General features: G+C 63.7%; 55 protein-coding genes (1 of these 55 running past the window's edge). 23 read left to right on the top strand and 32 right to left on the bottom strand.

Annotated elements, in window-relative coordinates:
• Positions 1-340 precede the first annotated feature (340 nt).
• Both AC1DW2_RS27475 and AC1DW2_RS27470 read right to left on the bottom strand, forming a co-directional pair.
• Positions 341-1456 carry a DUF2336 domain-containing protein gene (locus tag AC1DW2_RS27475; RefSeq protein ID WP_208084926.1) on the bottom strand — a complete coding sequence of 372 codons (1116 nt, stop codon included), beginning with the start codon at positions 1454-1456 and terminating at the stop codon, positions 341-343.
• A 390-nt stretch (positions 1457-1846) separates the two neighbouring features.
• Positions 1847-2575 (bottom strand): sulfite exporter TauE/SafE family protein, encoded by a 729-nt coding sequence (locus AC1DW2_RS27470; protein ID WP_477007570.1) that lies wholly within the window; start codon positions 2573-2575, stop codon positions 1847-1849.
• Between the two features lie 700 nt (positions 2576-3275).
• On the opposite strand from AC1DW2_RS27470, the gene AC1DW2_RS27465 reads away from it, so the two are divergent.
• From AC1DW2_RS27465 to AC1DW2_RS27455, 3 genes are all read left to right on the top strand, one after another.
• A complete protein-coding gene (locus AC1DW2_RS27465; RefSeq protein WP_477007569.1) occupies positions 3276-6380 on the top strand; it encodes an ATP-binding protein in 3105 nt (1034 codons plus the stop codon).
• 764 nt (positions 6381-7144) lie between these two features.
• Positions 7145-7606, top strand: coding sequence for a universal stress protein (locus AC1DW2_RS27460; protein WP_477007568.1), 462 nt, complete (start codon positions 7145-7147; stop codon positions 7604-7606).
• Positions 7607-7701: 95 nt separating this feature from the next.
• Entirely contained in the window at positions 7702-7830 is a 129-nt protein-coding gene (locus AC1DW2_RS27455; RefSeq protein ID WP_256376431.1) for a hypothetical protein, read from the top strand.
• Between the two features lie 66 nt (positions 7831-7896).
• On the opposite strand, the gene AC1DW2_RS27450 is transcribed toward AC1DW2_RS27455, so the two are convergent.
• The 6 genes from AC1DW2_RS27450 to AC1DW2_RS27425 all read right to left on the bottom strand — a co-directional run bounded on the left by AC1DW2_RS27450 (position 7897) and on the right by AC1DW2_RS27425 (position 11637).
• Complete coding sequence (locus tag AC1DW2_RS27450; protein WP_477007567.1) at positions 7897-8463, bottom strand: DUF1697 domain-containing protein; 567 nt, start codon at positions 8461-8463, stop codon at positions 7897-7899.
• 170 nt (positions 8464-8633) lie between these two features.
• Entirely contained in the window at positions 8634-8906 is a 273-nt protein-coding gene (locus tag AC1DW2_RS27445) for a hypothetical protein (RefSeq protein ID WP_477007566.1), read from the bottom strand.
• A 244-nt stretch (positions 8907-9150) separates the two neighbouring features.
• Entirely contained in the window at positions 9151-9417 is a 267-nt protein-coding gene (locus AC1DW2_RS27440) for a DUF3551 domain-containing protein (protein WP_477007565.1), read from the bottom strand.
• A gap of 250 nt (positions 9418-9667) precedes the next feature.
• Positions 9668-10177, bottom strand: coding sequence for a DUF2867 domain-containing protein (locus tag AC1DW2_RS27435; RefSeq protein ID WP_477007564.1), 510 nt, complete (start codon positions 10175-10177; stop codon positions 9668-9670).
• A gap of 240 nt (positions 10178-10417) precedes the next feature.
• Entirely contained in the window at positions 10418-11308 is an 891-nt protein-coding gene (locus AC1DW2_RS27430; protein ID WP_477007563.1) for a sigma-70 family RNA polymerase sigma factor, read from the bottom strand.
• A 20-nt stretch (positions 11309-11328) separates the two neighbouring features.
• The gene (locus AC1DW2_RS27425; RefSeq protein WP_477007562.1) at positions 11329-11637 is read right to left on the bottom strand and encodes a hypothetical protein; all 309 of its coding nucleotides are present in this window, start codon (positions 11635-11637) and stop codon (positions 11329-11331) included.
• Positions 11638-11900: 263 nt separating this feature from the next.
• Between AC1DW2_RS27425 and AC1DW2_RS27420 the strand changes: the two genes are divergently transcribed.
• The 3 genes from AC1DW2_RS27420 to AC1DW2_RS27410 all read left to right on the top strand — a co-directional run bounded on the left by AC1DW2_RS27420 (position 11901) and on the right by AC1DW2_RS27410 (position 14766).
• Positions 11901-13307: a DHA2 family efflux MFS transporter permease subunit gene (locus AC1DW2_RS27420; protein ID WP_477007561.1), complete on the top strand. Its 1407-nt coding sequence runs from the start codon at positions 11901-11903 to the stop codon at positions 13305-13307.
• A gap of 197 nt (positions 13308-13504) precedes the next feature.
• Complete coding sequence (locus tag AC1DW2_RS27415) at positions 13505-14242, top strand: SDR family oxidoreductase (RefSeq protein ID WP_477007560.1); 738 nt, start codon at positions 13505-13507, stop codon at positions 14240-14242.
• A gap of 26 nt (positions 14243-14268) precedes the next feature.
• Entirely contained in the window at positions 14269-14766 is a 498-nt protein-coding gene (locus tag AC1DW2_RS27410; RefSeq protein ID WP_167768142.1) for a DoxX family protein, read from the top strand.
• 58 nt (positions 14767-14824) lie between these two features.
• Here the strand turns inward: AC1DW2_RS27410 and AC1DW2_RS27405 are convergent, their stop codons facing one another.
• Positions 14825-15568, bottom strand: a complete 744-nt coding sequence (locus AC1DW2_RS27405; protein WP_477007559.1) for a TetR/AcrR family transcriptional regulator — start codon at positions 15566-15568, stop codon at positions 14825-14827.
• Between the two features lie 128 nt (positions 15569-15696).
• Between AC1DW2_RS27405 and AC1DW2_RS27400 the strand changes: the two genes are divergently transcribed.
• The 7 genes from AC1DW2_RS27400 (at position 15697) to AC1DW2_RS27370 (ending at position 24474) form a co-directional block, all read left to right on the top strand.
• Entirely contained in the window at positions 15697-16530 is an 834-nt protein-coding gene (locus AC1DW2_RS27400; protein WP_477007558.1) for a sugar phosphate isomerase/epimerase family protein, read from the top strand.
• Positions 16531-16549: 19 nt separating this feature from the next.
• Positions 16550-17629 carry a Gfo/Idh/MocA family protein gene (locus AC1DW2_RS27395; RefSeq protein ID WP_477007557.1) on the top strand — a complete coding sequence of 360 codons (1080 nt, stop codon included), beginning with the start codon at positions 16550-16552 and terminating at the stop codon, positions 17627-17629.
• A gap of 100 nt (positions 17630-17729) precedes the next feature.
• Positions 17730-18398, top strand: a complete 669-nt coding sequence (locus tag AC1DW2_RS27390; RefSeq protein ID WP_477007556.1) for an amino acid ABC transporter permease — start codon at positions 17730-17732, stop codon at positions 18396-18398.
• Positions 18399-18407: 9 nt separating this feature from the next.
• A complete protein-coding gene (locus AC1DW2_RS27385; RefSeq protein ID WP_477007555.1) occupies positions 18408-19049 on the top strand; it encodes an amino acid ABC transporter permease in 642 nt (213 codons plus the stop codon).
• A gap of 17 nt (positions 19050-19066) precedes the next feature.
• The gene (locus AC1DW2_RS27380; protein WP_477007554.1) at positions 19067-19906 is read left to right on the top strand and encodes a transporter substrate-binding domain-containing protein; all 840 of its coding nucleotides are present in this window, start codon (positions 19067-19069) and stop codon (positions 19904-19906) included.
• An 11-nt stretch (positions 19907-19917) separates the two neighbouring features.
• Positions 19918-20691, top strand: a complete 774-nt coding sequence (locus AC1DW2_RS27375; protein ID WP_477007553.1) for an amino acid ABC transporter ATP-binding protein — start codon at positions 19918-19920, stop codon at positions 20689-20691.
• A 327-nt stretch (positions 20692-21018) separates the two neighbouring features.
• Positions 21019-24474 carry a tetratricopeptide repeat protein gene (locus tag AC1DW2_RS27370; protein ID WP_477007552.1) on the top strand — a complete coding sequence of 1152 codons (3456 nt, stop codon included), beginning with the start codon at positions 21019-21021 and terminating at the stop codon, positions 24472-24474.
• Here the strand turns inward: AC1DW2_RS27370 and AC1DW2_RS27365 are convergent.
• The 7 genes from AC1DW2_RS27365 to AC1DW2_RS27335 form a co-directional block, all read right to left on the bottom strand.
• Positions 24428-25225 carry an adenylate/guanylate cyclase domain-containing protein gene (locus tag AC1DW2_RS27365; RefSeq protein ID WP_477007551.1) on the bottom strand — a complete coding sequence of 266 codons (798 nt, stop codon included), beginning with the start codon at positions 25223-25225 and terminating at the stop codon, positions 24428-24430. The two genes, AC1DW2_RS27370 and AC1DW2_RS27365, sit on opposite strands and share 47 nt — an antisense overlap.
• An 89-nt stretch (positions 25226-25314) precedes the next feature.
• Positions 25315-25527 (bottom strand): hypothetical protein, encoded by a 213-nt coding sequence (locus AC1DW2_RS27360; protein ID WP_014497603.1) that lies wholly within the window; start codon positions 25525-25527, stop codon positions 25315-25317.
• A 1-nt stretch (position 25528) separates the two neighbouring features.
• The gene (locus tag AC1DW2_RS27355; RefSeq protein ID WP_085403277.1) at positions 25529-25714 is read right to left on the bottom strand and encodes a hypothetical protein; all 186 of its coding nucleotides are present in this window, start codon (positions 25712-25714) and stop codon (positions 25529-25531) included.
• A gap of 79 nt (positions 25715-25793) precedes the next feature.
• Complete coding sequence (locus AC1DW2_RS27350; protein ID WP_063985337.1) at positions 25794-26006, bottom strand: hypothetical protein; 213 nt, start codon at positions 26004-26006, stop codon at positions 25794-25796.
• Between the two features lie 701 nt (positions 26007-26707).
• A complete protein-coding gene (locus tag AC1DW2_RS27345; protein ID WP_477007550.1) occupies positions 26708-27901 on the bottom strand; it encodes an adenylate/guanylate cyclase domain-containing protein in 1194 nt (397 codons plus the stop codon).
• A 126-nt stretch (positions 27902-28027) separates the two neighbouring features.
• Complete coding sequence (locus tag AC1DW2_RS27340; RefSeq protein ID WP_477007549.1) at positions 28028-28612, bottom strand: HutD/Ves family protein; 585 nt, start codon at positions 28610-28612, stop codon at positions 28028-28030.
• A 90-nt stretch (positions 28613-28702) separates the two neighbouring features.
• The gene (locus tag AC1DW2_RS27335) at positions 28703-29224 is read right to left on the bottom strand and encodes a hypothetical protein (RefSeq protein ID WP_477007548.1); all 522 of its coding nucleotides are present in this window, start codon (positions 29222-29224) and stop codon (positions 28703-28705) included.
• Between the two features lie 693 nt (positions 29225-29917).
• Here AC1DW2_RS27335 and AC1DW2_RS27330 point away from each other — a divergent pair.
• Positions 29918-30217 (top strand): hypothetical protein, encoded by a 300-nt coding sequence (locus AC1DW2_RS27330; RefSeq protein ID WP_477007547.1) that lies wholly within the window; start codon positions 29918-29920, stop codon positions 30215-30217.
• A gap of 66 nt (positions 30218-30283) precedes the next feature.
• Here the strand turns inward: AC1DW2_RS27330 and AC1DW2_RS27325 are convergent, their stop codons facing one another.
• Genes AC1DW2_RS27325 through AC1DW2_RS27315 form a run of 3 tightly spaced genes read right to left on the bottom strand, consistent with a single transcriptional unit; the run spans position 30284 to position 32366 of the window.
• A complete protein-coding gene (locus AC1DW2_RS27325; RefSeq protein ID WP_477007546.1) occupies positions 30284-31129 on the bottom strand; it encodes an SDR family NAD(P)-dependent oxidoreductase in 846 nt (281 codons plus the stop codon).
• Positions 31130-31138: 9 nt separating this feature from the next.
• On the bottom strand, positions 31139-31690 hold the full coding sequence (locus tag AC1DW2_RS27320) for a carboxymuconolactone decarboxylase family protein (RefSeq protein ID WP_477007545.1): 552 nt from the start codon (positions 31688-31690) through the stop codon (positions 31139-31141).
• Entirely contained in the window at positions 31668-32366 is a 699-nt protein-coding gene (locus tag AC1DW2_RS27315; protein WP_085403270.1) for a TetR/AcrR family transcriptional regulator, read from the bottom strand. The genes AC1DW2_RS27320 and AC1DW2_RS27315 overlap by 23 nt, the downstream gene beginning before the upstream one ends.
• Positions 32367-32533: 167 nt before the next feature.
• Between AC1DW2_RS27315 and AC1DW2_RS27310 the strand changes: the two genes are divergently transcribed.
• From AC1DW2_RS27310 to AC1DW2_RS27290, 5 genes are all read left to right on the top strand, one after another.
• Positions 32534-33745 carry an ABC transporter substrate-binding protein gene (locus AC1DW2_RS27310; RefSeq protein WP_477007544.1) on the top strand — a complete coding sequence of 404 codons (1212 nt, stop codon included), beginning with the start codon at positions 32534-32536 and terminating at the stop codon, positions 33743-33745.
• A gap of 4 nt (positions 33746-33749) precedes the next feature.
• Complete coding sequence (locus AC1DW2_RS27305) at positions 33750-34643, top strand: MBL fold metallo-hydrolase (RefSeq protein ID WP_477007543.1); 894 nt, start codon at positions 33750-33752, stop codon at positions 34641-34643.
• A gap of 11 nt (positions 34644-34654) precedes the next feature.
• Complete coding sequence (locus AC1DW2_RS27300) at positions 34655-35623, top strand: Bug family tripartite tricarboxylate transporter substrate binding protein (RefSeq protein WP_477007542.1); 969 nt, start codon at positions 34655-34657, stop codon at positions 35621-35623.
• Positions 35624-35654: 31 nt separating this feature from the next.
• The gene (locus tag AC1DW2_RS27295; protein WP_477007541.1) at positions 35655-36194 is read left to right on the top strand and encodes a VOC family protein; all 540 of its coding nucleotides are present in this window, start codon (positions 35655-35657) and stop codon (positions 36192-36194) included.
• Positions 36195-36294: 100 nt separating this feature from the next.
• Positions 36295-37104 carry a class I SAM-dependent methyltransferase gene (locus AC1DW2_RS27290; protein ID WP_354181002.1) on the top strand — a complete coding sequence of 270 codons (810 nt, stop codon included), beginning with the start codon at positions 36295-36297 and terminating at the stop codon, positions 37102-37104.
• A gap of 15 nt (positions 37105-37119) precedes the next feature.
• On the opposite strand, the gene AC1DW2_RS27285 is transcribed toward AC1DW2_RS27290, so the two are convergent.
• Positions 37120-39960, bottom strand: a complete 2841-nt coding sequence (locus AC1DW2_RS27285; RefSeq protein ID WP_477007540.1) for an ATP-binding protein — start codon at positions 39958-39960, stop codon at positions 37120-37122.
• A gap of 548 nt (positions 39961-40508) precedes the next feature.
• Between AC1DW2_RS27285 and AC1DW2_RS27280 the strand changes: the two genes are divergently transcribed.
• The 4 genes from AC1DW2_RS27280 (at position 40509) to AC1DW2_RS27265 (ending at position 43646) form a co-directional block, all read left to right on the top strand.
• The gene (locus tag AC1DW2_RS27280; RefSeq protein ID WP_354181006.1) at positions 40509-41036 is read left to right on the top strand and encodes a hypothetical protein; all 528 of its coding nucleotides are present in this window, start codon (positions 40509-40511) and stop codon (positions 41034-41036) included.
• 34 nt (positions 41037-41070) lie between these two features.
• A complete protein-coding gene (locus tag AC1DW2_RS27275; protein ID WP_354181008.1) occupies positions 41071-41718 on the top strand; it encodes a cysteine hydrolase family protein in 648 nt (215 codons plus the stop codon).
• Positions 41719-41823: 105 nt separating this feature from the next.
• Entirely contained in the window at positions 41824-42801 is a 978-nt protein-coding gene (locus AC1DW2_RS27270; RefSeq protein WP_354181010.1) for an ABC transporter substrate-binding protein, read from the top strand.
• 23 nt (positions 42802-42824) lie between these two features.
• A complete protein-coding gene (locus tag AC1DW2_RS27265; RefSeq protein WP_354181012.1) occupies positions 42825-43646 on the top strand; it encodes an enoyl-CoA hydratase/isomerase family protein in 822 nt (273 codons plus the stop codon).
• Positions 43647-43673: 27 nt separating this feature from the next.
• Here AC1DW2_RS27265 and AC1DW2_RS27260 read toward each other — a convergent pair whose 3' ends face one another.
• From AC1DW2_RS27260 to AC1DW2_RS27205, 12 genes are all read right to left on the bottom strand, one after another.
• Positions 43674-45236 carry a L,D-transpeptidase family protein gene (locus tag AC1DW2_RS27260; protein ID WP_477007539.1) on the bottom strand — a complete coding sequence of 521 codons (1563 nt, stop codon included), beginning with the start codon at positions 45234-45236 and terminating at the stop codon, positions 43674-43676.
• Positions 45237-45456: 220 nt separating this feature from the next.
• On the bottom strand, positions 45457-45675 hold the full coding sequence (locus AC1DW2_RS27255) for a hypothetical protein (protein WP_071916378.1): 219 nt from the start codon (positions 45673-45675) through the stop codon (positions 45457-45459).
• 100 nt (positions 45676-45775) lie between these two features.
• Positions 45776-46969, bottom strand: coding sequence for a CaiB/BaiF CoA transferase family protein (locus tag AC1DW2_RS27250; protein WP_477007538.1), 1194 nt, complete (start codon positions 46967-46969; stop codon positions 45776-45778).
• A gap of 88 nt (positions 46970-47057) precedes the next feature.
• Positions 47058-48272 carry an ABC transporter substrate-binding protein gene (locus AC1DW2_RS27245; RefSeq protein ID WP_477007537.1) on the bottom strand — a complete coding sequence of 405 codons (1215 nt, stop codon included), beginning with the start codon at positions 48270-48272 and terminating at the stop codon, positions 47058-47060.
• Positions 48273-48507: 235 nt separating this feature from the next.
• Complete coding sequence (locus AC1DW2_RS27240; RefSeq protein ID WP_063985355.1) at positions 48508-49203, bottom strand: ABC transporter ATP-binding protein; 696 nt, start codon at positions 49201-49203, stop codon at positions 48508-48510.
• A complete protein-coding gene (locus AC1DW2_RS27235; protein ID WP_028149572.1) occupies positions 49203-49955 on the bottom strand; it encodes an ABC transporter ATP-binding protein in 753 nt (250 codons plus the stop codon). The genes AC1DW2_RS27240 and AC1DW2_RS27235 overlap by 1 nt, the downstream gene beginning before the upstream one ends.
• Entirely contained in the window at positions 49952-51232 is a 1281-nt protein-coding gene (locus tag AC1DW2_RS27230; protein WP_477007536.1) for a branched-chain amino acid ABC transporter permease, read from the bottom strand. Before AC1DW2_RS27230 ends, AC1DW2_RS27235 begins: the two co-directional genes overlap by 4 nt.
• On the bottom strand, positions 51229-52176 hold the full coding sequence (locus AC1DW2_RS27225) for a branched-chain amino acid ABC transporter permease (RefSeq protein WP_477007535.1): 948 nt from the start codon (positions 52174-52176) through the stop codon (positions 51229-51231). The genes AC1DW2_RS27230 and AC1DW2_RS27225 overlap by 4 nt, the downstream gene beginning before the upstream one ends.
• A gap of 119 nt (positions 52177-52295) precedes the next feature.
• Positions 52296-53528, bottom strand: a complete 1233-nt coding sequence (locus tag AC1DW2_RS27220) for a branched-chain amino acid ABC transporter substrate-binding protein (RefSeq protein ID WP_477007534.1) — start codon at positions 53526-53528, stop codon at positions 52296-52298.
• A 245-nt stretch (positions 53529-53773) separates the two neighbouring features.
• Entirely contained in the window at positions 53774-54901 is a 1128-nt protein-coding gene (locus tag AC1DW2_RS27215) for a mandelate racemase/muconate lactonizing enzyme family protein (RefSeq protein WP_477007533.1), read from the bottom strand.
• Between the two features lie 48 nt (positions 54902-54949).
• Positions 54950-55987: a tagatose 1,6-diphosphate aldolase gene (locus AC1DW2_RS27210; protein ID WP_477007532.1), complete on the bottom strand. Its 1038-nt coding sequence runs from the start codon at positions 55985-55987 to the stop codon at positions 54950-54952.
• On the bottom strand, positions 55984-56334 hold the final stretch of the coding sequence (locus AC1DW2_RS27205; protein ID WP_477007531.1) for a sugar kinase. It continues 609 nt past the right edge of the window; only the last 351 of its 960 coding nucleotides appear in the window; the start codon falls outside the window, past its right edge — the gene reads right to left on this strand; it ends in the stop codon at positions 55984-55986. Before AC1DW2_RS27205 ends, AC1DW2_RS27210 begins: the two co-directional genes overlap by 4 nt.

Raw genomic sequence — 56334 nt, 5'->3', positions numbered from 1 at the left:
AGTCCTGAATCCAATCATAATCGTACTCCGAACGGTTGTTGTCTTCGTGCGGAGCGTTCGCGTTGGCTAGAATCGGCTGCTCTGTTGAAAGCGTTTCCTGAGATTTTTTTTGACAAGGATTAGTTAGGTATGCGGTTGGGAAAAGACACGCCGTGGAAAATCACAGCTGCGCGAACGGCACATCAGCACGCTCACCGTTGCGTGAGCCGCACCCGCATCCACGCATGTCTGACGTCGGGATTGCGGTGACGGTGCATTCAATGACTCCGGCCGTTTCGCGGGTTCGAAGGCTCACGAATTGGGTGCACTGGCACCGTAATTGCGCGCCGCAATTGCGATCCTAGATCATGCGCCGAGGCTGTTGAAACGAGCCGCCGAAAACCTCCTCCTTTCGCGTTCGGTAGATGGTGACGACCTCCCGGCACGCTTTGACATTCAACCGGTGGAAATCGATCTTCAATTGATCCAGCTCGCCAACGGTTATCCGGTAGTTGGCCGCGCCCAGGAACAGCAGCGCCATCGTGGTGGGCCATGAGAAATCGAGAGACTTGGCCAGGATCAACACCGGCTCGCGATCCTTCTCGATCAATGCCCGTTCCGCGACGTCTATTGGAAGCCCACAGAGCAACGACAGGGCAACGGTGGTCTCGTTGAACTTGAGAGAGTGAGCAAGCTCGAAGACCTTGTCTTCCGTCAATTCGCCTCTCTCGTGCAGTTTTGCAACCGTGCGTTTCGCCGTGAAGTAATCCTTCGACGCCGGGCCAAACCTGGCGTGAATGGCCCCGGTGACATCGACGACGACGCGATGGACCTGATGTTCGATATCCGGACGCTCCCTCTTCAGCTTTTGCCGCACCTCTTCAGAGGCTTTGGCGATCAACTGGTGGAAGAGATGTCGAGGAATATCCTTACGAAGTCCCACCGACTCAGCGAGGATCGAATCCCCTTCCGACCGCCGCACCAGGTGCAGAAATCCGGATTTGGAGAGACTAGCACCGGCATTCGATGCGACCGAGGTTACGACCTCGGGAGATCCGCGCACCACCAGGACATCGGTGACCGTTTCCGGGACCGTTTGCCGCTTGGAGATTGCAAGCAAATGTTGCTGGCTCTTGTTCTTGGCACACGCAATCAATGTCTCGGTGTCGAGGCGCTCCGACTGACTGAGAACCGGCCATGCGACATCGATGCAGTCGTCGCTTGCCATCTGCCGGGTCAACGCATAGGGCGCATTTGAGCTGCATGCGAGCTTTCCTGCGAGCTTCGCCCGCGCGCTCGTTTCAATCTCCTGCGCGAGACGACCGATGACCTCACCGAACGTCCAGATCTGCTCCTCGGAATACGTGCCGGCGATCAGGATGTCCGCCGCATGCCAGAGCGCCCGCAGACAACTCTCGGGATTTCCTCTCGCAACTGCTTCGTCCAACTCGGCCAGGAATGACGTGATAGCAGCCATTGATGCGCTCGCAGTTTGAAAATGATCGAACGACAAAAGCGGGATTTCAAAGCAATGGGCGATGACACCACCCAGACCTGAACACGCGGTAAAATCATTCCCGCCGCCTTGGATCGGGCATAAGGTCCGCCTAATCGGATCGATCGAATTTTAGGTATTGCCTGACTTGGAGGAGGCGGACGCCGTCGACAACCCACCCAACGGAGCTGCACCCGCGAGGTCGCGCGTTTTGACCAGCAGCAGCCTCCGGCAAGCGAAAGATTACCTCAGCAGGGCCAGCAGCACAGCCCACCGAATGGTTCGGCTCACGCTTAAGGGATTACGGCGACAGTGGTACTGCGCGCCGTACTCGGATGGCTGCCATTGTAACTGGAGGCGCGACCGGCGTAATTACAATACCAGCAGCAGTCCCGAAACCAGCAAGATGCTGAGGATAATTCGCCGGAACAGCGCGTCATTGACGCAGCGAAAGACGTAAATCCCGAGCGCCGTTCCTGCAACGAGCGCCGGGATGCCGACGGCGAAGTCAGCCAGGACCTTTGTCGACAGATCTCCTCGGATCAGCATGAGACCAAGTGCGAATATCTGCATCGCGGCGATGAAGGGTTGAACCATTCCGCGCTGTTCGGTTTTCGGCACGCCGTGGATGTCACACCATATGGTCGGTATTGCACCCGGCATTGCCGTCAACCCGCCGACAAAGCCTCCACCGAAGCCGATCAATGCATTACGTCCCGCATTCATCTGCAAGCGATGAGAGAGCACCGGCCGGAATAACGTGTAGGCCGCGTAGCAGGCGACGGCGAGACCAAAGCTCTCCCTGAAGATCCGGGCGTCTGCAGCTTGCAGCAACCACACGGCGATCGGAACGCCGAGCAATCCGCCGATGACCAGTCCCGAGCTCTGCTTCCAGCAGATGCTTTTTCTCAGCGCCCAAAGACCCGCGGCTTGCACGGTGATGCTGCAGGCCATCATCAGCGGGACCGCCTCCCGTGGTGGGAGAACGTGAAGGAGAATCGCGCCGGCCACCGCCGAAAAGGCAAAGCCCGCGAGGCCCGAGACGAAAGCGCCGCAAAACACCGCGATGCTGAGCAGGCAAAACGACGCCATGTCGCCCATGAGCTAACCCTTCTTGTCTGTCAAATCCTGGAATAGCGACCTGGCGATCAGTCCCCGGACGACAGTCCGGGCGGCTCGGGCGGTGCCCCGGCATCGCTCTGGCGGGTCGACGTCAACATCGTGGCTGCAAGGATGTGAAAAATGACAACGCAGATGGCGATCGTTGCGAGCAGCGTAGTCTCGCCCGGCGCCGAAATCCGAAGCTTGCGTTCGGGCGACTTTTCACTGACCGGCATTGTCTCGCCCTCCAACATCTGACCGAGAGGCAAACTGGGGCCACGCATTGTCGATCAGGTGGTGGTTCTGTCGAAGGGTGCGCTCTGCCTGCAGCCGTCGCGCATGGTGGAGCGCTTGAAGGAGGCGCCCAAACCAGCCTTCCTTTCGGGAAGACCCCGTGGAGGCGACAAACGAACTCGCTGAAATTGACGCATCGCCTCTGGCTGAAGCTCTGCCGTTAAACAATAGTACGGAGGATGCCACGAGCGACTGAAACATCTTGTGAAGCAACAACCCATAGAACACGCGGGTGAGACGCCGTGCCTTATCTTCCAAGCGCATGACACGAACACCTTGTGTGAGTGACCGGATACGGCTGGAAGTATCGAGCGGGACGCGGGGCCACGCTTTAAGGCGAGCTTAATTTGTTCTTATCGTTTCCTTGATTCTGAAGGGTGTGCTTGCTTTCGGGCCCGCGTACCGGTTGAATATCCGCCTTGCGCACACCTCCGAAGGCATTGTTTTGCTGTACCTATTTGACGAGTTTGTCCTCGACACCGACCGGCGGGAATTGCGCCGTGACGGACGTACGATCCCGTTGCAGCCCCAGGTTTTTGACATCCTCGAATATCTGATCCGCCACCGCACCCGGGTGGTGACCAAGGACGATCTGATCGGTGCAATTTGGGGCGGGCGCATCGTCTCGGAGTCGGCGCTCACCACCCGCATCAACGCAGCCCGTACCGGAATAGGCGATTCCGGCGAGGCGCAGCGGCTGATCAAGACTTTGCCGCGCAAAGGCGTCCGCTTTATCGGCACGGTGCGGGAAGCGGCCAGGGAGGTCGAGAACGCGGTCGTACCTCTGAAAACCGAAATCTCCACCCTGGTGGTCGGCCGGACCCCCTCCTTCGCGACGATCGACCAGATGACGCGGCACGTCCTGTCCGGCAAACGGCAGATGACTTTTGTCACCGGAGAAGCCGGGATCGGCAAAACGGCCTTCATCGCCAAGGCGCTCGAGCAGCTGACGGAACAGGGCTTCGATCAGCTCTATGGGCGCTGCACCGAACGGTTCGGAACCGACGAAGTCTTTCTTCCACTCATCGATGCGCTGGTGAGCCGTTATCGCGCAAACGGTCCGGAATTGATTTCGGCCATTCGCGCCCACGCACCCACCTGGATCCTGCAATTGCCAGGCGTCATCGACGCATCGGAACGCGCGGCTTTCCAGGACGAAGTGTTCGGCGCGACGCGCGAGCGGATGCTGCGCGAATTCTGCGATCTTCTGGAAGCGCTGAGCATCGACCGCCCCTGGGTTCTTGTTCTCGAAGATCTGCACTGGAGCGACTTCGCGACACTCGACGTACTGTCTCGCTTCGCGCGCGGGAACGGCAACGCGCGCGTGCTGGTCCTCTGCTCCTATCGTCCGGCCGACAGTTCCGTCGGCGGGCATCCCATCCCTCGCCTGCACCGGGACCTCGAGATTCACGGATACTGCAGCGAATTGCGCCTCGATCGGTTGTCGCGTCCGGAGGTCGAGCGTTACCTGGCATTGCGCTTCGACGACGAGCAACTTGCCTCCAGCCTGTCAAAGCCGGTATTCGAGCGAACGCTGGGACATCCCCTGTTTGTTGCCACGCTGCTCAAGCACTTGATCGACCAGGAGTCGATCATCGAAATGGACGACGGATGGCGCCTGTCCTCACAGGCGGCATTTGCGCAGGACCGCATTCCGGACAGCCTCGTGAACATGATCGGCCACGAGCTCGATCGCCTCACCGACAACGAGCGGCGTCTGCTCGATGTCGCCAGCGTTGCCGGCGAAGAATTTTCGGCGGCCCTCGTTGCGGCCGGCCTGTCCGACGATGCGATCGACGTTGAAAGGGACATCGAAGCGTCGATCCGGAAGGATCAGATCCTCGTTCGTTCGGGGGTCTCCGAGTGGCCCGATGGCACCTATTCGGGCTGCTACGCTTTCCGGCACATTCTCTATCAGAACATCATTTACCAGAATCTGCCGCCCGGGCGCCGCGCACAAACGCACAAGCGCCTGGGCAAGAGGCTGGAGGAGGCCTATGCCGGCCGCACCCCGGAAATTGCGCCCGCGCTCGCACTTCACTTCGAGCAGGGTCGCGACTTTCCGAGCGCGTTGCGTTACCTCCGGGAAGCGGCAAAGAACTCGACGAAACGCCTCGGCCATGCGGAGGCCGCAAGCTATCTTACCCGCGGGCTTGGCATACTCGATCGTTTCGATGCTGCCGACAAATTCTCAACCCGCGTCGCCCTTTTGCGGGAGCGAAGCTGGGCTCTTCGCTCGTGCGGCGACCTCGCCGGCTCCATCCGTGATCTGCGAGACATGATTGCCTGCGCCGAACAAGCGGGCGAGATCAAGCAACAGCTCAACGGCCTCACGGCCGTGAGCAGCCTCTGCTTGCGCGTGGATCGCCACGCCTGCCTTGAGGCCGCTGAAGATGTGCTGTCGCGAAGCCAGGCGCTGGCGGACGACACATTCAAGGCTCTGGTCCAGGGCAGCAGCGCGAGCGTCAACCTGTTCCTCAACGGCTGGCGCAAACAGGACGCCACGCTCTGCGACAGGGCGATCGAGCTGAGCGCGAATGCCACGAATTATGGCATCCTGATCAGGCGCAATGGAATATCCGGTATCGTCGATTGCTGGAGGTCGCGGTACCAGGAGTGCCGCCGCGCCGGCACGGAAGGCAAGCGGTTGGCCCGTCTGGCCGGCGACGTTTACACTTTTGTTCTGTTCAACGTTCTTGAGTCGATCGCGCTTATTCATCTGGGCGAGTGGCGCGAATTGCGACTTGAAATCACGGCCGGCCTCGAACTGGCCGTCAGGAACGCGAACGGCCCCAGCAGCGCATTGTGCCGCCTGACGCTTGCGTGGTTGCACGTCGAAGCGATGGACTTTGATGGAGCCCGTGAGCTCTGCGAAAGCGTCGACGATAGTCTGCTGGTCGGAGATCAGTCGACCTACTTCCACAAGCGGGCCGTCCTTGCCAAGGCCTATGTCGGGCTGAACGACCCGTCGGGAGCTCGCAGGCAATTTGACGACATCGAGCGCCGCAGGCATGAAGAAGGCATCGACATCGAATTTACCGCCGCGACGCAGGTGTATCATTGTCTCGGCGAATATTACCTGCAGGTTGACGACTTTACGCAGGCTGAGAGCTGTGCGCGCCAGCTCCACGACTATGTGGCCACGGCTCCGGATCTCAATCACCTGGCCCAGGCCCACGGACTGCTCGCCCGTACTGCGCTTGCCATGGGCAATTCAGCGGAGGCTCAGTTGCAGCTGTCCCGCGCGCTGGAGATCGTCGACAGTGCCGACTTCCCGATTGCTTCCTGGCGGGTGTACCGCACAGCCGCCGAGATCTTCGCGAAGTACGGCGACGTCGACAGAGCGGCGACGTATCGCATGCGATTTGTCGAGACCGTCCGAAGGCTCGCGCAAAATTTCGAACCCGGGGATCGGCTGCACCAGAGCTTGCTCGCCATGTTGGCGACGCGAACAGCGCAACTGGAAGCAATGACCTCTCTGCCTTCGCGGCCCGACAGTGCACGTCATTGACCCGATCCGCCTCGACACGCATGGCGGCTAGGTCTGCAATCTGCCGCTCAGTCGGCCGAAATGGCGTTAAACTGTGCGGCAAGTTGCGATGAAAATGGCCAAGCTACTTTGAGCTTCGCACCGCGCGCCAATGCTTGCGAACGCCGGCGAGGTCGGATGTTCAGCATATCATCGGGTTATCCCCGTGGTCGCAAACTCCACCCGGTTGATCCGAGGGTACTGGCGCAAATGCGTGGTAGGCCGGCGTAGCGATCGATCGCTCGCCCTCGAAGCGAGAGCTCGCCCCCACGCCCTGCTCGGTGCGCCGATCGCCGGTGCGGTGCTCACGCGCCTGGAGCGGCGTGCTGAAGATTGCGGTGACGACCAGTCCGGTCAACAGGGCCTTGGACAGGACTGACGCAATGGGATTTTTGAATGGTGTCATCGTGGTGGTTCCTTTCGTTTGGGGGATCTCCCGCGAGGCAAGAGATCCGGTCCACCACCCTTAGACGTGCGTTGTCGCGCGCTTATTCCCAAGTCACAAAGTAGTTTCCGAGGCGCGTACAATCTTCTCGGACACGAGACAGAGCTCTACGCCGGATTCGGTTGCCTGCATCGAACGTGAATAAAAGTTTAGTCAGCCGAGAACCGGACGTGTCCACGCGGCGCGCGGCGAGCTTTGTTGAGGCTGTGACGGCGAGACCGAAAACGCGCATGGACCCATGGCGCGTATAAGACCATACTGCCCAGGCATCACTTTGTTCGGAGAGCAAAGGATTGATCGAATGTACGTCAACATTCTCTTGAGCACGGACGGATCGGACGTCGCGCGAAAAGGCGTTGAGCATGGCATTGCCCTGGCGAAGGCGTTGAACGCCAGGCTGACGATCATCACGGTGACCGAAGCGCTGCCGGTCGACTATGGGAGCGGACACGCCTCGGGATGGATTCCGACGCAGGAGGAGGTTGACAGCTATGATGCAGCCTGCAAAGCCCGTGCAGGCAAAGTGCTCGATGAAGCGCGCGCCATGTCGGAGCAGATCGGCACGCCTGCGGAACTCCTGCACGTTCCGAATGCGCACCCGGCGACTGCGATCATTGAAACAGCAGAGTCGAGAGGCTGCGACTTGATCGTCATGGCCTCTCACGGGCGTCGCGGCCTCAGGAAGCTGTTTCTGGGCAGCCAGACATCCGAGGTCCTCGTGTACGGAAGCGTGCCGGTGCTGGTCGTGCCAAAACCGGCATAGTGCAAGGCTTACCCCACGCCACTCGGCTGTTCTGCTGGGCGAGCCCAACCGAAACAAGGCGCCAATCGACCGCTCTCACGCGGCAGGAGAATTTTATGGTCAGTGAAAAAGGCCCGAACATCAAGAAGAAGCAGAAATGCAAAAATTGCGAGGGTAAAGGCTTGCTCAAGAAGGGCGAGAAGGTGGTGAAGTGCCAGCGCTGCAAGGGCACGGGGGTGCGGTGATGTTGAGTTGATGACCGCTCTATTCCCGGGGGATTGCGATGACAGGGCACTTCCCAGCAATCGATTTTATTTTTGATCAGCCCGGCTGGATCGGGCCGAAGTCACGGCATCACCGATTCGCCTTAGCGTATTCGTGTTGCGCAACGTGCCGACGCCCTTCAGGCGCCCCGCGCCTAACGCCGAAAGCAAACGCGATCGCGCTGGATCTCCCGTAAAATGGATCCAGAGATCGCCACCGGCGACGGCTATTCGTTCATCGCTGATATAGCGTGCCAGGGCGCTTTCGCCGCCTTTCGGGATTGGACTGCGCATCACGCGAACGGCGACCCTTTGCGGATCGGCGGTCGCTTCGGCACGAAACGGGTTTGCGCGCAGCAGGCGTCGCCACGCGTCAGCATTGCGAACGATGATTGCGACATGCTTGCCGAACCGCACGTTGAAGGCCGCTTCGAGATTTTCTTCCAACTCGGAAATCGACGCCTTGTCGCTGTCAAACGTCAGATTTCCCGTCGCGCCGACGGTTCTGGGGTCGTGGAGGCCGAGGCCTTGCGCCATGGCACGCAGCTCGGCCATCGCCAATCGCCGGCCGAGCGGGAGAACCACACTGTAAACCAGGGCCACGTAGGTCGTCATCGTTGGATGGCTCTCGTTCTCGGTCGGCTATCCTGACCAGCTTTATCTTTCACAAGGTCAAATATCTTACGGGGTGCAGTCAAGCACTGTCACCGTAATAGCCCGCACCATGAAGCCACTGGTATTCCGGCCGGCAACATCAAGCTTCGTGCAGTATTCTGGGCGATCCATCACAGAAAGGTCGTGAGCTCATAAGCTAGCACGGCTCCGCCAAGACAGCGCCGCCATGGGTTCACCCCGCGGAGAATCTCATCGAGGGCCCAAACGATGAGGCTGCCTTTGAACACGATGTCCAGGGCAAGAGCGGCAGTGCCCGGCGGCTGCCAGACCCAGCGCAGGACACCGGCCACGATAACGACCCAGAGAACGAGGTTGGGGGCCTGGGCGATCGTGATGTCACCGGTTTCGCGGTTCCGAAAGAACCATTGCAGGAACCTGGACATGATCGCGCTTGCCTCTCCGATCGCGAAGATACTCGAATACTCCGGGCGCCGCGATTGCGGCCGTCCCGATGTCTGCTATCGCGGGCCGCATCAGGTCTTTCGCGATTTCGGGAGGTGACGACGACAGCGCTGGATTGCTTGCCATCGACGGGCCGCCTATGCGTCCCGACGCATTGCGGCTGCTTCGGTGGAGCAGCCACATCGAACAAGGGCGCCGTCGCCGGCGCCCTTCATCGCTTGCCGCTCAATCCCGGCTGCGATGCAGCACGTGCCGTTGCTGCTGCGGCGCGTAGGCCCGCATCGGGTTGATACCGCAGCTCTCGTTGGTGCCGCTCGCGGTGGCGCGGCACTGCTCATAGGTGGAAAATTCGCAATTGCCGGGGTAGCCCGATTGGTGGCCCTGCAGGCAATAATTGTCCTGCACCTCGGTTGCGGACACGGCGGTAGAGGATGCCGCGACGGTCAGGGTGGAAACCGCCGCAAGGACGGCGATGGCAAGATGACGATGCATGAGGGAACTCCTGTGTAGCGCTCGCCGGATGCGAGAACTCCCGTGAGCTAACGTTTCAGATCTCGAATACTTCGCAGGCGGAGAGATTAAATCGCTGTTATGTGCGACAGGGGCGGCACGCCCGTGCTCCGCTCCACCACGCACTCCGCACCATCGATAACGCAGGGTGCGTGACGAAAATCCCTGATGGTGGCGGGCTTGTCGCCGACCCAGCACGTACCGAATTTGGTCCAGCCGTCGGCGCGCGACCTTACAGTTCAGGTGGCCAGCCCGATCGCTCGGCTCGACGCAAAGACGACTTTACGATCAGGCGATGGAAGGGTGCGATTCCCGCGATATAGGCTCGCCCTCCCAAATGATTGAAGGTCACGACCGTTGTGGCGACAAGTCGGCGGCACAAGGCGGACTCTTCAACCAAAACGGACAAACGGAAGTCGAGATGGCGATCGTCCTCGCCAAGAATAATCTCATGACGTCGCCGATCGTAGACCCGAAAGAAATCGATCCTGTCGGTCGCAACGTCACCGCGCAATTCGGACGATGTCTTAAGACCAAACCCCGCGACCAAAGTGTCCCTTAGAGCCACCAGCCAGCCGACCCACCGCGCCTGCCCCATAAGCATATGGGTGGCGAGGCGCTCGGCGTCGCCCGTCGCATGGCTCGGTAGATCGATCGCGAATGCGTCAGCGAAGCCCGCCTTGGCGTAGAGCGGCTTGAGCACCGAACGTTGCGGCAAATCCACTCGAGCAACGCGCGCCATAGATGTTCCGCCCGGACTGACTGGAAGCGAAGAGGTGGTGGAGACCAATAGCACCGGCGGGGCTCTCCAACAAGCGATGAGGCCACCGTGCAGGTCGGCCCCTTCCCGCTCAGCGGTCATTGAAACTGAAGCGCAGACCACGCTGCTGGCCTTGTGGATTAAAGCCCACCCGCAATAGGAGGATGAATGGCGCTCAACCTTGTTTCCGTTCGGGTGCGGCGGATGGGTCGCTACGTACACTCACCCTCCATCCACCACGCACTCCGCACCGTCGATAACGTACGCCGCGTGACGAAAATCCCTGATGGTGGCGAGCTTGTCGGCGGACCAGTTCAACAGCATGAAATATTTCGGCCGCCCGCTTGGCTCATTCGGATCGAACACCAGGATCGCGGGACGTCCGTCGACCTGCCCCGTCACCAGGTGCCAGTCGCTGATCTTCGAATAATTGCCGAAATAGCGCGACACCTCGGCCTTGCCGTTCAGCCTGGTGCGGTTGACGAGCTCGAGCCTGACGTCATCGGCGATCATGGCGCGGATCGCGTCGAAGTCGCGGGCATTGAAATGGCCGACATAGGCGTTGAGCCGCGTGCGATCGGCCTCCGACAGGCCCGGCTGCGGCACATCGTCAGGCTCCTCGGCGAACTCACGCAGCTGCGTGCGCCCACGATGCAGCGCGGCCTTCACCGCCGGCAGGCTGAAAGCCATGATGTCGCAGACCTCAGCAAGCGAGCAGCCGAGCACGTCCATCAGGATCACGCTGGACCGCTGCGCCACCGGCAGTCGCATGAAGGTGCGCAGGCTGGTCGCAGCGATCTGGCGGCTTTCCACATCATCGAGCTGGTCGGCAATCATCTCCACCTCCTCAGCCGAATGCAGCGCCTCCTGCCGGTTGCGGCGACGCAGGAAATCCAGCGCGGTGTTGTGCGCAATGCGAAACAGCCAGCCCTCCGTATTAACCGCGGGCGTGACCGATTGCAGCGCTCCCATCGCCTTGATCAGCGCATCCTGCAGCACATCCTCACCGTCGATGACCGAGCCGACCATGCGCGCGCAGTAGCGATGCAGCTTCGGCCGCATCTGCGCCAGCAGCGCCTCGATATCGATGGTGGCCAGTGGCTCTGGCGCCATTGTTCCTCCGCCTCGCCTGGTCAGGACTCGTTCAGCATACGGTAGTTGCCGACGATCCTCACATCACGAACCAGCGGCGGCTCGGCGCAGCGGTCGCGGATGCCGTCCTGGAACGCCTGAAACGCCCTGAGTTTCGGGATCGGGCTCGAGCCGTCCTCGGCCGCGGCCTCGACCAGATGGATGAAGGTGTCGTCCTCCAGCCGCAGCGTCAGATAGCGCACGCCGTCCGGCCCGGCCGCCTCCAATTCGGCAAATACGGCCGAAACCAGCTCGGCGTTCCTGTCGGCCAGCTCGGGCTTGGCCTTGTACCTGATCAACGTCCTTTTCATCGCGCTCTCCTTGCTCATCTCGCGACCTGGCTCGCCCATCGCGCGCCATCTTTCCATTTCGGCATGACCTTCCCGGAAAACCGGTGCCCCGCTTTCCGGATCAAGCTCGCGTCAATGGCCGCGTCATCCCCAAGGACGTTTGGCGGCCGGCGAAGGATGCGGCCGGGAAAAAATTATTTCCGGGCGCATCCTTTGCCCCTCCGACCTCGTCTAGCCGGCAGAACGCGCCGCGACAGGGTGGCGCAACACACGGAGAGAGGGCGATGCAGACCCCGACCAATCGCGCCGAGAAGAACTGGGTGCTTGGCGTCACCGCGCTGGCATCCTTCATGATGGCGCTGGACGCCATGATCATTACGACGGCATTCGCGACCATCCGCGCCGAATTCGGCAGCCCGGTCGAGACGCTGCAATGGACCGTCAACGCCTTCAACCTGACCTTCGCCGTGCTGCTCCTGACCGGCGCCGCGCTCGGCGACCGCTTCGGTCGCCGCCGCATGTTCGCGGCCGGGATCGCCCTGTTCGTCGTTGCGTCGGCGGCCTGTGCGCTCGCCGGCAATGCGACCGCGCTGATCGCCGCCCGCGCGCTGCAGGGCGCCGGCGCCGCACTGGTGATGCCGCTGGCGATGGCGATCCTCAGCGGCACGTTCGGCCGCGAGGAGCGCGCCCGCGCGCTCGGCATTTTCGCCAGCATCACCGGCTGCGCGCTGATCATCGGCCCGGCCATCGGCGGCTTCATCACCGAACATTTCGGCTGGCGCTGGGTCTTCTGGATCAACTTGCCGATCGGGCTGATCGCGATCGCCCTGGTGCTGGCACGCTTGCGCGAAAGCTTCGGACCGGCTGCCGCATTGGACATCCCCGGGCTGTCGCTCGTCGCCCTCGCGGCGCTCGCGCTGGTCTGGAGCCTGTTGCGCGGCAACGCCGTGGGGTGGGCGAGCGCCGAGGTCATGGGCACGCTGATGTCAGGCCTGGTGTTCACCGCCGGCTTCGTGCTCTGGGAATTGCGCGCGGCCGCGCCGATGGTGCCGATGCGGCTGTTCGCATCGCGCGCCCTCGCCTCCGGCATGTCCGCAAGCGTCCTGTTCTACGCCGCGATGTATGGCGTCTTGTTCCTGCTGCCGCAGTTCCTGCAGACCGCGCTGGGCTTCGACGCCTTCGGCGCCGGACTTCGCCTGCTGCCCTGGACAGCGACGCTGTTCGTCACCGCCCCGATCGCCGGCGCGGTCGTCAACAGGTTCGGCGAGCGGCCGCTGGTGGTGACGGGATTGCTGATGCAGGCGATCGGCCTTGGCTGGATCGCGGCGATCGTGAGCCCCGCGGTTTCCTACTCCGCGCTGGTCGCGCCGCTGGTGCTGGCGGGCATCGGCGTCTCGATGGCGATGCCGGCAGCGCAGAACGCGATCCTGAGCTCAGTCGCGGTGGCTGAAATGGGCAAGGCGTCCGGCGTCTTCAACATGGGCCGCTTCCTCGGCGGCATGTTCGGCATCGCTGCGCTGGTGGCGAGCTTCTCGGCCAACGGCGGGGCCTACTCGGCCGCGCATTTCGAGAGCGGATTTGCTGCGGCGATGCGCCTCGCCGCAATGCTGTCGTTGGCCGGCGCGATTGCGGGGCTTTTCCTGCCGGCACGGCGACGGACCGCCAGTGCAGCCGCGCCACAGGATGCGTGACGCTGACACAGGCACGGGGCTGCGGTGACGTTGAGGTGATGACCTCCCTCATGCCAGGGTAAGGGCCGCCAAGCCGTCAGCGGCGGATACCGCACCATTCACTGTTCGCCCCAACCGAACAGTGAAGCCAATTCCAGCGGGATTATCCAGCCAACCTCCCTGCCTATTATCTCCCCATCAAACAGGGAGACCCCACCATGACCACCCAGCATCCACGCACAGCCATCGTCACCGGCAGCTCGAAGGGCATTGGCGCGGCGGTCGCCGAGCGGCTGGCGCGGGATGGCCTCGCCGTCGTCGTCAACTATGCGAGCGGCGCTGCGCCGGCCGAGGCGCTGGTGGCGAAGATCAAGGTCGCCGGAGGAGCTGCGATTGCGGTCAAGGCCGACATCAGCAAGTTGGCCGACGTGCGCGCACTGTTCGACGCGGCCGAGACGGCGTTCGGCGGCGTCGACGTGCTCGTCAACAATGCCGGGATCATGAAGGTCGCCCCATTGGCCCAGACCACCGACGAGGTGTGGGACCAGACCATCGCGATCAACCTCACCGGCACCTTCTATGCGCTGCGTGAAGCGGCGAAGCGGCTGCGCGAGGGCGGCCGGATCGTCAATTTCTCGACCAGCGTGGTCGGGCTCTATCAGCCGACCTATGCGGCTTACGCCGCGACCAAGGCCGGCATCGAGGCGATCACCCACATCCTCTCGAAGGAGCTGGGCGTGAGGCGGATCACGGTCAACGCGATCGCACCGGGCCCCGTCAACACCGAGCTGTTCCACAACGCCAACCAGCACGACATCTCGCCGATCATCGAGCGGACGCCTCTGCATCGTCTCGGCGAACCCGACGACATCGCGCGCGCGATCTCGTTCCTGGTCGGGCCCGATGGCGGCTGGATCAACGGCCAGATCCTGCGCGCCAATGGCGGCATCATCTGAAGCCGCATCGGCTGGAGATCATGACCATGAGCGATGCGATCACGGGCGGGGCCCCACGGCACAGCCCCGCGTCCCTGCTGTTGCCTGGCTTGCGAAATTTCTACGAGATCGCCAATCCCGTTTCCTATGCGTTTCTGCGCGTTGCCTTCGGATTGATCCTGTTCACGCACGGCTTGCCGAAATTGCTCGGCGAGTCCCACGGCGCCATGGCCAATCCGTTCGCGAGCTCCATCAATTTCATCACCAATTCATTGCATTTTCCGGCCCCGGTGGCGTTCGGCTATTTCGTGATGCTGCTGGAAACCATCGGGGCCATCATGCTCGCCGCGGGCCTGTTCACTCGCCTCGTCGCGCCGATGGTCGCCGTGCAGATGGCGATGATCTGCCTGATCCATTATCCCAAATGGGCCTGGATCGATCGCGGCATGGAGTACCCGTTCCTGATGGGCCTCGTTGCCCTGCACATGTCGTTTCGGGGCGGCGGACGATTTTCCGCGGACCGCTTGATCGGACGGGAGCTTTGAAGGCGCGCCGGGCGGCCCTGCCCGCTCCGGCCGCGCGAGGTCTTCACACCGCCGCCGTTCAATCCCCCCGCACACAACGCCACAGCAGATCGGCGATCTCGGCGCGGCGCTGCGCCCTCGCGTTTGACGAGGACATGTCGAAGGCGAATTGCGCCTCGAACGTGTGACGGTTGGCGACCGCGAAGAAGCTCAGCGCATTCAGCGTCATGTGCAGTTCGACCGGATCGATGCCGGGCCGGATCGCGCCGCAGGCCGCGCCGCGCTCCAACACCTTGGCAATCTGGCTGATGCTCGGCTGCGTCATCTCCTTGAGCCTGTGGCTGATGGCCATGTGCCGTCCGCGATGGATGTTCTCGATGCTGACGAGGCGGACGAATTGCGGATGGGCCTGGTGGAAATCGAAGGTGAATTCGGCAAGCCGGCGGATCGCGGCCTCCGGCTCCAGCGCCTCGAGATGCAGATCCTCCTCGGCGGCGCGCATCTCCGCATAGGCCATCTCCAGCACCGCGGTGAACAGCTCTTCCTTCGAGTTGAAATAGTAGAAGATCAGCCGCTTGGTGATGTTGGCGCGGGCGGCGATGGCGTCGGTGTTGCCGCCGGACAAGCCGTTCTCGGCGAACTCCTCGAAGGCGATGTCGAGGATCTCCTGCCGCGTCCGCTCGCGGTCGCGCCGCTTGATCGGCACCGGCTTCGCCGCCCGCACGGGCTGCTTCTTCACACCTGGCATCTGGCCCTTCGGTCGTTCGCGGCGGCCGGTCGCGGCCTCGCCCTCCTCCATAGCGCAATCGTGGGCACTTGACATCAATTATCCTACTGGGTAATTATCAATTAACCTATGGATTAATTATAAGGGAGGAGACACATGCGCCTGATCGGCGACCGCCGCGCCAGCTCCCGACTGCCGCGATTGCCTGTGCAGGCGAGCAGGCCATGACCGCGCTCGGCCTCGCCCATCTCACCGCGTTGGAGCTTGCGCCCACGGCGCTGGTTGCCGAGGCGGCGCGGGCCGGGTTTGCCGCCGTCGCGCTACGCTTTATCCCGGCAACCATCGACGGGCCGGCCTATCCGACGCAGGTCGGCACCGAGGTCCACCGTGCGCTGAAGCGCGTGCTTGACGGCGAGGGCGTACGGGTCAGCGACATCGAGCTGGTCCAGCTCAAGCCCGCCATCGACATCTCCTCGTTCGCAGGCTGTCTCGAAGCCGGCGCCGATCTCGGCGCCACCGCGATCATCGCTTCGGGCGACGATCCGGATCGGTCCCGGCTCACCGCGCGTTTCGCCGAGCTCTGCCAACTCGCCGCGTCCTTCGGCTTGCGCGTCGACCTCGAATTCATGCGCTGGCGCGTGATCGGCACTTTGGTGCAGGCCGCGGCGGTCGTGCGCGACGCAGGCCAGACCAACGGCTCCATCCTGGTCGACGCGTTGCACCTGGCGCGCTCCGGCGGCCGCGCCGCCGACCTGATCCCGCTTCCCGACCATTGGCTTCGCGCCGCGCAACTCTGTGATGCCGCCGTCGAAGCGCCGGCAACGGACGCGGCCATCATCGCCGAGGCGCGCGCGGGACGGCTACCGCCCGGCGACGGCGCTCTGCCGCTCGGCGCACTGCTGGAGGCCCTGCCCGCCGACACCGCCCTCAGCGTCGAGATGCCGTTGCCGGCACTCGACGCGAGAGAGCGGATCGCCACGGCGTTCAACGCGACCAGGAACTTGCTCGAAGGCCAAGCCCGCGGCGCCAGACGCCGCGACTGTCACGGCTGGGCCTAAACCCAACGGAATGCACGAGATGACGAAAATCAGGATTGGCGTGATCGGCGCGGGATTGATCGGGCGCAAGCATCTGCGCAAGCTGGCCGAGCATGGCGACTACGAGCTCGCCGGCATCGCCGACGTCAACGCCGAGCAGGTCGCAGCCGAGCAGCCCGGCGCACGCGTCTTCGCGGATTACCGGAAGCTGCTCGACGAGGCGCGGCCCGAGGCCGTGATCATCGCATCGCCCAATCAGCTCCACGCCGAGAACGGCATCGCATGCGCGCGGGCCGGCATCCATATCCTGATCGAAAAGCCGGTCACCGATACTCTGGAGACCGCCGCCGGCCTGATCGCGGAGGTCCGCAAGGCCGGCATCCGGTCGCTGGTCGGGCATCACCGCCGCCATCATAGGCAGGTGAAGGCGCTCAAGGCGCTGCTTGGCGAGGGCCGTATCGGCGATGTCGTCGGCGTCTCGGCGATCTGGGCCACGCACAAGCCGGCCGACTATTTCAAGGCGGCGCCCTGGCGGTCGCAGGCCGGTGGCGGGCCGATCCTGATCAATCTGATCCACGAGATCGACTTCCTGCGCTTTGCGGTCGGCGAGATCGTTGCCGTGGAGGCCATCGCCGCAAACCGGCAGCGCGGCTTCGCAGTCGAGGATACCGCCGCCGCGCTGCTCGAGTTCGAGAACGGCGCGCTCGGCACGTTCTTCCTCAGCGACTGCGCAGTGACGCCCTGGACAATGGAACAGGGTCTCGGCGAGGCGCCGGAGTTTCCGTTCAGCGGCCAGAGCAGCTACCGCCTGATGGGCCGCCGCGGCGCGATCGAATTTCCAAGTCTCGATCAATGGACGCAGGAAGGCGGCGCGCAGGACTGGAACAAGCCGATCCAGGCGCAGGCCAATCATGCAGCGTCGATCGATCCGTACGTCGCGCAGCTCGATCATTTCCGCGACGTGGTCCGGGGCGTGACGCCGTCGCTGCAACCGGTCGAGGACGGCGCGCGAAGCCTGCTGGTGACGCTCGCGATCGCAGAGGCCGCGACGGCGCGACGGCGCATCGACCTGCGCGAGCGCTACGCGGCGCTCGAGCAAGGTGGGCAGGCAACGACCTAGAGCACGGCTTTCACCGCCGTCGAACAGACGCGAACGGGCCAAGCCACGCCAAGAGGGCGGCCCGGGCACGCCAAGAGGGCGGCCCGGAGGGAGGAGCGAGGTGAACTACAAGTTCGATTTCGGACCCGTGATCGAGGGCCTGCCGGAGCTGCTCTGCGGCTGTGCCGGCACGCTCGGCCTGGCGCTGTCGGGCATGGTGCTGGCGCTGATCATCGGGATCGGCGGCGTGCTGCTGCGCGATTCCCGGCTCGCGCCGCTGCGCTGGCTCGTCATCGCGTTCGTCGAGGCGATCCGCAACACGCCATTTCTCGGCCAGATCTACTTCGTCTTCTTCGCGCTGCCGATGGTGGGCATCCGCCTCGATCCCACGCTGACCGCGATCATCGCGCTCGGCGTCAATGGCGGCGCCTATGCGATCGAGATTATCCGCGGCGGCGTGCAGTCGATCAACAAGGGGCAGGTCGAGGCCGGGCTGGCGCTCGGCCTGAGCCGGACCCTGATCTTCCGCCTGATCGTGCTGAAGCCGGCGCTGCGCGCGATTTTCCCGTCGCTGACCAGCCAGTTCATCATGCTGACGCTGACGACGAGCATCGCATCGGCGATCTCGGCCTATGAGCTGACCTCGGTCGGACAGGCGATCGAGACCAATACGTTCCGCAGCTTCGAGGTCTATGGCGTCGTCACGCTGCTCTATCTCGCGATGTCGTGGATGCTGATGCAGATGTTCGCGCAGATCAACGCGCGCTTCCTGCTCTATCCCGTGAAGTGAGGACGGTGCATGGACAAGAACCAGTTCCTGTTCCTGCTCGGCGGCCTGAAATGGACGCTGGCGCTGTCGGGAATCGGCTTCGCACTCGGCTCGGYCGCCGGCCTCGGCGTCGCGCTGGCACGCACATCGGGCCGGCGCTGGCTCGAACGTGGCGCGGCCGCCTACATCGCGCTGTTCCAGGGCACGCCGCTGCTGATGCAGCTGTTCGTCGTGTACTACGGCCTCGCACTCGCCGGGCTGAAGCTCGATCCCTGGGTCTCCGTCTCGATCGGCTTCACCCTGCATGCTGGCGCCTTCCTCGGCGAGATCTGGCGCGGCTCGATCGAAGCGGTGCCGCGCGGCCAGGTCGAGGCCGCCAAGGCGCTCAGCCTCGGCTATCTCGACCGGATGAAGGACGTCGTGCTGCCGCAGGCGATCCGCATCTCGCTGCCCGCGACGATCGGGTTCCTGGTGCAGCTGATCAAAGGCACCTCGCTTGCCGCCATCATCGGCTTCACCGAGCTGATGCGCGCCGGGACCATCGTGTCCAACCAGAACTTCAAGCCGCTGCTCGTGCTCGGCCTGGTCTGCGCGCTCTATTTCGCGCTGTGCTGGCCGCTTTCGCTCTATGGCGCCTGGCTGGAGCGGCGGCTCGTCACCGCCGCACGATGATGAATTCAACACAGAGGATGACCAAAAAGACAATCCGGTTCAATCGCCGCCACATGCTGGCGCTCGGCGCCGGCGCGATCGCCTCGCCGTTCGTGCTGTCGCGCGCCGCCTACGCGGTGACGCCTTCGGAGATCAAGGCGCGCGGCAAGGTGTCGATCGGGATCCAGGGCGACAATCCGCCCTGGGGGTTCGTCAATTCCACGGGCAAGCAGGAGGGCCTCGATGCCGATCTCTCCGAGCTGTTTGCAAAAGAGCTCGGCGTAGCCGCCGAATTCACGCCGCTGTCCGTCGCCAATCGCATCCCGGCACTGACGTCGGGACGCGTCGACATTCTGTTCGCGACCATGGCGATGCTGCCGGAGCGCGCCAAGGCGGTGCAATTCTCAAAGCCCTATGGTGCCAACATCATCACCTTCATCGCGCCGAAGGAGATGGAGATCAAATCGCCGGCCGACATGGGCAAATATGTCATCGGTGTCGCGCGCGGCAGCGTGCAGGACACCGACGTGACCAAGGCGGCGCCTCCCGGCACCACCATCCGCCGCTTCGACGGCGACGCGCCGACCATGCAGGCGCTGCTGTCCGGGCAGGTGCAGGCGGTGGGCGGCAACATCTTCTACGTTCCGCGCCTCAACGAATCCAAACCCGGCGCTTACGAGAACAAGCTCGAATTCACCAAGCTGTATAACGGCGCCTGCACGCGGCTCGGCGAGAAGGAGATCAACGCCTTCGTCAACGGCTTCATCGACAAGATCATCGCCAGCGGCGAATGGGGCAGGATCTATCCGAAGTGGATGAACAACCCGCTGCCGGCTTTCCCCGGCAGCATTCCCGGCATCCCCTTCACCGTCAGCTGAGGGAGAGTGCCATGTCGGTCGCAGCCCAGTCGGTCACAATCACGGCGGACACGATGATCGCGATGCGCGGTGTCAACAAATGGTACGGCACCTACCAGGTGCTGACCGACATCAACCTGGCGGTCCGCGCGAGCGAGAAGATCGTCCTGTGCGGGCCGTCCGGATCGGGCAAATCCACCCTGATCCGCTGCATCAATGCGCTGGAGAACTACCAGAAGGGCGAGATCGTCGTCGACGGCGTGCATCTCGGCAGCCAAGGCAAGGCCATCGACGCGGTGCGCCGCGAGGTAGGCATGGTGTTCCAGCAGTTCAACCTGTTCCCGCACATGACGGTGCTGGAGAACTGCACGCTGGCGCCGATCCGCTCTCGCGGCATTCCGCGCCCGGCGGCCGAGGAGACCGCGCGGCGGCTGCTCGACCGCGTGAAGATCCTCAACCAGGCGGACAAATACCCGGCGCAATTGTCCGGCGGTCAGCAGCAGCGCGCGGCGATCGCGCGGGCGCTCTGCATGGAGCCCAAGGTGATGCTGTTCGACGAGCCGACGTCGGCGCTCGACCCCGAAATGGTCAAGGAGGTGCTCGACACCATGATCGGGCTTGCGACCGACGGCATGACCATGATCTGCGTCACCCATGAAATGGGCTTCGCCCGGCAGGTCGCCGACCGCGTGATCTTCATGGCGGAGGGACGGATCGTCGAGGAGGCGGAGCCGGAAATCTTCTTCAGGGCCCCGCAACACGAGCGCACGAAAAAATTCCTCGGCGAAATTCTGCCGCATCATTGAAGCCGCGCCGGCGCAGCGCGACGGCGGACCGGTGTCCACCCTTGCCGGACGCCGCACTCCTCCACCCGATACAGCCTCCACCGCCCCGGCCTGCCCCGCGCGCCTTGATGAATGAGGCACGGAACGCTCACGCCGCGCCAGCTTCGCACCAGCTTCACACCAGAAACTGCCGCAACGGGACGCTAGGGTCGCGCTCGGTGGATCCCGCAGGCACGGCTGAACGCGAACTGACGGAACGAGAAGACAAGTGCGATGGACGTCTCCTTCGCGTGACTGAGCATCAGTCAGCAATTTTGCGCTGTCTCCTTTTCCCTTTCTGGTCAGCTTATGAATCGTCAAGAGCGTCGGGCCGCGGCCAAGCAACAATCCAAGACGGTCGTACCTCGACTTTTGCCGCGGCATCTGGAGGCCGCGAAACAGGGCAAATCGCTGTTCGATCTCGGCCGGTATGCCGAAGCCCTGGAATGCTTCGACCTGTTCGCGAAGTTCAATCCTGACGTCGCGGCTCTGCATCAAACGCGCGGCCTTTGCCTGCAGCGCCTGGGCCGGTTCGAGGAAGCGCAGGCCGCCTTTGAGAGGTCCATTGCGCTGAACCCCGGCGAGGCGGAGACGCACAAGAACCTTGGGACGCTTCATGCGAGATTTTACCGGTTCGAGCGGGCCTTGGCGAGCATCGATCGCGCGCTCGAACTTCGTCCGAATTTTTCCGCAGCGCTCAACGAAAAGGCGCGGGCGTTGTGGAGCCTGCATTTGCGGGACGAGGCCCTCGCGGCCTTTCGCAAATCGCTGGCGGTCGACCCGGGCAATGCGGACACCATCTGGAACCTCGCACTGCTGCTGCTCGATCTCGGCCGGCACGCGGAAGCTCTCGAAGCCTTCAACGCCGCCGAGCCGCTGAAGCCGAATTCCGCAGCTCTGTATCAGAAGCGCGGCGCCTGCCTCCGGGAGCTGAACCGGCTCGAGGAAGCGGAGGCCGACTACGCGAAATCGATCGAGCTGGACTCCAGCCAGGAGGAAACGCACAACAACCTCGGCTCGCTTCACTGGAAGCATGGCCGCATCCCGCAGGCATTGGCGAGCTTCGATCGGGCGCTCGAACTTCGACCGGATTTTGCCGCGGCGCTTTCCAACAAGGCGCTGGTGCTGCTGAATCTGCTGTCGCTGGATGAAGCCTTCGCGGCCTTTCACAGGTCCCTGGCGATCGATCCGGGTCATGCGCCGGCGACCTTCAATCTGGCGACGCTTCAGCTTCTGACCGGAGACTTCGAGCGTGGCTGGCTCGGGCGCGAAGCACGCTGGCGAATTCCCTCTTTCGGTTTGCTCGATCGCGGTCTTCCCCAATCCCTTTGGCTCGGCGACCGGCCGATCGCGGGCAAGACCATCCTGCTGTATTGCGACGAGGGCCTGGGCGACTCGATTCAATTCGCGCGCTATGTCCCCATGGTGGCCGCGCTCGGGGCTCGGGTCATCCTGGGGGTCCAGCCTCCGATCCAGCGGCTCCTGGCTGATGTGCCCGGCGTCGCGACGTGTATCGGCCAATCGTCTGCGACGTCGCTGTCGTTCGACCTGCACTGTCCTCTTGGAAGCCTGCCGCTGGCGTTCGGGACGCGGCTCGATACGATCCCGTTCGCGCAGGCCTACCTTCCTGCGCCTCCGGCCGGGTGCGTCAAGGCGTGGGAAGACCGGCTTGAAGACCGGCTTGGCCCCCACAAGCGCTTCCGCGTCGGTCTTGTCTGGTCGGGAAATCCGGATCACAACAACGATCGCAATCGATCGATGGCGYTGCGCACGCTTGCGCCTCTCCTGGATTGCGACGTCCAGTTCGTCAGCCTGCAAAAGGGCGCCCGCGACCAGGACCGGGCCTTCCTCGGAGAGCATCCCGACATCGTCGACCTGACGGATCAGATCACGGATTTCACCGACACGGCGGCATTGATTGGCTGCCTTGATCTGGTGATCTCGGTCGATACCAGCGTCGTTCACCTCGCCGGCGCGCTGGGCGCTCCGGTCTGGACGTTGTTGCCCTTCAACCCGGATTGGCGCTGGCTGCTCAACCGCGACGACAGCCCGTGGTATCAATCCATGAGGCTGTTCCGGCAACCGGAGATAGGCGACTGGGCCAGCGTCGTGGACTGCGTTCGCGTCGAGCTCGAGCGCCTGGTTTCCGCATGGCGGCCGGAAGCACGGTCACACCAGAGCAAAGCGTCGTCCCCCAAGACACAGGACGCGCTGCTCTCGAACCAGCTCGGCAATCAGCTCTGGCAACTCAGGCGCACGGACGAGGCTGTGCTGCATTTCCAGCGGGCGCTGGAGCTGAATCCGCAATATCTGGAGGCGGCGAACAACTGCGGCACGCTGCTGTTTGATCTCGGCCGGTACGCGGAAGCCCTGGAATCATTCAACGTCGTCGAGAAACTGAATCCAAATTCCGCGGCTCTCTATCAAATGCGCGGCGTTTGCCTGCTGGAGGTGAAGCGGTTCGAGGAAGCGGAGGCCGACTTCGAGAAGTCCATTGCGCTGGACTCCGGCCTGGCGGAGACGCACAGCAACCTCGGCTTGCTTCATTCGCGATTGGGCCGAATGGAGCAGGCATTTGCGAGCATCGATCGCGCGCTCGAACTTCGTCCCGATTTTGCCGCAGCGCTCGCCAATAAGGCCGTGGTGTTGTTGAATCAGCAATTGCCGGATGAAGCTCTCGCGACCTTTCACAGATCCTTGGCGGTCGACCCGCACGATGCGCGGACGATCTGGAATCTTGCGCAGCTTCAGATGCTGACCGGAGACTTCGAGCGAGGCTGGCTCGGGCGCGAAGCGCGCTGGAGACTCTTTCCAGTCGATCGCGGTTTTTCTCAATCCCTCTGGCTTGGCGACCAGCCGATCGAAGGCAAGACCATCTTGCTTTATTCCGACGAGGGATTGGGCGATACAATCCAGTTCGCGCGCTATGTGCCCATGGTGGCCGCGCTCGGGGCTCAAGTGATCCTGGAGGTCCAGCCTCCGGTCCAGCGGCTCCTGGCCGATGTGCCCGGCGTCGCAAAATGTATCGGCCGCCCGTCTGCGACGTCGCTGTCGTTCGACCTGCACTGTCCGCTTGGAAGCCTGCCGCTGGCGTTCGGGACGCGGCTCGATACGATTCCGTTCGCGCAAGCGTACCTTCCTGCGCCTCCGGCCGCGTGCGTGAAGGCGTGGGAAGACCGGCTTGAAGACCAACTTGGCCCCCGCAATCGCCTCCGCGTCGGTCTTGCCTGGTCGGGGAACCCGGATCACACCAACGATCACAATCGAACGATGGCACTGCGCACGCTTGCTCCCCTCCTGGATTGCGACGTCCAGTTCGTCAGCCTGCAAAAAGGCCTCCGGGATCAGGACAGGGCCTTCCTCGGCGAACGTCCTGACATCGTCGACCTGACGGAACAGCTCACGGATTTCGGCGACACGGCGGCGCTGGTTTCCCGCCTCGATCTGGTGATCTCGGTCGACACCAGCGTCGTTCACCTCGCCGGCGCGATGGGCGCGCCGGTCTGGACGATGTTGCCTTTCAACCCGGATTGGCGCTGGCTGCTCAACCGAGACGACAGCCCGTGGTATCGCTCCATGAGGCTGTTCCGGCAACCGAAGAGAGGCGACTGGGCCAGCGTCGTCGACCGCGTTCGCGTCGAGCTCGAGGGCCTGGTTTCCGCGCGGCGCAGCCGCGACAGTGCGAGCGACGAGCTTGTAACTGCACTTGCAGGCCCCCTCACGCTTCCACCCGATACAGCCTCCACCGCTCCGGCACGCCCTTGAGCTGGTGCTTGCCGTGATCCCTGAAGCTGATGGTCGATTGTGCCTTCAGCAAATCCTTGACCGCGCTCGAGACCAAGACTTCGCCGGCCCGCGCTTTCGCGGCGACGCGGGTGCCGATGTGGAAGGCGAGACCGACCATTTCGCCGCCGCTGATCGTGTACTCGCCCGCATGCAGGCCGACCCTGATCTCTAGCCCCAGCGTGCGCACCGCCTTCTGGATCGCGGTCGCGCAATTGATGCCGGCCGCCGGCGCCTTGAACGTCGCCAGCACGCCGTCGCCCGTCGTCACGACCTCCTTTCCGCGCGAGCTCTTCAGCTCCTTGCGGACGGCTGCGTAATAATGGCCCATCACCTTGGTCCAGCGCGCATCGCCGAGCTTCGCGGCCTTGGCGGTGGAGCCGACGATATCGACGATCAGGATGGTGGCGAGCGCCCGCTTGAGATCGGTGCCGCGCTCGGCGGGGCGACGCCGGAGCGCGATAGCTCCGGCTAGCGGCTCATAGCGATGGCTGCGGCGCCGCGCGATCGCGGCCTTTGCGTAATCCTGGGCACGCTGCGCCGTGCCGCACCGAACTGTCTTCTCCTGCGGCGAGCGCGTCCAGTAGACCTTGCGCCCGGCACCGGTGCCTTGGACCTCCACGCCGCCCCACTTCAGGAAAACCGCCGAGCCGACGCGCCTGACACACCACGCCTTCGACGTGTATCCCGATACGTTCGACTGATGGACTCCGATGCGAAGGAATTTTGGCATGAACGCGCGGCCAGTCGAAGGAACGTTTGGGCGGACCTGCGACCAACGTATTCGCACATTCCTGCATTGGCAACAGGGCTCCTCGCACCCTACGCGCCTCTGCGAGCCTCCTGCTTGCCGATCGAGCAGCGCCACGCCGCGAGACGTTCGGCTGGATGCTGCGCCATCCATTCGGCGAGCTGCGGCGCTCCCATCAGACAGGACTGCATCGTCACGTCAGCGAAATCCGAGGTCGTGACGATCTGCTCGTGGCAATCTGTCGGCGACGAGAGGCTGCAGAGCACGGCAATAATCTTGATCATGTCACGAGAGCTCCTTCGACGTACTCGGGCTCTGCGTCGCCGCCCGAGTGGTCGACCGCGGCTCGACGGGCCGCTCGCCGTCGGGATCGGCCCGCGGAAACACGGCGTCATAGTTAGCGCGCGCTTCGCGGATCAGCCGCGCACGCTCGCGCTCGGCTCTTGTGACCAGTCGAACAACTTCGCCCATATCGGCTCCACGGGGTGGCAAGAGAGGAAACTGACCAGACGGCCCTGATTGGGCGACCGGCTCACCGCGCAACCCGCAATCACGGGTACGATTCGTATCGCGTGCCGGCCGAACGCGCCGATGACCTCGCCGCATCGACGCTTGATGCCTTTTCGGCGCGCCGCTGATAGTCATTGGCCAGCATCTCGAGACGGGTCGCGACCACGATGTCCGTCATGGTCCGGGCCGCGCGCAGCAGGCTCTGCGCCGTCTCGAGATATTCCTTTCCTCGTCGTGACATCTGCATGGTCATAGGCGCCTCGCGCGGTTTTCTGAAAACATGTCGACAACCGACGGAAATCGACCGAACCAGTCGCGCTCACCCTGCCGGCGCGTCGCCAAACGTTCGACGCACTTTTTCGAGCAAAGGGGCTTTCGCCAAGAGTAGTAGCGGACCAGGCCAAACTTGCCGTCGCACGCGGCACAGCGAGCGGTTCGACTTCCAGAAACTTGGGAACAGTTTGGCATTGTCGTCTCCTCTTGTGGTCGCGTCCGATGTGTCGATCACCTTTTCTGTTGCATCGAGGCAGCCGCATCGACTGTCCTCGACCAAATCTTGCGGCACCAATCGCAACGCCGCCAGTGAAGCCAACCTAGGCGTCCTGCGCGAACATATCTTTCAACAACGCGTCCGATATTGCCCATAAGCACGACTTCCGTCGCGCGCAGGGGACGTACCCCGACAACTGCGCGTTTGCGCGATCGCCCGATTCCGGAACTGGATCAACGTCACAGCGACGCACGCATGCACCGTTAATCACGGCACATCGAGGCCATGACGGGCGGCGATAGCGACCGTCGTTCGGAGATGCCGGGGTGTGCGGGACGATGGCAAGCTGGCGTTGCCGATAAGGAGCTGGATTTCTCCGCCATGCCGCAATCGGCGGCGCGCGGGTCATCGGCAATCTTGCGTCAGCGAGATTTCAACGGGCCGGCTGCGGCGAGCATCCCGCCTCAGCCGTGAAACGCAAACAGCTCGATCGGATCGCTGAAGCCGCGCACCTCGTATTTGCCGACATGCTCGAGCTCGAACTCCCGCTCGACCAGCTCGGCGAAGGCGCGCGAGAGCAGCACCGGTCGTCCCAGCTGCTTGGTCAAGGCTTCGAGACGGGAGGCCATGTTGACGGCGGGACCGATGACGGTGAAGTCGAGCCGGCTGGACGATCCGATATTGCCGTACATGACGTCGCCGACGTGGACGCCGATGCCGTAGTTCAGCGGCGCGCGGCCGGTCCCGTTGTTCCGTTCGTTCAGCGCGGCCATAGCCTGCCGGGCTTCAGTCACGGCGCGCAGCAGGTTTGCGCAGGCGCCGGGCCCGCTGAGCGGGAAAATGGCGAGCAGGCCGTCGCCGATGAATTTCAGGATTTCGCCGCCGTGCCGCGCGATCGGCTCCGACATCGCGTCGAAATAGTCGTTGAGGAGATCGATGACGTCGTCGCGCGGCCAGTTGTCCGAGATCTTCGTGAAGTCACGGAGGTCGCAGATCATGATCGCGGCACGCACCGTCGTGCCGGTGCCGCGCCGCGTGGCCCCGGCCAGGATGAGCTCGCCGGCATGGGAGCCGACATAGGTCTCGAGCAGCGTTCGCGCCAGGCGGTTCTTGACGCGGATCTCGCTGACCAGCGCCAGCACCGGCAGCACGTTCTTGAGCGCAACCAGATGCGCGTCGTCGAAGCCGCCGTGGCGATCGGTCGCGAAGGTGACGAGATGGCGCTTGCCGAGTGTGTGGTGGAGCGGCCAGGCGACGTAGTCGGTCAGACCTTTCGCGCGCATCTCGTCATAGACCGCGTGCTTGCGGCCGAGGGACGGATCGCCTTCGAGGTTCTCGCGGAGTTCGCTCGCGCCGTCCAGCATTTCGCTGACAGGGCTGCCGATGAACTCGGATCGCTCGCGCACGTCGAAGTCGACCCGCGAGATCTTCGCCTCGCGCATGCCATCCGACCACATGAAGGCGGCGCCGAGCCATTGCGGATGCTGGATCCGGACGTGCATCGTCGACCGCTTGAGCGGAATGCCCGCCTGCTGGAGGCGGATGCACATCTCGGCAAAGATGTTGTCGATGAAGCGCTCGCCGCTCGTGCCGTTGGTCAGCCAGTCGACGACGCCGTCGGACAGCGTGGTGGGGCGATTTTGGTCTGGCGCGGTCATATCCTGCCCGTTCATATCGTGGCTTGCGCGGCGGTCCGCATGATCAGAACAGATATCGTGTTCCGGCGCCGCGGCGTCAACCTAGCCAGATGCACGGATTGTGCGCATCCGCCCGGCGGTTGCGATCTAGCCGACGAGCTGAATCGATCCCAGTACCGCCAGCCCTGAGACGAGTCCCAATCTGGACGCCTCGGTCAGCTCGACCTTCAGCGTGCTGCCGTCGGGGATGACAAGATCCTCGCTGTTGAGACGAATGCTGCATTCGCCGGACACCGCGTAAGCCAGGTGCGTGCCGGCGGACAAGGGCCGCTCGCCGGGTTCCCTGAGTGCCAGCAGCTCGATCTCCGCCGCGCCGCGCCGGGCCATCAGGTTGACGACCTCGACGGGACCCGCCTCGAGCTCAGTCACGATCTCCATCTCGCCGGTGAAGCGCACCGCCGTAAAAGGTTCACGCTCGTCAAAATCCTGCGTGGGCGACTTCAGCACCAGCCCGCGCCCGCCAACGACCATTTGCAGGCGGTCGATGCCGGGCATGTAGGAGAAGGGACCGGGCGCCACGATCGGCGTCGAGGCAAAGCGCCAGAGCAGGCTGTCCCAATCCTTCGCCGGCGCGTCGGCGCGATGGGCATCAGCGATATCGGTGAAGATGCCGCCACCGTTCTTCCAGGGCGAGCGGGTGTAATCTTTCGACTTCAGCAGCGCGGTTTTCATGTCTTGAATTTGTCCGGGAAAGCATGTGGCCGAGATCGCCCGCGCATCATGCGCGGGTTGGGCCGGCGTTTCACCAGCGATGAACTGCCGTCACGCCTTGGCGTCGAGGTTCAGCCTGGTGCTCAGCTCGTTGACGAGCGAATCCACGAACTGGTTCTGATAGGCCGAGATGCCGTTGAAATAGACCGGGCCGCCGGACTGCACCAGCAGGCCGCCGCCGGATACTTCGGCATCCTTGGCGCCGCTCTCGGATTGGGTATCGAGCTTGCCCATGGCGTCGTCGAGCTGCGCGGCGGTCTTATCGTCCATTTTGCCATTGGCCTGAAGCGTGGCGAGCAAGGCCTGGTAGGCACTGCCGAGATCGGCTCCCGTCCCTGTCTCGGTCGTAGCGGAGAAGCTGCCGTTGGTCTTGCCGCTGTAGCTCTTGTAGGTCAGCGTCTCCGTGGTGGTGCCGTCGCTGTTGGTTCGATTGTCGAGCAACAGCTCGAACGCGTTGCCATAGGCGCCCGTCGTCAGCATGTTCGGATCGTTCGGATTCTTGTTCTTGCTCGCGCCTGTCTTGTCGGAGCCTGCGGTCCAGTTCGGCGGAACGGTGTAGCTGACGTTGGTCACGGCGCGAATTCCTGTGATCATTGCGCGGAAACATTCAGCAATTTTTGTGCCAGCGAAAGCGCAGTTGATTCCTGTCGGCTTTCCTTGTCGTCGCGCGCGGACTTCGCACAACGCTGCAAAAATTGCCCGGCAGTTTCATCCCGTCGCGCGATTGTGCGGCGCTCGCGCCTGAGTTCGTAACCCGGATGAAGCGCAACGCAATGCCGGGGCAACTCGCGCGATGAGGCTGTACTCCCGGATGACGGAAGCTGGCCTCGGCCAGCTGAGCGGCCGCTTCCCCTTGCCCCCGCCGGCGGCAATTTAGGTCAGAAATCTACCCCTTTTGGGTACCTTGCACGAAGCTTGAAGCGCCGCATAATACAGACACTTATCCAAAGGTAACCCGCTCGCGCTTCGGCCAGGCAATTGCGTAACGCGCTCCTCTCAGTGGGAGAATTGCAATGCCCGTGTTGGACTTGCCGTACTGGTTGATCATTGCAGGCTCCGCGTTGGTATTGGGCGGGCTCATTGGCTTAGGGGTCAGCCGCAACAGGCGGGTTGAGAGCGATCCCATTCTGCTCCCGGGCGATTTGACGGCATGGAAAGACGAGGGATCAGAGACCTCGGACCTTGCGGCTATCCGGGATTCGCACAGGTAGGCACTGGCGGCTTGCGCCCGTGGCCCATTCTGCGGAGCAAACTCTGGAGAGAGACATGACCCTGCACTTTACGCGCGTCGAGACTCCGGTGCATGAACTTGAAATCTGGATGGCGTGCAGCAGCGGATTTTCGTTTGTGATCAGTAACGAAAGCCGCACCGGTCCTGGCCTTCACGGAAAGCCGGGCCTGGTTGCCTCATGGCGCCCCGTTGAAGAAAACAAGTCCGCAATCAAGCTTGGCGGCTCCCCCTTCAGTACCTTCGCCGAAGCAGAGAAGGCCTGCGAGGCCCTCCTGGAGGCACTTGAGCAGATGAGCGAATCGCAGGTTCCGAAGATTGCGGCCCCGCCGCAATGAAATGAAAAGAGACCTCGGCTTCGCCGGGGCATCGAATTCCGTGCCGCCGGATTTTGTGCTGGCGCTTTACATCCCGCTCAGGCCGCTATCGACCGCGAGCGTCTGTGCGGTGACATAGACGCTTTCGTCCGACAGGAAGAACAACACGGCGTAGGCAATTTCCCATGCGGTCGCCTGGCGGCCGAAGGGGACGTGGCCCTTGCCGCGGTTGGGGCGGCCGGCGCCGGCTTCGCGGCCGTTGGGGGTGTCGACGAGGCCGGGATAGACGAGGTTGGCGCGGATGCCGCGGCGCGAGCCGAGATGGGCGATGTTGCGCATGAGGCCGCCGAGCGCGGCTTTTGAAGAATCATACGCCGCCATCTGCGAGCCGGCTTTCAGCGCGGCGATCGAGGAGATGAAGACGATGGCGCCGCCATTGTCGAATTTCGGCATCGCTGCGCGGCAACAGAGCATGGGACCGCGAACGTTGACGTCGTAGATCCTGTTCCACTCCTCGGGGCTGACGGCATCGAGCCCCGTCTTGCCGAAAGTGCCGATGTTCAGCACCATGCCGTCAAGGCCGCCCATCGCGCGATGCGCCTCCTCGATCATGCGCTGGACGTCAGGCTCCGACGTGACGTCGGCAGTGATGGCAAAACCCTCGCCGCCTTCGTCGGTGATGTGCTTGACGGTCTGCTGGGCAGAGGTGTGGTTAAGGTCGGCTACCGCGACCTTCGCGCCCTCGCGTGCGCATAAAATGCTCATGGCGCGGCCGTTGCCGATCGGATCGGTGACGGCGTCGAACACGCGCTGGCCGCCGCCGACGATCAAGATGCGGCGCCCCTTCAGGCGTCCCCTGCCCGGCGCTTCGCCCAATGACTCTGCGCTCGGCGGACGGACGTAACGTTCCGGCTTAATCTCGGTTTCCGTCATCTCAGCCGCCTACTTCTTGCCGCCGTCATAGACTTTCATGCCGGCCGCGGGATCGAGATCGGTCTCKGTCGCCTCGGTCAGGCGCGCCATCATCATATAGAAGCCGAGCGCGACGATGGCTTCGACGATCTCCTGATCGCTGAAGTGTTTTCGCGCGGCAGCGAAGGTCGCCTCGGGCACGCGAACATTCTCGACCACCTCGCGGCCGAACTTCAGCAACGCGCGCTCAGCATCGCTTAAGCCGGCGGCATCGTAGTCAGCCCGCTCCACCGCATCGATCTGTCCTTGCGTGCAGCCGACGCCGATCGCGATCGGCACGTGCTGGCGCCATTCATAGGCGCCGCCCTCGAGCTGGGCGGCCTGCAAGATCAAAAGCTCGCGGTTGACGGCTGAGAGCTTCTGCTTGTGCAGGATCGAATTGCCGAGCCGCATCGCCGGGATCATGTTGGCCTCGGCATGGGCCATCATGCGGAAGATGTTGAGCTTGACCGGCATGCGGTCGAACGAGGCGCGGATATCGCCGCTCGTCGTCTCCGGATCAATCAGGGGCAGCCTTGCCACGCGTTTCTCCCTTGGGTTTTCGTTTCTTGTTGTCTTCGCCATTGCCTGCCGCGATCAGCGACAGGAAAAAGGCGAGATAGCGGTCGATCGCCTCGATCACCTTCGGCCGCGGCGAAGGTGCTGCGCCCATCACGTAATGCTCGAGGCGGATGTAGATCAGGCCGGCCGCGAACAGCCGCGCGGTTTCGCGCGGATCGGGTGTCGAGACCAGGCCGGCGAGCGCAAAACCGCGAAAGTAATCCGTCATCATGCTCTGCTCGCGCGCGTAAAAATGGTCGGCGAATTTGGCGCGGATGCCGGGCACGCGGTTACGCTCGGCGGTGATTACTTTCTGGAATTGGTGCTCGCGCGGGTCGGACCATTGCTCGACGAGATCAAGCGCGAACTGACGGCAGAACGCGGCCGGCTGGCGCGCCAGCTGCTTGTAGCGCGGCTCTTCCAAACGGCTCGCCGAACTGGCGGGGCCGTGCTCGGCCACGATCGCTTCGAGGATCGCGGCCTTGCCGGAGAAATGATTGTAGAGACTGCTTTCGCGAATGCCGACACGACGCGCGAGCTCGCGCATCGAGGCGCCGCCATAGCCGCTCTGCGCGAACAGATTGAGCGCTTCGGAGAGGATGCGCTCGCGGGTCGTGGGCGCAGCCGCTTCCGCCGCGCTGGAGGTGTGAACAGCCATGTGGCTTGACTAACGAACGATCGTTCGCTAGTCAACCGTACGAACGATCGTTCGTTTCGCCAGTCTGGCGGCAACGGTCGCGGCCCGCAAGTCCGCTTCGGGCGCTGTTCTCGCGTTTCAACTCCGCTCCAATGAGAGGCGGAGAGCAATTTTGGGGAGACGACCTCATGGCGCGCTTTGCCCGCCTTCGCCTTCGTGCGGCCTGCATCCTGTTGCCGCTGCTCGCAGCCAGTGCCGTTCAGGCCCAAAGCGCGAAATACGATCCCGGCGCCGACGACAAGACCATCAAGATCGGCACCACCGCGCCGCTGAGCGGGCCAGTGTCCGCCTTCGCGCAGATCGCGAAATCGGCGGAGGCCTATTTCCGCAAGGTGAACGACGACGGCGGCGTCAACGGCCGGCGCATCCAGATGATCATCGCCGATGATGCCTACAGCCCGCCGAAGACGGTGGAGCAGACCCGGCGGCTGGTCGAGAGCGAGGAGGTGCTGCTGATCTTCGGCGGCGTCGGCACGCCGACCAACAGCGCCGTGCACAAATATCTCAACGACCGCAAGGTGCCGCAGCTCTTCCTGGGCTCTGGCGCCGCGAAATGGGACGATCCCAAGAACTTTCCGTCGACCGTTGGCTGGCAGCCGACCTATCGCGACGAGGCGATCGCCTACGCGAAGTACATCAAGGCGAGCCATGCCAACGCGAAGATCGGCGTGCTCTACCAGAACGACGATCTCGGCAAGGATTATCTGAAGGCGTTGGAGGAAGGGCTCGGCAGCGGCGAGGCCATTGTCGCGCGCGCGGCTTACGAGACCTCGGCGCCGACGGTCGATACGCAAATCCTGCAGCTCAAGACCGCAGGCGCAGAAATCGTGCTGGTGGCGGCAACGCCAAAATTCGCGGCGCAGGCGATCCGCAAGATCGGCGAGATCGGGTGGAAGCCTGTCACCATCATCTCCAATGTCTCGGCCTCGATCAGCGGCGTGCTGGAGCCGGCCGGCAAGGACAATTCCACCGGCGTGATCTCCAGCCAGTACCTGAAGGACGCCACCGATCCCGCATCGAAGGACGATGCCGGCTACAAGGAATGGCTGGCGTTCATGGACAAGTATTTGCCGGATGCCAACAAGAACGACTGGCTCAACGTCTACGGCTACACTATCGCGCAGACGCTGGTGACGGTGCTGAAGGCGTCCGGAAACGACCTCACCCGCGCCAATGTGCTGAAGCAGGCCACGACGCTCAAGGACGTAAAGCTGCCGATGCTGATCAACGGCACCGCGGTGAACAATTCGCCCGAGCACTACACGCCGATGACGAGCCTCCAGCTCATCCGCTTCGACGGCACGCGCTGGGTGCCGTTCGGCGATCTCCTGAAGAACTGAGCCCATGCGGCAGGTCAGGATCGGCAGCATGCGGATCGATCTCGTCAGCGAGATCCCTTCGCTTGCCTTCGAGAAGACCTGGCTGTTCGCCAACGTCACCGACGCGGTGATCGCGGAGAACCGGAGCTGGCTCGATCACCGCTATATCGAGCCGGAGACCGGCCGCTTCATCCTCAGCCACCACTCCTATCTCGTGCGCACGCCGCCCTGGACCGCCATCGTCGACACCTGCTGCGGCAATCACAAGCCGCGGCCGCACGTGCCGGTGTGGAACAACCTCAACCAGCCTTATCTCGCAAACATGCAGGCGCTCGGCGTCGCCCCTGAAGAGGTCGACTTCGTGATGTGCACGCATCTGCATGTCGACCACGTCGGCTGGAACACGCGCCTCGTGGACGGCCGCTGGGTGCCGACCTTCCCCAATGCGCGCTATCTGATGGGGCGCGCCGAATATCGACACTTCGAAGCCGCGCACAATGCGGCGCCGAAGAACCCCGTGAACCACGGCTCGTTCGAGGATTCCGTGCTGCCGGTGGTCGCGGCGGGCCTCGCCGAGTTCGTCGAGACCGATCATCGCCTGTTCGCCGATCGCGACGCAGGCTTACGCTTCGCGCCGGCACCGGGCCATACCGCCGGCAACATGCAGATCCACCTCAATGGCGGCCACGATCACGCGGTGATGTCCGGCGACGTCATCCACCATCCCATCCAGTGCGCGGCGCCGTGGCTGTCGAACGCCGCCGACGTCGATCCGGCCGCCGCGGTCGCAACACGGATGGCGCTGCTGGAAGAACTTGCGGACACGCCGAGCTATCTGCTCACCGGCCATTTTCCGGCGCCGACTGCGGGTCGCGTGATCCGGCACGGCGAGGCCTACAGATTTCGTTTCGAGGATTAGGGGAAACCATCATGAAGCTGCGCACCGTCACGCTGTCATTGCTCGCATGGCTGTCGGCGGCGCTGCCGGCACGCGCCGAGGATCCTGCCGCCTACCCCACCCACAAGATCAAAATGCTTCTGCCCTACGCGGCCGGCGGCGGCGGCGACGTGATCGGCCGCTTGCGCGCCGACAAGATGGGCAAGACGCTAGGACAGGGCGTCTATATCGAGAACCACACGGGTGCTGCCGGCACGCTCGGCACGCAGATGGTCGCGGCGTCGCCGAACGACGGCTACACCATCACCGTCGGCGGCATGACCACGCATGTGCTGGCGCCGGCGATCTATCCAAAATTGCCCTACGATTCGATCAAGGATTTTACGACGATCGGGCGTATCGGGACGTCCTCGATCATGCTGGTGGCGATTAGGGATTTTCCCGCCAATGACATCAAGAGCCTGATCGCGCTTTCCAAGAAGGGCGAGCCGATCCAGTACGGAAGCTGGGGCGTCGGCTCGACCGGACAATTCTGTGCGGAAATCCTGATGCAGCAGACCGGCATCAAGATGGATCACGTGCCGTTCAACGGCATCGCAAAATTGGCTGGCGACCTGCTCGGCGGCCACATCTCGCTCGCGACGCTCGACATGGCGACCGCGACGCCGCTGGTGAAGGACGGCTCTATCAAGGCGCTGGCCGCCTGCGGCGAGCGCTCGCCGAGCCTGCCTGACGTCGCAACCTACAAGGAACAGGGCGTGCCGTTCGACCGCAGCCTGTCCTGGGCGATGTATGGTCCCGCCGGCCTCGCTCCCCCGATCGCACAGAAATTGTCGGCGGCGTTGAAGGACGCGCTGGGCGATGCCGAGGTGAAGGAGAAGCTTTTGGGGCTCGGCATCACGCCGCAATACGTGCCGGGCGACGAGCAGCGCGACATCAACGCCCGCGACATCGCGGCCTGGAAGCAGGTTGCCAGGGACGCAGGCATCGAGGTCAAGTGACGATCGCAAGCGATCGGAAGGGAGCGCGGGCATGAGCCGCATTTTCGGCGCGGTGCGCCAGAACGGATACGTCGTGCGGGACATCCAGGCCGCGATCAAGCACTGGATCGAGGTGATGGGCGTCGGCCCCTGGTACTACATGGACCGCGTCAAGATCGACTGGTTCCGCCATCGCGGCCAGGACTCCGCGGTCGAGATGAGCATTGCGCTGGCCAATTCCGGCGATCTCCAGATCGAGCTGATCCAGCAGCGCAACGATGCGCCCTCGCTGTACAGGGAATTCCTCGACGCCGGCCACGAGGGCCTCCAGCACATGTCCTACTGGAGCCACGACTATCAGGCGCTCTACGACAAGGCACTCGGGCTCGGCTACAGGATCGGCCATGAAGGCCAGATCGGCGGAGAGAAGGGACGCTTTGCCTATTTCGACACGCAGGCCCATCCAGGAACCATCATCGAAATCTCCGACATCAGCGGCACCAAGGGGCCGTTCTTCGAGAAGGTCCGGCAGGCGGCGATGACCTGGGACGGGACGCGGCCGATCCGCGAAGTCGGCGGAGCGAAACCTTAAAATCCGACCGCCGGATTGCAACCGGAAGAGGCCGCAGATGCGGTACGACCGCGATCCATGGTAGCATGAACCTCGTGTCCGAACCTTCAGCGAGGCAAGCATGTCCAACACTGACAAGGTTTTCGCCGGCTCGATTCCGAAAATCTACGACGAGTATCTCGTCCCGCTGATCTTTGCCCACTACGCCGCCGACATCGCGAAGCGTATCGCGGCTCTTTCCCCGTCGACGATACTGGAAACCGCGGCAGGTACCGGCGCCGTTACGCGGGCCGTGACCGCGGCGCTGCCTCCCGGCATCCGTTACGTCGCAACCGATCTCAACGAGCCGATGCTCGCGATCGCGGCGCAGCGCCAGGGTGAGGACCCGCGCATGACATGGCGTCAGGCGGATGCCACCGCCCTGCCCTTTGACGAAGCCGCATTCGACGCGGTCTGCTGCCAGTTCGGTGTCATGTTCTTTCCCGACCGCGTCAAAGGCTATGCCGAGGCAAAGCGGGTGTTGCGACCGGAAGGCACGTTCGTATTCAACGTCTGGGACCGCATCGAGGAGAACGTGTTCGCTGACGACGCCACCGCCGCGCTCGGAAAAATGTTTCCCGATGATCCGCCCCGTTTCATGGTGCGGACGCCGCATGGCTATCACGACAAGGCCATTATCAGAGCCGATCTGGAACAAGCGGGCTTCCGCCACATCTCGATCCAAACGCTTGCTGCGGTGAGCCGCGCGCCGTCGGCCGAGTATGTCGCGATCGCGCTCTGCCAGGGCACGCCGCTGCGCAGCGAGATCGAGGCACGGGATGCCAGCAAGCTTCAGGCTGCGACCGACCTCGTCGCCGAGGCGCTCCGATCGCGCCATGGGTCCGGAACGGTCGAAGGCAAGATTCAGGCGATCGTGATCGAGGCGCGGTAGTTGGTGCGGGAGCTGCTACGCCAGCGTAGCTAGCAGATTGGCAGCAAGCTTGAGATCTGCTGTTTCAAAGCCCTCGGAGAATCGACCGTATACGTCTCGAAGCAGCCGTTTCGCGCTATCGCGTCGTTTGGTCTCGGCCATGAGCGCCGCCAGATCCGTTGCCGCGCGCAGTTCCCAGGACCGTGCGCCCTGCGCGCGCGCCAGGTCGACTGATTGCTGGAAGCACGCTTCTGCCTCCTCTCGGCTCGCGCCCGGCGTCGCACTGAGCAGCTTGCCCTTCACGCGGAGCAATTCCGGCATCTGGAACAGCTCACCACTCCCGTTCACCCGATCGATYGCCGCATCGACGAGAGGGAGCCCATCCCCGGCTTGCCCGAGCGTGAGCAAGCCCAGCGCAAGCTCCATGTTGAACTCGGTGGTGAGCAGTTCGTGGCGCGCCGCGTGAATCGGCTTGAGGCCGGCCCGCAGATCGTCGACGCCTTGCCTGACATCTCCTCGCCGGATTGTCAGCTCGGCCTTGCGGCAACGCCCGATCGCCATCAGCGGTCCCATGGCGTTTGCCTCAGCCAGCGAATAAGAGCGATCGATGTAGTGCTGGGCGGCGTCAAGATCGCCGCGCCAGAGGAAGACTGTTCCCGCGCCGGCCAGCACCAGAGCCAGCGCAGCCGAATGCCCCATGGCCTCCGAGGCCTTGACCGCCTCTCTCGCGCGATCCGCCGCCTGATCCGGATAGCCGTGCAGCCAGAGCGTTCGCGCCAGCGCGACGATCGACCGGTAGTGCGGATCGTAGCCCAACAAGACGGAGCCCTGCTGAGCGTGCGACAGGACCCCCATCAGGGACTCGAGCTCGCGGCGCGAGCCAGCGAGATCGCCTGAAAACTGCAAGGCCATGCCGAGGGCGGAATGAGCCAGCGTTCTGATCGCAAGATCGCCGGATCTTTCGGCGAGCCCGTGGCACCGCTGGGCGTAGTCGAGCAAGATCCTGAAATGCCCGCTGCGGCCGTGGAAGATGTACTGCATGTTGAGCAGTCCGGCCTCGTACGCCGTATCGCCCCGCGCTTCGGCAATCGCGAGGCTCCTGTTCAGGGTGTCATTGACGGCGTCGCTCTCCCCGTACATCTGCGACGAGGAGACCCCAAGGCCGGCCTGGAGCCGCATCTCATCGGAACTCCCGACGGTGGCCGCGTCGAGCGCGATCAGTGCACGCTGGGACCAGCGGTGACACTCTGCAAGTAGGGACATCGCCAGGAAGACGTCAACGGCCGCCGCGGCGAGTTGAATCCCGAGCCTGATCTCTCCGCGCTCTCCAAAACACCATTCGAGCGCCGCACGCACGTTGTTCATGCTGGCGAAGTGCAACGCTCGTTCCGCTCCGCTCGCGAAGGTCGACCAGTCGCGGCCCCGCTGTTCCAGCCAATTGCGGTAGTAAGTCGCATGCCGGACTGCGAGGTCATGGGCTTCGTCCTCGGCGATCTGAATGTCCCGCGCGTAGGCACGCGTTGTATCCAAGAGACGGTAGCTCATCATGGTTCCGACCGGACGCGTCGCGACCATCGATTTCGCGATAAGACTGTCAATCGCGCCGAGAATATCCCTCTCGCCGACATCGCGTCCGCAGACGGAGATCACGGCATCGAGCGTGAAGTGCCCGACGAAGGCGGCAAGCCGGCGGAGAACTATTCGCTCCAGATCGGAGAGAAGGCCAAAACTCCAGTCTAGCGTCGCATGCAGCGTCCTCTGGCGGGGCGGCGCGCTCCTCGGTCCAAGCCAGGACAGCCCAAGCCTCTGGTCCAGCAGCGAGGCTGTCCCATGCACGCCATAGCTCTCGACACGGCGGGCCGCGAGCTCGATGGCAAGCGCCACGCCGTCAAGCTTGCGGCACATGTTGGCAACGATGGGCGCCTCGTCGTCGCTGAACTGCAGCTGGGCGCCGCTCGCGCGGGCTCGCTCAACGAAAAGTTGGATGGCCGGAAATGCCCTGGCAATTTCTGCCGTCAAGTCAGCACCCTCGGGCGGACAGGCCAAAGTGTCGAGACGGTAGACATTCTCTCCATCGGCCTGAAGCGCTTCGCGGCTCGTCGCGAGAATGTGAACGTTTGGCGCAGTCGCGAACACCGACGATGCGAACGCGGCGACAGGTTCGACCAGATGTTCGCAGGTATCGAGGATCAGCAATATCCGCTTGTCTCGGAGATAGGCGACGATGTTGGGTGTCGCGTCGCTGGATTGCACCGACAATCCGAGAAGGGAGGCAACGACCGTACCGACCAGTGCCGGATCGCTGACCATGCTGAAATCGACAAAGAGCACCGCCCCATCGAAACTCTGCATCAACCGGTGTCCGACGGCGATCGCGAGCGTCGTCTTGCCAACGCCGCCGGCCCCTACGATCGTCACAAAGCGTGTCGCCTTCAGTCGCGCGGGGATTTCCTCGATCTCGACCTCGCGGTCGATCATTGGAAGGCGCACCGGCAGATTGGCTTGTTGAAAGGACGGCGCGGCGGCTGCTTGCGGTTCTTGATCGACCGAGCGGGCAACCTGGGCAACGAAAGTATAACCCCGCCCGGAGGAGGTCACGATGTAGCGGTTGCCTTCGCCGCCCTCACCGAGCGCCCTGCGAAGGTTGGTCATATGAAAACGCAAGGCACCTTCTTCGACGACCAAGCCAGGCCAGACCTGACGCAGAAGCTCGGCTTTGCTGATCAATTCGTTGGGCCGCGATAGCAGTGCGACCAGGAGATCGTAGGCCCGCCCCTTAAGCTCCACGTGCTCGCTGTTCCGGGTCAGCACCCGTTCGGTCAGATTCAGACGGAACGAACCGAACGAAATAATCTCCGTGTTCTGCGCTGTTGGCATCTATCGGCGTATTCTTGCGTCGCGCGCTACAATTGGCTGATCGCGGAATGGCGGTGGAGACCGGCTTTGTACTGATCGTGATATCCGATCTCCGGGGCAAAGAGTAGTGCTGCGGCGCCACGTCCCGACATGGCGGCCCGCCGTTTTGCGCAGCAATGGCGCCCGCATTTTCGTCTTGAGCGACAATGGCTTGTAAGTTCTCCGACATTCTGTGCGGGACCCGTTTGGCCGGGACGGAAGAGCCCGCGGCATCGCCGCTGAGACCGCCGCTCATAACAAAATCTCGCAGCCTCTAACACTCGGCCTGCCGACCGCCGGGAAGGCGCCGCCGGCTCGTTTGGCGCAGGCTGCTCGCGGCTCCGTGAGGGGCTAACGATCCATAACAATCCATAACGAGCAAATTCCGATCGTCCGCACCAATCTAGCTACAGGACGAGCGGCCAATCGACCCGTTCAAAAGATCTGCGAATGCGCCACGCAGGTCAGAACACGGGGCCGTGAAGTCTCGAGCACGTCAACGGCGCGCAACGCAACGAGGAGATTGAGACATGACCAGCAACCAGATCGTCGATTCCAGCTTCACCGCCATCATCAATGCCCCGAAGGACAAGATCAACATTCCCGAGTGGTGCTTCAACCTGTCCGAACGTGAATATCAGGGCTGCTCGCCGGCGCACATCGCCGCCGGCTTCACGACTGCGCCGGACGGCAAGCGGATGTCCATCAACGTCGAGACCATCGGCGGCAGCCTGATGGTACAGCACTACGTCGAGACTCTCGGCGAGAAGGACCATCTGATCCTCGATTCGACCTCCGACGTCTTCACACCCACCGGACGCACGACCATTCACGTCACCTGGGAATTGAGCGTCAAGGAAATGGAACCCGGCAAGTGCGAGTTCACCAACCGCGTCCGGTCGCACGCGACCGACGAGTTCATGGCCTTCATCGGCAAGCAGGGCATCCCGTTCGACCTGTTCCGTGCGCAGCGCCAGCCCGCTTCGATCGCCCACAATCAGAGCGAAACACCGCTGTTCGCCGCCAGCATCGAACGCGCTGCGCTAGCGAACGCCTGACAATCGCGGCTGCATCGTCACAATGGAGAGTTCCATGACACTTTCTTCCTACGACAAGAGCATCACCGCCCTTCTCGTGGTCGATCCCTACAACGATTTCATTTCGGAGGGTGGCAAGATCTGGCCACGGATCAAGGCCGTGGCCGAAGCGAACAATTGCGTTCCGCACATGCAGCAGGTTCTGCATGCCGCGCGCGATGCGAAGCTTCGGGTCTTCTATGCCATGCATCACCGCTACCGCCCCGGCGACTACGAATCCTGGAAGTACGTCGCGCCGGTCCAGCGGAGGGCGTGGAAGGCCAAGAGCTTCGAGTTTGGCACCTGGGGTGGCGAATTCCGCGCCGAGTTCGTGCCTGAGCCCGGCGAAATCGTCGCCGGCGAACATTGGTGCTCCAGCGGCTTCGCCAACACCGACCTGGATCTCCAGCTCAAACGGCACGGCATCCAGCGTCTCATCGTCATCGGGCTGATCGCGCACACCTGCATCGAAGCGACCGTCCGTTTCGCCGCCGAGCTCGGCTACGACGTCACGGTCGTCAAGGACGCCGTCGCCGACTACTCCGACGAGATGATGCATGCCGCACTCGAGATCAACATGCCGAACTACGCCAGCGCCATCGTGACCACGAAGGAGATCGTCGAGGTGTTGGCGTCGGACCCGTCCGCAGTGGTCGCTGCCTAGTCGGGCCCAACCGATACGAAGGATCCGGACGGGCAACCACGCCATGCAGCCTGGCCGGATCCGACGAGGCAAGAGCAGCTCAGAACCAAATCTGGAGGCTCGATCATGAGACGCCGCGATTTTCTTGGAATTTTCGCCGGGTTTGCATTGTGGCCGTCCTTTGCGAAGGAGGAGCACGGCAAGCCTGTCATCGGCTTCATGAGCAGCCGGACGCCGGACGATTCGGCCCGCATCCTCGCCGCCTTTCGCAAGGGGCTCACCGAGGCCGGCTACGTCGAAGGCCAGGACGCGACGATCGCCTACCGCTGGGCCGAAGGCGACTATGAAAGGCTTCCGGCGCTGGCGGCCGAGATCGTCAGGCTCAATCCATCCGTGCTGATCGCGGCCGGTGGTGAGCCGTCCGCGCTCGCGGCCAAGGCCGCATCGGCCGACATCCCGACCGTCTTCTCTGTCGGCGGAGATCCCGTGAAGATCGGTCTCGTCAGAAGCATGAACCGGCCCGGCGGCAACATGACCGGCGTGAGCCTGCTGGCCACGGAGCTGGAGGCCAAGCGGCTCGGAATCCTGCACGAGCTATTGCCTCGCGCAAAAGTGCTCGGCGTTCTCATTGACCGCGAATTTCAGGAGTCCGGAACGCAAATCCTCGAGATCACGCAGGCCGCGGAGGACATCGATCAGCCCGTCGAGATCGTGTACGCGAGCAGCGACGACGATCTCGCGATTGCCTTCGAGCGACTGAAGATCGTGGGCGCCGAAGGCCTGCTCGTTTGCGCGTCCCCGTTCTTCGACACGCGAGGAAAGCACATCGTGGCTTTCGAGGCACAGGGACGCCTTCCGGCGATCCACCAATTCCGCGAATACGCCGTTCAGGGCGCCTTGATGAGCTACGGCGTCTCCCCGCCCGACGGCTACCGGCAAATCGGACTTTATGCCGGCCAGATCCTCAAAGGCACCTCGCCGTCCGACCTGCCTGTCGTCCAACCGACGACGTTCGAGTTCGTCATCAACGCAAAGGCCGCCGGCGCGGCGGGGCTCGATATCCCGGCGAGCCTGCTCGCACGCGCCGACGAGGTGATTCAGTGAAGCCGAAAAACAAGGAGACTCCCATGACCCGACAGATCATCATCGACAGGCCGTACTCCGGCCTATGGATCGCGACCTTCAACAATCCGCCGATCAATCTGATCGACCCCGACACGATCGGCGAGCTCCAGGAGCTGCTCACGGCGCTGGAGAGCGATGCGGACGTCAAGGTCGTGGTGTTTCGAAGTGCGGACCCGGATTTCTTCCTGGCGCATTGGGACGTGCTCGCCGACAAGGCGAAAGTGGCGGCGATGCCGCCCGGCCCGACCGGCATGCATCCCTGGATCGACGTGCTCGTACGACTGGCGCGCGCGCCGGTCGCCTCCATCGCTGAAATCCGCGGCCGTGCACGCGGCGCGGGAAGCGAATTTGTCCTGGCCTGCGACATGCGCTTCGCCAGCATCGAACGGGGCATTCTCGGACAGTTCGAGGTCGGCCTCGGATCGGTCCCCGGCGGAAATCCCATGGCGCGGCTCGCAGGCCTGATGGGGCGCGGGCGCGGCCTCGAGGTGATCCTGGGCGCAGATGATTTTTCGGCCAAGCTCGCCGAGCGTTACGGTTACGTCAACCGCGCGCTGCCCGACGCGGAGATCGAGGCGTTCGTCGAGGCCTTCGCTCGCCGGATGGCCTCATTCGAGAAGCATGCGCTGGTTGGCGCCAAGGCGCTCATGAATGACGTGACACTGCCAGCGGACAGCGTCTTCCCGCCGGCGCTAAAGGCCTTCTTCACCTCGGCTACTCATCCGGCGACGCGGGCGCGGGCCGCGTCTCTGCTGGAACGCGGATTGCAGCGGCGTTCCGACATCGAGTTGCGGCTTGGTGCGGCGGTGGCGGATCTCAGATGAGATCATACGGACGCTGCGTGCCGCGTCCTACCAGAAGCCCCGCTGCATCGGCTGCGCCGGCTGATAATACTGATACTGGCCGCGGCGGCGCGGATTGACGGGCTGCGGGTTCGGCTGCTGCTGGAAGAAGAAGCCGAAGCCGTTGCCGCCATTGCCCCAGCTGTCATCGCTTGCCATTTCCATCGGCGGCGGCGCGGTCGGCTTGCGGGTGATGAAGCCGCCCTGCGGATGATTGCTCAGCACCGCGACGAACTCGGTGCGGTAATTGGTCTCGGCGCTCAGCGGCTCGTCCGAAATCACGATCGACGAACGCGGCAATGCCGTCGGCCCGATGCGATCCCAGACGTCCTGCGGAATGGTGATGCGATCGAGCGCGTCCTTGGCGTCGTCGCCGTTCTCGATCGTGACCACGCTCCAGCGCAGGCCGGTATCGGCCTTCGCCATCGCGGTGAAGATATGCGTGCCGAGCGGCTGGTCGGGATTGCGGATGGTGACGGGCACCTCGATGCTAGTGTCGAACACTTCGCCGCCGCCGTCCGGCGCCGGCTTGTGCGTGTTCCGCCGCACGTAGAGCTTCTGCGTCGCGCGGCTGATGTAAACGGACACCGGCTCAAGCGCGAGCTTGGCGTCGGTCGCAGCTGTCACGGCATCGGCCTTCCTCGTTGCCGCGACCTTTGCGGCCTCCTTGGTGGCGGCAACGGCGTCGCGCTTCGGCTGCGCGGCGGCCTTGGCGGCATCGAGCGCCGACGCAGCGTCGGCGGCCTTGGTCGCAACCTTCTGCTTCAGCTCCTCGGCCTGCGCCCGCGCCTGATCGGTCTTGGCAGCCGTAATCTTCTTGTCGGCGAAGGCGAGCTCGGCGTCGGTCTTGGACTTCTGCTGTTCCAGCTTGCGCAGCGACGCGGGAAGCGACGCGGCCTCCTTCGCGGCCGCGGCCGCAGCCTTCTTGGCCTCGGCGGCAGCCTGGATCGCCTCCTCGGCTTCAGCGGAGAGCTTGTCGGCCCGGTTCGGCACGGCCGCGATGGCCTCGCGCTTCGGCACGAACAGCGAGGGATGAGTGAAATCGATCGGGGCCGCGTCGTTCGGCGAGATGATCACGCGCATGCCGATGTTGGTCTTGTCGAACAGGCCCTCGGCGAAGTTGAAGGGCATGCGCACGCAGCCGTGCGAGGCGGCATAGCCCGGCAGCGGCCCGCCATGCAACGCGATGCCGTTCCAGGTAATGCGCTGCATGTTGGGCATCCAGGCATCGTCATACATGGTCGAGCGGTGGTCCTTGTCCTTCTCGACGATGGCGAAGACGCCGGCCGGCGTCTCGCGCCCGGTGGTGCCGGTGGACACCGGCGCGCGCAGGATCCAGCCGTCGGAATCGTAGAAAGTCACTTGCTGGCTCTTGATCGACACGATCGCCATGATCGGCTCGCCGGCCTCGCGCGGCGCCACTGCCTCGGCCGGCTGGCGGGCCTGCTTGGCCGCCTCGGCGCTTCCGCTCAGCGCCGTCAGGGCAACGGCCGTTGCGAGCGCAACAAGTCCGGGGGGCCGCCAACGCCGCATCGCCGTGGTGGATTGCGCCGTCGTCATCAGGTCTTTCATGCCATTCCCCGGTCCAGTACCAGTCCGCGCCTTACGTCGATCACGTCAGATTGCGATCTTTGAATTAAGAATTCGCAGCCACCTTGCGTTCCGTATCCGGCAATATTCGGACCTATCAGGCGGCAAATCTCTCATATACGAGGGCTTGCGCGGGCGGAAGGTGGGCTGGGGCCGGAGCTGGCCCGGGGCTGGTCACGAATCGCTGCGGCACAATGTCCAGTTAGTGGGTTCGACGCCCGATCAGCCGTGTCATTGCAGCGCCGAACAGGCCGAACAGCGCATACACCATGAGCGGCAGAGCGTGCGCGGCAGCCTGCCCGACCGGTTCGTGCTCCACGATTAGCAGGACCGCGAACACGGTCAGGCTCAGGAGGACGCAGATGAGGGCGGCAGCAAGGCCCAGCCTGCGCAGAACGAAGGCAAAGTCGGTGGTGGTCATGACCGCATCCGGGGCGAAGATGAACAGACCTACGCTAGACCCGCCCGCGCCAGCAGGATGTGACCGTCGTCACAGAGATGCGGTTCCCGAACGCCGCGGCTCAAGACGCGACCCCGACCGCCTTGCTATCCACCGCGGCCTGGATTTCCGCATCACTCAGGCCCGCCTCGCGCAACACCTCGCGCGAATGCTCGCCGAGGCGCGGCGCCATGCGATGGATGCCGGCCGGGCTTTCCGAGAATTTCGTCGCGGGCCGCGCCTGCCGGATTCGGCCTTCGGTCGGATGATCGAGATCCGCAAACAATGCGACGGCGGCGAGATGCGGCTGCTCGCCGATCTCGGTGAGCCGGGCGAAGGCGGTGTGCGGCACGTCCAGCCGCAGCAGCAATTCCTCCCACTCCGCGGTGGTGCGGGTCGGCCCGATCTCGCTCATGCGGTCGTAGACCTTGTCGATGTTCTGGGAACGAAGCACGGGATCGCGCACCCCAAGCTCCTCGATCAGCTCGGGGCGGCCGACAGCCTCGAAGAACGCGCACCAATTGTCTCCGGAGTAAGGCAGCATCGTCAGCCAACCATCCTTGGTCTGCACCGGGCGCCGGTTCTTCATCCGCTTGTAGCCGGTCGGGCCGATCGGCGGATCGAACGCGTGCCCGCCCAGCATCTCGATACTGTTGAAGCCGGCGATGGTTTCCAGCATGGGGACTTCGACCATCTGGCCCTGCCCGCTGCGCTCGCGCCGGAACAAGGCCGCGGACACTGCGCCGACCATCGCCATCGCGCAGATCTTGTCGCCGATCAGGCTCGGAACGAATTCCGGCTCCTCGTCCGATCCGATCGATGACGCAAGGCCTGAAGCCGCCTGGATGATCTCGTCGAATGCGGGGCGCGCCGCCCACGGCCCGTCCTGGCCGAAGCCGGTCGCCGCGGCATAGATCAGCCGCGGATTGAGCTTTGCGCAGGCCTCGTAACCGAAGCCGAGCCGCGCCATCGCCGCKGGTCGCACATTGGTGACGAGCGCATCGACCGTCGGGATCAGTTTTGCCAGCGCCGCCTTGCCGTCCGGATGCTTCAGGTCGAGCGCGAGGCTGCGCTTGTTGCGGTTGACGGCCATGAACTGGCCGCTCATGCCGCGGTTCCGGAACAAGCCGGTGTAGCGCCAGGTATCGCCCGCGGGCGGCTCGACCTTGATGACATCGGCGCCCCAGTCCCCGAGCATCTGCGCGGCGTAGGGGCCGAACAGCACGCTCGTCAGATCGAGAACGCGGATACCGCTGAGGGGACCGGTCGGTGTCATCGTCGTTTCACTGTCGTTGGAGGAAGCAACTGCGGGACAAGACAGGCGGGCGGGCTGGTACCAGCCCGCCCGTCAGATTGCGTCGATCCTATTCGCCGATCACGTCGCCGAACAGCTCCCAGGATTTGCCGTTGAAGCGCGCCATCTGCAACTGCCGGATCGGCGTCACCTGCTCGGCCGAGGTGTTGAGCTTGATGCCCGGCAGCAGCATCGGCAATTCGACATCCTTGAAGGATTGCGTCTGCTTCATCAAATTGGCGCGGGTGAGGTCGTTGCCGGCGCGCTGCAGCACCAGCTCCATGATCTGCGCCATGGTGTAGCCGGTGACGTTGAATACGTCGGCCGGATCGGCGCCCGAATTGTACGTCTTCATCCATTCGCGCCAGGCTTTCATGCCGGAATCATTCTCCCAGCGCGGATCACCGGGATCCTTCTGGAAAGCACCGGTGACGATGCCGACGGAATTGTCGAGCCCGGCCGGCACCAGCACGGAGCCGACGGAGTTGGAAACGGCGGGAAGGATGATCTGCGGCTTCCAGCCGAGCTCGGCGATTTTCTTGATCGCTTGCGCCGCGAATTTCGGCGTGCACTCGTTGAAAACAACGTCAGCGCCGGCGGCCTTGAACTTGACGATCTGGGAGTCGACGGTCGGATCCGATGTCTCGTAGGTGGCCTCGGACACGATCTGGTTGACGTGCTCCCCTAACCCTTCCTTGAAGCCGGCGAGATAGTCGCGCCCGGGATCTTCGTTCGGCGTGATGACGGCGATTTTGGCATTCGGCTTGTTCGCAAGAATCCACTTCGCATAGATGCGGCCTTCCGTCCGGTAGGTCGGCTGCGAACCGGTGGTCCAGGGAAAATGCTGCGGATCGTTCCAGCGGCTGGCGCCGCTCGACGGGAACAGCTGCGGGATCTTCTTGGCGTTGAGGTATTTCTGCGCGGCGATGTTGGGACCGGTGCCGAGCATCGAGAACATCGCCAGCACCTCGTCGCTCTCGGCGAGGCGGCGAACCTGCTCGACCGTCTTCGACGGCGAATAACCGTCGTCCATGCTGAGCAGCTCGACCTTGCGGCCGTTGATGCCGCCCTTGTCGTTGAGCATCTTGAAATAGGCGATCTCGGCGCGGCCAATCGCGGAATAGGCGGAGGCCGGTCCCGAATAGGGCATGGTCTGCCCGAGCTTGATCGACGTGTCGGTCGCGCCGGTGTCGTAGTTTCCGGCCGTAGCGGCCGAAGCGGCGCCCAGCGCCGCAATCAGAGCAACGGCTCCACGGACCAGTTGTTTTCCCGGCATGCTCGGCATCTCCTTCCCAGGCAAGACGCATCGACGCGCGAGCTCACAGGCTGCCGCCGGCGTCCTCCACTTTCTTCTTGGTTATCATCGGCCGCATCGATCGCGATGCCGGCGAGCGCGACGATACCTTGATTATGAAGCGTGAGATGTAGCGAAGAATTCAGATGCGTATGCGCAGCTTGCAGCCGTTCTATTTTACGCGCGCGTCACACGACAATGTGAGCGTCAGACTTCGAGCCATGCGTCAGACTTCAAGCCATTCCTGGCGCACGGCGGCATTGGCCTTGAGCTCGTCCGGCGTCCCCTCGAACACGACGCGGCCGTGGCCCATGATGTAGACGCGCTTCGAGATCCGCATCGCGATCGACAGCTTCTGCTCGACCAGCAGGATTGCGACGCCGGCCTGCGCGATGCGCGCGATGAGATCGCCGACCTGCTGTACGATCAGCGGTGCCAGACCTTCGGTCGGCTCGTCGATCATGATCAGGTCCGGATCGCCCATCAGCGTCCGGCAGGTGGTGAGCATCTGCTTTTCGCCGCCCGACAGCACGCCCGCGGCCGTATCGGCACGCGCGGCGAGATTGGGGAACATCTCGAGCATGTCCTCAAGCCGCCATTTGCCTGGGCGGCGCGTGTCCTTGACCCCGAGCAGGAGGTTTTGGCGAACCGTCAGGCTCGGGAAGATATCGCGATGCTCGGGCACATAGCCGAGGCCGAGGTGCGCGATCTTGTAGCTGGGAAGGCCGGCGATGTCCTTGCCCTTGAAGCGGATCGTGCCTTGCGGCGCGACCTCGCCCATGATCGCCTTGACCGTGGTCGAGCGGCCGACACCGTTGCGGCCGAGCAGGCTCACGACCTCGCCCGCGGCGACGTCAAGGTCGACGCCCTGGAGGATGTGGCTCTTGCCGTAATAGGCGTGGAGATCCCTGACCTCGAGCATCAATGCGCTTCCTCGCCGAGATAGGCTTCCTTGACCTTCGGATCGCGCCGGATCTCTTCCGGCGTGCCCGAGGCGATGATGTGGCCGTAGACCAGCACGGAGATGCGGTCGGCAAGGCCGAATACGACGCTCATGTCGTGCTCGACGATGACCAGGGTCTTGCCCTCGGTCAGTCGCCGGATCAGCGACACCGCGCGGTCGGTTTCGGCGTGGCTCATGCCGGCGGTCGGCTCGTCGAGCATGACGACCGTGGCCCCGCTCGCGATGGTGATGCCGATCTCGAGCTCGCGCTGCTCGGCATAGGTCAGAAGTCCCGCCGGAACATCGCGCCGATGGGTGAGATGGATGTCGTCCAGGATCTGGGCCGTGCGCTCGCGCACTTCCGGCAGGCTGTCGACGTTCTTCCAGAAAGCGTAGCGATGCCCCGTCGCCCACAGCACGGCACAGCGGACGTTCTCCCAGACCGACATGCGGGCGAACACGTTGGTGACCTGGAACGAGCGCGACAGGCCGCGCCGGTTGATCTCGAACGGCCGCAGGCCGGAGATCACATCGCCGTTCAGCTTCACCTCGCCCGAGGTCGGCTTGATGTGGCCGCTGATCAGATTGAACGTCGTGGACTTTCCGGCGCCGTTCGGACCGATGACGGCGTGACGCTCGCCTTTCGCGACGCTGAGGTTGAGGTCGCGGATGATGCCGACATTGCCGAAGCGTTTTTCGACGGCGCGGACTTCGATGGCTGCTGCGCTCATGCCAGATACCCCCGGTCACGGGCGACCGTCGCAGCCCTGTCCCAAGCGTCCGCGATCCTCCGCCAGCTCAGCCGCGCGACGAACGCACCGCCGACGACGAGAACTGCTGCGGAAATCCACGTCACCGGGGATTTCGCATTGAACGGAATGCCAAACAGGTTGATCGGGTCGCCGCCGGAATAGCGCGCGACCGTCTCGATGGTGAGGATGACGCCGCAGGCGAGCGCCAGGGTCGGCACGACAGCGACGAGATAGGACGGGATCACCGTCCACAGCGTTCCGGCGCGAACCAGCGGCCGGTGCATCATCAACAGGCCGGCGATGCCGCCCGGCGCGAACATCACGATGCCGATGAAGATGATGCCGAAATAGAGCTGCCAGACGCTGGTGAGGCCTGTCAGCCCGAGCTGGAGATAGGTCACCAGGATCGCGCCGAGGATCGGCCCGAAGAAATAGGCGATGCCGCCGATGAAGGTGGAGAACAGCACCAGACCGGACTGGATCGCACCGAGCAGCGCGGAGTTCGCGATCTCAAAATTGATCGCGGTCAGGCCGCCGGCGACGCCCGCGAAGAACCCGGCAAAGCAATAGGCGAGATAGCGGACGACGTGAGGATCGTAGCCGATGAACTGGACGCGCTCGGGATTGTCGCGGACGGCGTTGCTGATCCGCCCCAGCGGCGTCCGCGTCAGCGCGTACATCACGATGGCCGACAGCACCAGCCAGAACGCGATCAGATAATAGACCTGAAGCTGCGGCCCGAACGACCAGCCGAACATCTTGGGCAACGCCGTGCGATCCGTGGTGATGCCGGCCTCGCCGCCGAACACCGAGCGCAGGATCAGCGAGGACGACGCCACCAATTCGCCGATCCCGAGCGAGATCATCGCGAACACGGTGCCCGCGCGTTTGGTCATGACCCAGCCGATGATGACAGCGAAGACGAGACCACCGACCCCGCCGAACAGCGGAATGAACGGCAGCGGGATCGGCCAGCCGTGCGACACCACCGCATTCATCATGTGACAGGCCGCGAAGCCGCCGAGGCCGTAATGCACGGCGTGACCGAACGACAGCAGTCCGGTCTGGCCGAGCAGGATGTTGTAGGAGAGCGCGAAAACGATCGCGATGCCGATCAGGCTGAACGACGTCAGCGAGCCGCCGGAGGAGAAGATCAGCGGCAGGACGATCAGCGCGGCGATGCCGATCAGCCAGACGCCGTAGAAGCGCAGGCCGTCGCCGGCGGGCTTCGATGCAGAAATCGGTTTGGCGGTCATGACTCGCGCGTCCCCATCAGGCCCATGGGGCGAACGATCAGAATGAGCACCAGCAGCATATAGGGCACGATCGGCGCGACCTGCGCGATCGTGACGTTCCAGATGTCGGTGAGGACCGACGGTCCCGTCGACGGATCGAGCGGGCCGAACGCACTCGCCAGCGAGCCGTTCAGCGCCACCGCAAAGGTCTGCACCAGGCCGATGACGAGCGAGGCGATGAAAGCGCCGGGCAAGGAGCCGAGGCCACCGAACACGATGACGACGAACAGGATGGGCCCGAGTGCCGCGGCCATGTCCGACTGCGTCACCAGGGCCGGACCGGCAATGACGCCGGCAATGCCGGCGAGCGCGCTGCCGACGCCGAACACCACCATGAACACGCGCCCGACATTGTGGCCGAGATGCCCGACCATGTGCGGATGCGTCAGCGCCGCCTGCACCATCAGGCCGACGCGGGTGCGCTTGAGCACGACCAGCAGCGCCACGAAGATCACGACCGAGACGGCCAGCATGAAGATCTTGTAGGCGGGATAGTTGGTCGAGAAGATCGTGAAGGCCGGGAAGTCGAGCAACGACGGCACGCGGTAGTCGACCGGGCTCTTGCCCCAGATCATCGACACGATTTCTTCGATCGCAAAAGCCAGACCGAAGGTCAGCAGCAATTCCGCGACATGGCCGTGCTTGTGGGTGTTGCGCAGGCCGTAGCGCTCCACCGCCATGCCGATGGCGCCGACCAGCAGCGGCGCCAGCACCAGCGCCGGCCAGAAGCCGATCCACTTGGTGAGCTGGAAGCCGAAGAAGGCGCCGAGCATGTAGAAGCTGGCATGCGCGAAATTGAGCACGCCCATCATGCTGAAGATGACGGTCAGCCCGCTCGACAGCAGGAAGAGCAGCATGCCGAACAGCACGCCGTTCAGGGTCGAAATGACAATGAGTTCAAGCACAGCGCACTCGTCTCTGTCCGGGGCCTGATGGCCCCGGTGAACATCGCCCAATCAAGAATAGTCCGGCCACCGCCTTCCCGCGACCGATCTCTGCCGCGGGAAAACGACGGATGTCGTGATTACGGCCGCGCCATCTTGCAGGTCGTGGGGACCATGGCCTGCGCCGTGTCGACCTTGGAGACGAGGTGCCAGCCCCAGCCGGTGTTTTCCTCGTCGAACGGCTCATTCTCGGTCAGCTTGCCGAAGGAGGAAATGTAGATCGGCTGAAGGAACTGGTGGTCGTCCTTGCGCATGATGCCGGAACCGCCGTCCAGGACCTCGAACTTCAGGTCCTCGAGCGCCGCCGCCACCTTCACCGGATCGATCGAGTTGGCCTTCTCGGCAGCCGCCTTGAACATGCGCATCTCGTTGACCGCACGCGGGTACCAGAGCGACAGATTGACCTTGGCGCGGAACGCCTTCTCGTAATCCATCGCGACCTTGTTGCCGGAATTCGCAAAGCCTTCGGTGATCTGGAAGACCTGATGATCGAGACCGGTCTGCTTGACGGCAGTGGGGCCGCCGGCGCCGCCGGCATAATAGGTGTACCAGTTGACCTTCAGGCCGGCGTCAGCGGCAGCCTTGAGCAGCAGCGCGAAGTCCTGGCCCCAATTGCCGGTGACGACGCTGTCAGCACCGGACGCCTTGATCTTGGCGATATAGGGCGAGAAATCGGTGACCTTCAGCAGCGGATGCAGCTCGTCGCCGACGATCTGGATGTCGGGCCGCTTGGCGCCGAGCATCTTGCGCGCGTCGGAGCGGACGGACTGACCGAACGAATAGTCCTGGTTGATCAGGTACACCTTTTTGATCGAGGCGGTGTCCTTCATGTAGTTGGTGAGCGCCTCCATCTTGATGTCGGAGCTCGCATCCCAGCGGAAATGCCAGTAGCTGCACTTCTCGTTGGTCAGGCTGGGATCGACGGCGGCATAGTTGAAGTACAGCACTTCCTTGCCGGGATTGCGCGTGTTGTTCTTGGTGACGAAATCCGACAGCGCCGCGCCGACGGACGAGCCGTTGCCCTGCGTGATGTAGTGGACCCCGGCGTCGATCGCCTTCTGGGCCTGCACCAGGCTCTCTTGCGGATTGGTCTTGTTGTCGAGCGGCACGATCTCGATCTTGTGGCCGAGAATGCCGCCCTTGGCGTTGAGCTCGTCGGCCAGATACTGGAATGTCTTCAGACCACCCTCGCCGACGCTGGCGCCACCGCCGGAGAGCGGATCGATGTAGCCGATCTTGAGGGTGTCCTCAGCCGACGCGGCATGACCGAGCATCGGGGCGATCACGGCAATGGCCAAAGTGAGCTTGCGCATTTTTTCGTTTCCTCGCTGGCTATCGACTTTAGTCGATGGGCTTTTTGCGCATGTTGCAGCGCAATTGCAGATCCCTAATGAGCAGAACGAACTTTGATTTTCAAGCTCGGCGAGACATGGCTCCGGCCATCGTTATGAAATGTGAAGGCGGCTGCCCGTCTCGCCGGTAGCTTTCCGCGACGAGGAATAGAACGCAAGGGGAAACTGGCCTGCGCGGCGCCCGACGACGCAGGTGTCGCAGCCGTCTACAGGCTGCGATAGTCCGCGATTCCCGACAGGTCTGGCGTGAATCCGAGCCCCGGTTCCTCGCCGAGGACGATCGTACCATCCGTGACATTGGCAACCGCACCGCAGAACCGGTCGCGCAGCGGATTGTCGTTGGCATCGACCTCGAGCCAGCCGTCGCCGCCGATGCCCGCCAGCAGATGCGCCGAGGCAAGCAGTCCGATGCCGCCGCCGAGATAATGCGGGCAGAACGTCTTGCCCGCCTTCAGGATGTCGCGCGCGACGCCAGCGCATGCGCTCAGCCCGCCCCATTTCGCGATGTCGGGCTGAACGACGCCGAGCACGTCTTCGGCCAGGACATCCTTGAAGCCCTCGACGCTCGAAATGTTCTCGCCCGCGGCAATCGGCATTGTCGCGCTCGCCCGCAGCCGGCGCCATTCCTCGCGCCGCCGGTCGGCCCGGATCGGCTCCTCCAGCCAGCGCAGATCGAACGCGGCCAACCGCGGCAGCATCTCCAGCGCCTGATCGACCGACCAGCCCTGATTGGCATCGGCGGCGAGCATGCCCGCGCCGACGATCGCGCGCAGCGCGGCCAGATTGGCGAGATCGGTCTCGGCACCGAAGCCGACCTTCAGCTTCAACGCGCGATGGCCGCGCTTGAGTGCAGCTTCGGCCGTTTGCGCGGCGCCACCGGGATTGATGCCGCTGGCATAGACCTTGATCCTGCCCGTCTGCCCGCCGAGCAGCCGCCACAACGGCAAGCGCCGCCGCCGCGCCGAGAGATCCCACAGCGCGAGATCGATGCCGGAAATCGCCTGCGCGAACGGACCGGGCTCGCCGCATTGGAGCGCGAGCACCTCGGTGCCTTTCGACAGGACCTCGAAAGCCTGAGCGGGACCGTCGAACCTGCGCCCGACAATGCCCGGAGCGAGCACTTCGTTGACAAGCCGGGCACGGTGCTCGGCGCCCGGTGCAGGAAAGTTGGACCAGGCTTCGCCCCATCCCTCGACACCGTCCTCGTCGAGCGCGCGAACGAAAACGGCCGGACGGTTGAGCATCTTGCCGAACGACGTCACCACCGGCGTCGCCAAGGGATAGCGATAGCAGAACGCCTCGATCGAGCGGATGATGAAGCTGTCAGTCGTCATATTGCAGGTCCTGCGACCGAGGTGAGACCACGCGGGACCGTTACCATCTCAGTAGGCGCGCGCGAAGTCACCTTCCTGCTTGATATCAGCGAACACCGGGAAGCGCGCCTTCCACGCCGTGCCCTTGGCCGTGGTCAGCTGATTGAGCCGTTCCAGCACCCCGAGGCCATCCTTGCGCAGGCTGGCCGACACCGCTGCGCGGTCCGGAAAGTTCTTCAGGACGGCATCCAGCCAGATAGTGCGGCCCGCCAGGAAACCGCTTGCGCCTGCGGCATAGGAGTAGTCGAGCACGCGCTCGAACTTTTCAGGCGCAGCGCCGCCCGACAGCAACACCCAGGGGATGCTGCGTTCGCGGCAGATATCACCGATCGCATCGAACTCCTTCTGCGCGGCCTTTGCTTCCGTGCTGCCGTCACGCGCCGGCAGGCTGTTGGCTGCAAGCGGGCTCTCCAGCTTGAGGAGATCGACGCCGTATCCAGGCTTTGCGAATTCGCGCACGCTGTCGATGACGAGGCCCGGGAGCTTGCCGGGCGATTCCACGTAATCGGCCGTGTGATTGGCGCTGCCGAGGAACGGGTAGACCAGCAACTCGAGCACGTACGGGATATCGTGACGGGCGCAGTCATCGCCGATTTCGCGCACGAAACGCTTCTGGTGCTCGTTCACCGCGGCATCGGCGTCCGGCCGGTACCAGGCCAGCACCTTGACGGCGTCGCCGCCCATCGCGCGGATCTTCTCCACGCTCCAATTGGTGATCGCGCGCGACTTGCGGCCGCCCGCGGTTTCCTCAACGCGGTGCTCTTCCAGCGTCATGATCAGGCCGCAGCGCGGCGGCAGCAAATCGATCGCGGCAGGCACTGCGAAGTTCGGGTCGAACAGCATCGAACTGCAATGCGGCGCGAGGTTCTCGACCAGGAGACGCTTGGCCGCCGTGACGTCGGAATATTCGACCTGGTCCCGCGTGATCCCCTTCGCCTTTGCAATGGCATCGAACAATGGCGGCCGCTGATCCAGCGCGACCATGCGAAAATGGCCATCCGCGTCAGCAAGCCGTGCCAGGCCGCGGTTCTTTCCAATCGTTCTCATGGCTTCGTCCTCATGAATACAAGACACTCGTTGATATCGGGGATTCCGTTACGGCCGCCGGCGTGGCGGCATTTCATGGCGGCCGTCGCCGCCGAAAACGCCATGGCGGCGCGCACGTCGAGGCCGGCGCCGATTGCGAGCGCATAGGCGCCGTGGAAGACGTCGCCCGCGCCTGTGGTGTCGACGACGTCGACGCAGTAGGCGACCTGCCGGTGCAGCTGGCCGTTCTCGTACCAGCTCACGCCGCCCTCGCCGCGCGTGACGGCGATGACGCGACAGCCGAAGCGCGCAAGGGCTGCGAGAGATTTGCCTTCGGCGGAGCCGGCAAAGGCGGCGAGCGCGGGCTC

It is taken from the genome of Bradyrhizobium sp. P3_C3 (genome assembly GCF_056402655.1).
Note: the sequence above shows the minus strand (reverse complement) of the source record. Positions and strands in the feature narration are given on the sequence as shown.

Excerpts from the sequence above, each read along its gene's own strand:
- AC1DW2_RS27475 (WP_208084926.1), bottom strand. The coding sequence starts at position 1,456 with ATGGCTGCTATCACGTCATTCCTGGCCGAGTTGGACGAAGCAGTTGCG.
- AC1DW2_RS27470 (WP_477007570.1), bottom strand. The coding sequence starts at position 2,575 with ATGGGCGACATGGCGTCGTTTTGCCTGCTCAGCATCGCGGTGTTTTGC.
- AC1DW2_RS27460 (WP_477007568.1), top strand. The coding sequence starts at position 7,145 with ATGTACGTCAACATTCTCTTGAGCACGGACGGATCGGACGTCGCGCGA.
- AC1DW2_RS27455 (WP_256376431.1), top strand. The coding sequence starts at position 7,702 with ATGGTCAGTGAAAAAGGCCCGAACATCAAGAAGAAGCAGAAATGCAAA.
- AC1DW2_RS27450 (WP_477007567.1), bottom strand. The coding sequence starts at position 8,463 with ATGACGACCTACGTGGCCCTGGTTTACAGTGTGGTTCTCCCGCTCGGC.
- AC1DW2_RS27445 (WP_477007566.1), bottom strand. The coding sequence starts at position 8,906 with ATGTCCAGGTTCCTGCAATGGTTCTTTCGGAACCGCGAAACCGGTGAC.
- AC1DW2_RS27440 (WP_477007565.1), bottom strand. The coding sequence starts at position 9,417 with ATGCATCGTCATCTTGCCATCGCCGTCCTTGCGGCGGTTTCCACCCTG.
- AC1DW2_RS27435 (WP_477007564.1), bottom strand. The coding sequence starts at position 10,177 with ATGGCGCGCGTTGCTCGAGTGGATTTGCCGCAACGTTCGGTGCTCAAG.
- AC1DW2_RS27430 (WP_477007563.1), bottom strand. The coding sequence starts at position 11,308 with ATGGCGCCAGAGCCACTGGCCACCATCGATATCGAGGCGCTGCTGGCG.
- AC1DW2_RS27425 (WP_477007562.1), bottom strand. The coding sequence starts at position 11,637 with ATGAAAAGGACGTTGATCAGGTACAAGGCCAAGCCCGAGCTGGCCGAC.
- AC1DW2_RS27420 (WP_477007561.1), top strand. The coding sequence starts at position 11,901 with ATGCAGACCCCGACCAATCGCGCCGAGAAGAACTGGGTGCTTGGCGTC.
- AC1DW2_RS27415 (WP_477007560.1), top strand. The coding sequence starts at position 13,505 with ATGACCACCCAGCATCCACGCACAGCCATCGTCACCGGCAGCTCGAAG.
- AC1DW2_RS27410 (WP_167768142.1), top strand. The coding sequence starts at position 14,269 with ATGAGCGATGCGATCACGGGCGGGGCCCCACGGCACAGCCCCGCGTCC.
- AC1DW2_RS27405 (WP_477007559.1), bottom strand. The coding sequence starts at position 15,568 with ATGTCAAGTGCCCACGATTGCGCTATGGAGGAGGGCGAGGCCGCGACC.
- AC1DW2_RS27400 (WP_477007558.1), top strand. The coding sequence starts at position 15,697 with ATGACCGCGCTCGGCCTCGCCCATCTCACCGCGTTGGAGCTTGCGCCC.
- AC1DW2_RS27395 (WP_477007557.1), top strand. The coding sequence starts at position 16,550 with ATGACGAAAATCAGGATTGGCGTGATCGGCGCGGGATTGATCGGGCGC.
- AC1DW2_RS27380 (WP_477007554.1), top strand. The coding sequence starts at position 19,067 with ATGACCAAAAAGACAATCCGGTTCAATCGCCGCCACATGCTGGCGCTC.
- AC1DW2_RS27375 (WP_477007553.1), top strand. The coding sequence starts at position 19,918 with ATGTCGGTCGCAGCCCAGTCGGTCACAATCACGGCGGACACGATGATC.
- AC1DW2_RS27365 (WP_477007551.1), bottom strand. The coding sequence starts at position 25,225 with ATGCCAAAATTCCTTCGCATCGGAGTCCATCAGTCGAACGTATCGGGA.
- AC1DW2_RS27360 (WP_014497603.1), bottom strand. The coding sequence starts at position 25,527 with ATGATCAAGATTATTGCCGTGCTCTGCAGCCTCTCGTCGCCGACAGAT.
- AC1DW2_RS27355 (WP_085403277.1), bottom strand. The coding sequence starts at position 25,714 with ATGGGCGAAGTTGTTCGACTGGTCACAAGAGCCGAGCGCGAGCGTGCG.
- AC1DW2_RS27350 (WP_063985337.1), bottom strand. The coding sequence starts at position 26,006 with ATGACCATGCAGATGTCACGACGAGGAAAGGAATATCTCGAGACGGCG.
- AC1DW2_RS27345 (WP_477007550.1), bottom strand. The coding sequence starts at position 27,901 with ATGACCGCGCCAGACCAAAATCGCCCCACCACGCTGTCCGACGGCGTC.
- AC1DW2_RS27340 (WP_477007549.1), bottom strand. The coding sequence starts at position 28,612 with ATGAAAACCGCGCTGCTGAAGTCGAAAGATTACACCCGCTCGCCCTGG.
- AC1DW2_RS27330 (WP_477007547.1), top strand. The coding sequence starts at position 29,918 with ATGACCCTGCACTTTACGCGCGTCGAGACTCCGGTGCATGAACTTGAA.
- AC1DW2_RS27325 (WP_477007546.1), bottom strand. The coding sequence starts at position 31,129 with ATGACGGAAACCGAGATTAAGCCGGAACGTTACGTCCGTCCGCCGAGC.
- AC1DW2_RS27315 (WP_085403270.1), bottom strand. The coding sequence starts at position 32,366 with ATGGCTGTTCACACCTCCAGCGCGGCGGAAGCGGCTGCGCCCACGACC.
- AC1DW2_RS27310 (WP_477007544.1), top strand. The coding sequence starts at position 32,534 with ATGGCGCGCTTTGCCCGCCTTCGCCTTCGTGCGGCCTGCATCCTGTTG.
- AC1DW2_RS27305 (WP_477007543.1), top strand. The coding sequence starts at position 33,750 with ATGCGGCAGGTCAGGATCGGCAGCATGCGGATCGATCTCGTCAGCGAG.
- AC1DW2_RS27300 (WP_477007542.1), top strand. The coding sequence starts at position 34,655 with ATGAAGCTGCGCACCGTCACGCTGTCATTGCTCGCATGGCTGTCGGCG.
- AC1DW2_RS27295 (WP_477007541.1), top strand. The coding sequence starts at position 35,655 with ATGAGCCGCATTTTCGGCGCGGTGCGCCAGAACGGATACGTCGTGCGG.
- AC1DW2_RS27290 (WP_354181002.1), top strand. The coding sequence starts at position 36,295 with ATGTCCAACACTGACAAGGTTTTCGCCGGCTCGATTCCGAAAATCTAC.
- AC1DW2_RS27280 (WP_354181006.1), top strand. The coding sequence starts at position 40,509 with ATGACCAGCAACCAGATCGTCGATTCCAGCTTCACCGCCATCATCAAT.
- AC1DW2_RS27275 (WP_354181008.1), top strand. The coding sequence starts at position 41,071 with ATGACACTTTCTTCCTACGACAAGAGCATCACCGCCCTTCTCGTGGTC.
- AC1DW2_RS27270 (WP_354181010.1), top strand. The coding sequence starts at position 41,824 with ATGAGACGCCGCGATTTTCTTGGAATTTTCGCCGGGTTTGCATTGTGG.
- AC1DW2_RS27265 (WP_354181012.1), top strand. The coding sequence starts at position 42,825 with ATGACCCGACAGATCATCATCGACAGGCCGTACTCCGGCCTATGGATC.
- AC1DW2_RS27260 (WP_477007539.1), bottom strand. The coding sequence starts at position 45,236 with ATGAAAGACCTGATGACGACGGCGCAATCCACCACGGCGATGCGGCGT.
- AC1DW2_RS27255 (WP_071916378.1), bottom strand. The coding sequence starts at position 45,675 with ATGACCACCACCGACTTTGCCTTCGTTCTGCGCAGGCTGGGCCTTGCT.
- AC1DW2_RS27245 (WP_477007537.1), bottom strand. The coding sequence starts at position 48,272 with ATGCCGAGCATGCCGGGAAAACAACTGGTCCGTGGAGCCGTTGCTCTG.
- AC1DW2_RS27240 (WP_063985355.1), bottom strand. The coding sequence starts at position 49,203 with ATGCTCGAGGTCAGGGATCTCCACGCCTATTACGGCAAGAGCCACATC.
- AC1DW2_RS27235 (WP_028149572.1), bottom strand. The coding sequence starts at position 49,955 with ATGAGCGCAGCAGCCATCGAAGTCCGCGCCGTCGAAAAACGCTTCGGC.
- AC1DW2_RS27230 (WP_477007536.1), bottom strand. The coding sequence starts at position 51,232 with ATGACCGCCAAACCGATTTCTGCATCGAAGCCCGCCGGCGACGGCCTG.
- AC1DW2_RS27220 (WP_477007534.1), bottom strand. The coding sequence starts at position 53,528 with ATGCGCAAGCTCACTTTGGCCATTGCCGTGATCGCCCCGATGCTCGGT.
- AC1DW2_RS27215 (WP_477007533.1), bottom strand. The coding sequence starts at position 54,901 with ATGACGACTGACAGCTTCATCATCCGCTCGATCGAGGCGTTCTGCTAT.
- AC1DW2_RS27210 (WP_477007532.1), bottom strand. The coding sequence starts at position 55,987 with ATGAGAACGATTGGAAAGAACCGCGGCCTGGCACGGCTTGCTGACGCG.